Source organism: Mesorhizobium sp. P2_D5, assembly GCF_056404355.1.
Genome location: NZ_JBFUEE010000001.1, coordinates 446,065 through 500,855, shown reverse-complemented (window position 1 = coordinate 500,855; position 54,791 = coordinate 446,065). Strand labels below are relative to the sequence as shown.

Below are 54,791 nucleotides of genomic sequence, written 5' to 3'. Positions count from 1 at the left end.
CGTGTCGACCATGGTGCCGCTGTCGACATACGCGCCGACATTGACGAAGGACGGCATCAGCACGGCGCCCGGCGCGACATAGGCGGAACGGCGTACGATCGACGACGGCACGGCACGGAAGCCCGCCTTCTCGAAGTCGACGGCGCTCCAGCCGTCGAACTTCGACGGCACCTTGTCCCACCACACGGCCTGGCCGGGACCGCCCTTGATGATCTCCATCGGGTTGAGCCGGAAGGACAACAGCACGGCCTTCTTCAGCCACTGGTTGACATGCCATTTGCCGTCGGCCTGCCGCTCGGCGACGCGAGCGGTGCCGCGGTCGAGCAGGTCGAGCGCCGACTGGATGGCGTCGCGGGTTTCGCCACGGGTCGCCGTCGAAATCGCGTCGCGTTCCTCGAAGGCCTTCTCAATGGTCTTCTCGAGGCTCGCCAGATCGGGCTTCGACATGAATTTGCTCCATTACCAAGCTGTTAAGGGGCTGCGCCTTACCCTGTTTTGAACGTCGCGCGGACCCCTGGGCAGGCTTTGCCCGCCTGGGTCTTTGCATGTAGCAGGTTCTTGTCGCAAAACCGCCGGACACTTTTGCGGAACCTGCTTATGTTAAGGCTCAATGGGGGTCAATCGCGGCTGCGCCATGGGACGGCGCAAGTGAAGAAATTGGACGGGTAAGGTAACTATGACTCCTATGGAAAAGGCGGGGTGGACGCCGCTGCCGCATTCGGATGAGGATCTGGAGCGGTCGAAGAGCGTGCCGGACACGCCGCAGACGCGTGCCGAGACCTACCGGCTCGCCTGGAACGATCCCGAGTTCATGACCAGGCGCGAACTGCGCGCGGTCAGGCTGCAGCTCGAACTCCTGAAGCCGGAAATGATCCTGGCCGAACGCGGCATCCGCTCGACGGTGATCCTGTTCGGCGGCGCACGCCTGCCGGAACCCGGCGGCGAGGCCTGGGCGGCCAAGAACGAGACGCAGAAGAGGAACCTCGAGGAAAACAGCAAATACTACGAGGAGGCGCGCAAGTTCGCGCGGCTGTGCTCGCAGCAGTCGGCTGCGTCATACTACCGCGAATATGTCGTGGTGACCGGCGGCGGGCCCGGCGTGATGGAAGCCGGCAATCGTGGCGCCGACGACGTCGGCGCGCCATCGATCGGGCTCAACATCGTCTTGCCGCACGAGCAGGCGCCGAACGCCTATGTGACGCCGGAGCTCTGCTTCAACTTCCACTATTTCGCCATTCGCAAGATGCATTTCGTCATGCGCGCCAAGGCGGTCGCGGTGTTTCCCGGCGGCTTCGGCACGATGGACGAGTTCTTCGAGACGCTGACCCTGATCCAGACCGGGCGCATGGAGCGCGTGCCGGTGATCCTGTTTGGCAAATCGTTCTGGAAACGCGCGATCGATCTCGATTTCCTCGCCGAACAGGGCACGATCAGCCCCGGCGACCAGGACATCATCGATTTCGTCGACACCGCCGACGAGGCCTGGGGGATCATCAGCCGCTTCTACAATCTGTGAGAGCACTGACGGTTCGAGGTTCATCGAGATTCAGGTCAGGCCGAGCCGAAAACGGTGGGTTCCGAGAACCGGAGCGGAACGTACGTTCGGGTACGTGAGCACCGGAAGCGCAGGAAGCCGCCGTTTGCAGGCCGGCATCACCTGAATATCCATGAACCTCAGGCGGTGACCTCGACGATCGCGGTCAGGAAGCCGGCGAGGTCGTCGGTGACGAAATCGACATCATCCTCGTTGGCCGGGTCGCGCTCCCATATCTCGGAAAAGGTCGGCTCGAAATTGCGCGGCACGACGAGCACCGTGGTCATGCCCAGTGACTTCGGCACCGCAAGGTTGCGGGCAAGGTCCTCGAACATCACCGCATTGTGGCCGGTGACGGCGTGGAGTTCGGCGAATTTCTCGTAGGTCTGGCGTGCCGGTTTGGGGTTGAGCCCGGCGGCGACGATATCGAAGATGTCGTCGAAATGGTCGAGGATGCCGAGCTGGCGCGCCGTGCGTTCGGCGTGCCTGCGGTCGCCGTTGGTGAAGATGAACTTGCGGCCCGGAAGCTGTCGGATGGCGGTGCCGAGAACGGGATCGGGCACCAGCCACGAATAATCGATGTCATGCACCTTCTCGAGGAAATCGTCGGGGTCGATGCCGTGGCGCGTCATCAGCCCGTTCAACGTCGTGCCATATTCCAGATAGAGCTCCTTCTGCAGCTTGCGTGCCTGCTCGCGCGGCAACGCCAGCAGTTCGCCGACATAGGCGGTCATCTTGACGTCGATCTGCGAGAACAGATTCGAATGATGCGGATAGAGCGTGTTGTCGAGGTCGAACACCCAGTCGGTGACATGAGCGAAGCGGGCGGGGTCAGGCAGCGTGGTCATGCGCTCCTTATGGCATGAAACAGACATTCTGAAAGAGACTTTATCCACAACTTATGCGCGCCGAGAGTCGCGGAAATAGCGTCACCCTTCAAATTTTAAGCATCCGGGAAAGGTACCCTTCAGGGCTTGCTGGCACAGAGGCAGACCTGTGGGAGCACGCGATGAATAGCATAATTTTGAGATCCGCCGCCGTTGCTTTTGCCTCTGTCGCAGCCTCTCTCCTTTTGACGCTGATCATCGTTCCGGCGATGGGATTTCCGGTCAACCGCGCGATCTGGCTGACCACCACGCTCTGTCCGCTGGTCCTCGCCTGGGTCGCCAGCGCAAGCACTTTCTGGCAAAGCGACAGGCTGAAAAGCGCCCATCGCGACCTTGCCCGAGCCCATGCTCAGCTCGCCGCCGCGCATCGTCGCCTAGCGGACAAGGCGAGCCGCGACGACATGACCGGTATGCTCAACCGGGAAAACTTCTTTGCCGCCCTCGATGGTTCCCGCCGCAAGTCCGATCGCGGGGCGCTGCTGATCATCGACGCCGACCACTTCAAGAGGATCAACGACAATTTTGGCCACCTGACCGGCGATGACGCACTGCTCTTGATCGCCAGCGCGATCGAACGCGGTGTGCGCAGCGGCGATGTGCTCGGCCGCATCGGCGGCGAGGAGTTCGGCGCCTTGCTGATCGGCGCCACCGAGCAGGAGGCCAAGCGCGTCGCCGAGCGCATTCGCCGCGAAGTCGAGCTGATCCGCTTCCGGCCCGTCGACGAGCGGACCGTTCCGCTCACGGTCAGCATCGGCGGAACCGTCTGCGGCGAGGACATCAGCGTATCGGACCTGATGCGCGCCGCCGACCGGCGCCTCTACCAGGCCAAGCACCGGGGCCGCAATCTGACGATCCTTGACACGGACATTTCCGAGGCGGCGTGATCAGGCCGCCGATCCACTGGATCCGCCCGTTAAGGAAATCCTAACCCTGTTCACACTCGGTTGCGCCGTTTACCCGGTTTTCGCTGCTTTGCGGGTAGCGTGGCACAATACTGGCTTCTGCCGCGATGCATGTGCCGTTCCGGGACCCGTCGTTCAGGTAACGCCATGCGCCGTCGAAGCCCCCACCCGAGAGACCAGTCATGAGTTTCTTCATCAAGAAAATATCACGCCGCACGATCGTGCAGGCGTTGATCGCACTGCCTGCCCTGTCCCTGTTCCGCACGCTGCCTGACGCCGATGCATCCCATGCTGCCCCAAACCGAGCCGACCCGACACGGGCCGATCCGAACGAGATCGTCGAGATCAATGGCTGGATCCTGAAGCGGAGCGATCTGGTATGATCTTCGACAGCTATGACGCGTTTCGCGCCGCGAATTTCACCGCCAAGGTCTGCATCCTCGGCTCCGGCCCGGCCGGCACCACCATTGCCCGCAAGCTTGGCGCTGCCGGCATTCCGGTCGTGGTGCTGGAGGCCGGCTCGCGTGAATTCAGCGACGAGTCGCAGGATTTCTACCGTGGCACGACGGTCGGTGATTTCTACTTCGATCTCGACGTCACCCGGCTGCGGTTCATGGGCGGCAGTTCGAACCACTGGGCAGGCTGGTGCCGCGTGCTCGACAAACAGGATTTCGAGCCTAAGGCCTGGGCGCCCGACACGGGTTGGCCGATTCGCCGCGCCGACATCGAACCCTATCTGCCGGAAGTGCACGATATCCTCGAACTTCCCGGTTTCCGGCCGGACGTGCCGGTCTCCGACGACATTCGCTGGGTGCAGCTGATCAAGAGCCCGGCGGTGCGCTTCGGCGAGAAATTCGCCGACGAGCTCGACAAGAGCGGGAACATCGCGGTCGTGCTCAACACCTACGCCACTGAACTTGCCGGCGACGGCAAACGCGTGACGGGCGCTAGGCTGTGGTCCAACGGGCAGGACGCCGGCGCCTTCAGCGCGGACTATTTCATCGCCTGCACCGGCGGACTGGAGAATTCGCGCCTGCTTCTGTGGTCGAACCAGCGCTCGAACGGCGGCGTCGTGCCGAATGCGACGGCGCTTGGCCGCTACTGGATGGAGCATCCGACCTTCGAGGGCGGCAATGCCATCCTGGCCGACTATGGCGAGTTCGAGGTCGATGCCGTCAACGAGGTCTTCTTCTCGCCGACGCTTGCCGCCATGGAGCGGCTACAGATCATGAATTTCGGCATCAGGCTGATCGAGACGCCGTATCCGGGCGTCAAGAGCCTGATCGCCGACCTCGCCTGCACGGCGCCAGACATGGCCGAATGGATGTCCGCCAAGCTCAGCCAGAATCTGCGATGCGCGGCCCAGCTCTATGTCGCCTGGGAACAGGCGCCGCTGGCCTCCAACCGGATCGAACTGTCGACGACCGATGTCGACCATGCCGGCGTGCCGCGCATCGAGCTGCACTGGAAGAAATCGGAGCTGGAACACCGCACCCTTCTCGAAGGGCTTAGGCTGTTCGGCACGACGCTGATCGAGAAGAATCTCGGCCGGGTGCGCATTGCCGACTGGATCACCAATGGCGGCGACTACCCGACCAACGACGAGACGGCGGGCCATCATCATATGGGTGGCACGCGGATGGGCACCGACGTCACCACGAGCGTTGTCGACGCCAACTGCAAGGTGCACGGCATGGACAATCTCTATGTCGGCGGCTCCTCGGTGTTCTGCACGTCGGGCGAATGCAATCCGACGACGACGATCACCGCTCTGGCCTGCCGGCTGGGTGACCATCTGAGCAAGGTGGTCACCGTCTGACGGTTCCACGGGAGCCGGCGCCAGTGATGGCGCCGGCTGATGTGCGGCATCGATTTTTTTACGCAATTCCCTGAGGGAAAGCGCTACGCGCCTTTCCCGGAATTGCTCTAGCTCAGAAGCCGTAGACGGCGATGCGCACCAGAACCGCGGCAGCGGCCAGCGCCACGAGCAAAATGCCCAGGCCGATGGGAGATCCCCATCCGTACCATTCCATGGCCAGCTTGGCATATTTGAACTCTTCCTCATGCGAGAGGGGCGTACGCTGTTGAATCAAGCTCATTTTTTCACTCCATGATGGCGGCCGGCTCTTGCCTTGTGGGCGCTGCAACCGCATATTGTTGAGATAGTCTAAATGTTAGACAGATTGATAGTTAGATGGTCGAAATAAATTCGTCAAGCGAGAATCGGACCGAAATGACGACGGCCATCGGCCTTGCCATCATGCAATGGCAGGACGCGACGCAGGCCTATGACGAGGCGGTGGGGCTGAGGCTGGGGCTGAACATGGCCGAACGCCATTGTATCGGCCTGCTCCATGGCGGCCCGCAATCGGCCGGTGCGATCGCCACCGCAACCGGACTGACGCCGGCGGCTGTGACAGCGCTGATCGACCGGCTGGCGGCGCGCGGCCTGCTGACGCGCACCCGTAGTCTCGAGGACAGGCGCAAGGTGGTAATAGAGGCGACCGAGGCCACGCGGGACCTGTCGGCGCGCTATTATGGCGCCATCGCGAAGGAGGGCGAAAAGGTCATCGCGACCTTCAGCGACGCCGAGCTAGCGACCATATCGCGCTTCGTCAACGCCGCCCTCGACCTGCAGCGCGCCCAGCTGGCACGGCTGAAGGCCGAGGCCGGCTGAACGGTCAAACCGTCGCCGGGTCGAGCGCCGGCTGGCCCTTGCGGCGCGCGACGATCGCCTCGAAATCGGCAGTCTGGAAGGCATCGCGCAAGGCGTCGAACGACGGGAGCACGAAATAGGCGCGCTGGAATTTGTCGATCTCGTAGCCGGTGCGCATCACCGTTTCGAGGTCGAACGGCACGTGGTGGGCGTCCTTGCCATCGACGGAGAACTGCAACTCGGTAAACGACGACATCAGGCCGGCCCCAAAGGCCTTCAGCTGCTGGCCGTTCTCCTGCATCAGGCCATATTCGGCCGTGTACCAGTAGAGCCGGGTGATCATCTCGTCGCCGCCCAGCGCAATGATGTCGCCGGCTTTGCGGCCATACATCTGCATGAAATCGGCAAACACCGGCTGCGACAGCACTGGTACGTGGCCGAAGAAATCATGGAACATGTCCGGCTCGACGATGTAGTCGAGCTCCTGCCTGGTCCGCAGCCAGTTGGTGACCGGGAAGCGGCGATTGGCGAGATGGTCGAAGAAAGGTGCGGCGGGAATGAGACCCGGAACGGCGACGATCTCCCAGCCGGTCAGCTTGCGCAGCTTGGCGCTGACGTCCTCGAAATCGGGGATGCGGTCGAGCAGGCCGAGCTTCTCGACGCCGTCGAGATAGGAGTGGTGGGCGAGCTTCCGCGTCAGTTTGGTCTGGCGGTCGCACAGCGTGCGCCAGACCGCCTGCTCCTCGGTGCTGTAATCGTAACCCTGCGCTACGGTGAAATCGGCACGGCAAACCGAATAGTCGCCGCGCAACCCTTGCGCCGCGCAGTCGCGGGCATATTCGGCAACGCTCATCGTCGTCATGGTCTTCTCCCTGCAAGTCATGAATGGCGGACGTGCCGAAAGGATAACCGGATTTGCCGAGGCAAATCGGTTTTGATGATGGCTCGAGCGCGATATTCGGGATAACATTCACTCCAGAAACGCTTTCATGGAGTGAAAATGCCTCAATTCGATGATTTCGAGATCAGGATGCTCGAGGTCCTGCAGGGCGACGGGCGCAAGCCGGTGTCCGAACTGGCGCAAGAGATCGGCCTGTCGACGACCCCATGCGCACGACGTTTCGAGGCGCTGCAGGAGGCCGGCATCATCAAGGGTTTTGCCGCGGTGATCAGCCGCCGCGCGGTCGGCCTGATGGTCGAGGTGTTCATTCAGGTGCGCCTCGTCAGCCACAGCGACGGCTCGCCTGAAAGCTTCATCGCCGCCGTGCAGCGCATGGACGAGGTATCGTCATGCTGGACGATGACCGGCGACCACGATTTCCTGCTGCATGTCATGGTGCCGTCGGTCGACGAGCTCAATGCTTTCGTCATGCACCGGCTGATGCGGCTCGACGGCGTGCGCGATGTCCACACCCAGCTGGTGCTGCAGAACATCAAGGGCCCCGGCCACGTGCCGCTCGGCCACCTCAGGCGGTGATGGTGCCTGCCCTGCCCATCCCTGCGGAAAAGCTGCACGCAAACTGCTGAAACGGGCCAATCGGGCGTCCATATCGCCGGCCAAAATCCGCGGACCAACTGCCCGGAGGTCCGCCATGAAAATCGTCCTGATCAATCCACCGCACACCGCCATCGGCAGCCGCGTGCCGGACGATCACCTGCCGCCGCTCGGCCTGTTGGCGCTCGGCGGCCCGCTGATCGATGCCGGCCATGAGGTGCGCCTCGTCGACGCCGAGTTCGGGCCGATGCCGCTCGACATGGTGGTGCGCAATGCCCTGGACGATGATCCCGATTTCGTCCTGATCGGCCATTCCGGCTCGACCTCGGCGCACCCGACCGCCTTGCTGATAGCCGGCTTGATCAAGCAGCGCGAGCCGGCGACCATCATCATCTATGGCGGCGTGTTTCCGACCTACCACTGGGACGACATTCTGGCTGAAACGGACGTCTTCGACTTCATCGTGCGCGGCGAGGGCGAGGCGACTGTGGTGGCGTTGGTCGAGGCGCTGGAAATGCACCAGCCGCCTGCAAGCGTGGCGGGCATCGCCTTTCGCGACGATCTGCGCCGTCCCTTCGCCACGCAGCCGGCAATGACCATCGCCGATCTCGACGCCTACCGTGTCGGCTGGGAGTTGATCGACCATATCAGCTACAGCTACTGGGGCGGCAAGCGTGCAGTGGTCATGCAGTTTTCGCGCGGCTGCCCGCATCTGTGCAATTATTGCGGCCAGCGCGGCTTCTGGACCCGCTGGCGGCATCGCGATCCGGTGAAATTCGCCAAGGAGATCGCCTGGCTGCACCGCGAGCACGGTGTCGAGCTGATCAACCTTGCCGACGAGAACCCGACCGTATCGAAGAAGGCCTGGCGCGCTTTTCTCGACGCCATGATCACCGAGAACGTACCAGTGCTGATCGTCGGCTCGACCCGCGCCGACGACATCGTGCGCGATGCCGACATCCTGCATCTCTACCGCAAGGCCGGCGTCATCCGCTGGCTGCTCGGCATGGAAAACACCGACGAACAGACGCTTGCATTGATCCGCAAGGGCGGCAGCACCTCATCCGACCGCGAGGCGATAAGGCTGCTGCGCCTCAACGGCATCCTGTCGATGGCGACCTGGGTGGCCGGCTTCGAGGACGAGGGCTTTCGCGACCTGTGGCGCGGCTTTCGCCAGCTCATCGCTTACGATCCCGACCAGATCCAGGCGCTTTATGTCACGCCGCATCGCTGGACACCGTTCTTCAGGATCGCGCGGGATCGCAAGGTGATCCAGAAGGATGCCCGCCTGTGGGATTACAAGCACCAGGTGCTGCAGATGACGCGGCTGAAACCGTGGATGCTGTTTTTCAGCGTCAAGCTGATCGAACTGGCGGTGCAATCGCGGCCGAAGGCGCTGTCGCGCATCCTGTTCCACAAGGACCCCGAGCAGCGGCATTCGATGCGCTGGTACACGCAGATGGGGCGCCGCGTCTGGTTCCGTGAGGTCTGGGGATTTCTGGCCCGCGACGGACGGGTGACGGACGGCCCGACGCTTGCCGAGTTCTGGGGGGCGCCGCAGGACGCCGAGGAGGAATCGATGAGCGTTCGCCGCCCGCCGCGCAAGCTGGCTTTGCCCGGGATCGCGGTCTCACCGAACGCCTGACCGCTCGCCCCTTAAATTAATATACGTCGCGTATGCGTATTGACATACGCAGCGTATGTATCCACATCAGACATACGGTGCGTATGTCGACACGTCCCGGACACTGGAACGCAGCGATCCAGAACCCTGAAGCCTTGCGAACGGCTCCCGCCCTGGCGGCGAAGCCAGTTCGCGACGCCCCGGAGGTCTGGCCTGCCTTGTTTGAAATGGAATGAACTATGACCAAACGCGACGCGATCTTCCCTGCAGGCCGGCAGGCTCTCTACGAGATCAACCGTTACTCGGCGGCGATCCGCTCGGGCGACTTCCTGTTCGTTTCTGGCCAGGTCGGCAGCCGCGAGGACGGGTCGCCCGAGCCGGTCTTCGCAAGCCAAGTCCAGCTGGCTTTCGACAATCTCGCCACCGTGCTGAAGGCGGCCGGCTGCACGTTCGACGACATCGTCGACGTGACCACCTTCCACACCGATCCGGCCACCCAATGGCCAGCGATTGACGCCGTTCGACTGAGCGCGTTCGGCGAACCGCCCTATACGAACTGGACCGCGGTGGGCGTGAACTGGCTGGCGGGCTTCGATTTCGAAATCAAGGTCATCGCGCGTCTTCCGCAGCCCGCCTGATCGACAGGCGGCAGCAGAAGACCAAAGGGCCACGTGCGGCTCAGGGCACGATCAGCGTGCCGGCGCCGTGTTCGGTGAACAGCTCGAGCAGCACCGAATGCGGCGTCTTGCCGTTGAGGATGACGACGCCTTCGACGCCACGCTCGATCGCCTCGATGCAGGTCTCGACCTTGGGGATCATGCCGCCCGAGACCGTGCCGTCCTTGATCAACGCCTTGGCCTCGGCCACGGTCAGTTCGTCGATCAGCTTCTTGTTCTTGTCGAGCACGCCGGGCACGTCGGTGAGGAACAGCAGGCGCGTTGCCTGGCAGGCGCCGGCGATGGCGCCGGCGAAGGTGTCGGCGTTGATGTTGTAGGTGTGGCCGTCGCGGCCGGGTGCCACCGGCGCCAGCACCGGGATCATTTCGGAGCGCGCCAGAAGGTCGAGCAAGGTGCGGTCGACCTCGACCGGCTCGCCGACGAAGCCCAGATCGAGCACGCGTTCGATGTTGGAGTCCGGATCGATCATCGTCTTGCGCGCCTTTTCGGCGAAGACCATGTTGCCGTCCTTGCCGCACAGGCCGATCGCCCATTCGCCCTCGGCGTTGATCAGCGCCACGATCTCCTTGTTGATCGAGCCGGCCAGCACCATCTCGACGATCTCGACCGTCTTCTGGTCGGTGACGCGCAGGCCGCCCTCGAACTTGGATTCGATGCCCATCTTGGCCAGCATGGCGCCGATCTGCGGGCCGCCGCCATGGACGACGATCGGGTTGACGCCCGATTGCTTCAACAGCGCGATGTCGCGCGCGAAAGCCTTGCCGAGCTCGATATCACCCATGGCGTGGCCGCCATATTTCACCACGACCGTCTTGTGCTCGTAGCGCTGCATGTAAGGCAGCGCCCGCGAAAGCAGGGCGGCCTGCATTTCGGCGGTGGCGGTGATTTCCGTCATCGGCGTGGTTCCTGGTTTTTGGTTTTGTGCATGTCGTCGTCCCAAAACTGCTGGGCACTCTTGGGCGACATGCACTTGGTTTATGCATGATGCATCAGGTAAAGACGGCGGCGTCTTAGCGGGAATTGGGGCCAGCCGCAAATGGCTTTGCTGTCATATTCGAGCGCCTCACGACGTCGTCATCATGACGGCACCCTCAGCGGCGCCCTGCGGCCCAACCAACCCGAGATCTTCTCCATCTGCGCGGCAAGCGACAGCAGTGTCTCCTCGTCGCCCGGCCGGCCCACCGCCTGGATGCCGAGCGGCAGGCCGGCATCGGTGACATGGACCGGCAGCGCGATCGACGGCTGGCCGCTGACATTCTGGATCGCCGGCCAATGAGTGAACCCGAGGCTCTTGTCCATCAGCTGGCCGAGCAATGGCTTCAACTTCAGCAAGACGGTGAGATGAAGCTTGTCGAGCAGGTTCTCGATGAGTTCGTCAGCGCCTTTCGGGTCCATGGCGCCGCAGGCGAGCGGCGGGTGGGCGATGATCGGCATCAGCACGGCATCATATTGCGCGGTTTCCGCGATCAGCTGTCGCGAGGTCGCGTGCAGGCGCTGCAAGCCGGCATAGATCTCGCCGGCCGATACCAGTTCACCGAAGCGGGCGAGGATGCGCGTCGCGCGCTCGATGTCGCCCAGAACGGAACGGCCGACACGCAGCGCCTCGGCCCGCATCGTGCCGGCGACGGCAGAGGCCACGCCGGTGGCAAAATCGGCGAAGAATTCGCGCCCGATAAAAGGCAGGTCGATATCCGCGACCGTATGGCCGCCCTCGCGGGCCAGCGCGACCGCCGCGTCGAGCGCGACAAGCGTCTCGGCCGAGACCGGCAGGCCGAGCGGCGACTTGCGGTACACGGCCAGCCTGAGCTTGCCGGGATCGCGCGTGGCAGCCGCGACGAAGCTGCCTTTGGGCGACGGCGCCGCATAGGGCGTCAAAAGGTCGGGACCGTGGGTGAGGTCGAGCAGCAGCGCGCAGTCGCGCACCGAGCGGGTGAGCGCATGGTCGACGACCATGCCGTACCAGCTCTCGCTCACCAGCGGCGTCAGCGGTATGCGGCCGCGCGACGTCTTCAGGCCGACAAGCCCGGTGCAGGCGGCAGGCACCCGGATCGAGCCGCCGCCATCCGAGGCATGCGCCACCGGCACGACGCCGGCAGCGACCAGCGCCGCCGCACCCCCGGATGAACCGCCGCTGGTATGGCCGGTGTTCCAGGGATTGCGGGTGATGCCGAAGGCCTTGGATTCGGTCATCAGCCGAAGCCCGTATTCCGGCGACGTCGAGGTGACGATCGGAATGAGGCCGGCGGCGAGGTAGCGATCGGTCAGCACCGAATTGACATCAGCCCGCCATGCCGGAATACGGCTGCCGCCATGCGTCGCGACGCCCTTGATGGCGATGCCGAGATCCTTGATGGCAAAGGGAATGCCGGCCAGCGGCAGCGAGCGGTCGACGGTCTTCGCCTGGGCCCGCGCGGCATCGTAAAGCGGCTCCGCCGTGGCGTTGATATCGGAACGGGTGGCCTCGGCGCGGGCGATCGCCGCTTCGGTCAGCTCGATTGGTGACAACTCGCCCTTGCGGACCAGGTCGGCAAGGCCGGTTGCATCTTGCGCCCACAATGTATGTTCAACCGACATGCGCGTTTTCCTCACCGTGGGAAGACAAGCTAGCCAGTGGCGATTTCATTGGCAATCGACGGACAGATCCGGGCCGGCAATGCGGCAAGTCTGGCGTGCACAAGGCGATTTCCGTCGTTGCAAATACGTTTCAATCCCCTAACTTGCCTGCATGACGCCGCAGGACATCACCAAGCTGATCGTCCGGACTTCGATGAAGGATCGGGCAGCGTTCGATCTGCTCTACCGGCAGACCAGTGCGAAACTTTTCGGCGTCTGCCTTCGTGTATTGAACGACCGGGGAGATGCCGAAGAAGCCCTGCAGGAAGTCTTCGTCAAGATCTGGACGAAGGCGGACCGTTTTGCTGTCTCAGACTTGAGCCCGATCTCCTGGCTGGTGGCGATCGCGCGCAACCACGCGATCGATCGCGTCAGAGCGCGACGCAAGCCCGCCCTCGATATCGATGCCGCGCTCGACGTGGCCGATCCGACGCCAGGGCCTGAAGCGATGGTGGTGGCGGGCGGTGAATCCGAACGCATCCATCATTGTCTCGACGAGTTGGAAAAGGACCGGGCGGCGGCCGTCCGTGGCGCCTATCTCAAGGGCGAGAGCTATGCCGAACTGGCGGAGCGCCATGGCGTACCGTTGAACACGATGCGTACCTGGCTGCGCCGCAGCCTGTTGAAACTCAGAGAATGTCTGGAAAGATGACGCTGGCGGAAGACAACGGACCGGAACGTGGAGGCGACGACTTGCTCGCCGCCGAATACGTTCTCGGCGTGCTGCCGGCGGAGGAGCGGCAGATCGCGTCCAGGCGCATCGATGCGGAGACCGAGTTCGCCCGTCTTGTCGACAGCTGGGAGGTCTCGTTCTCGCCGCTGGCCGCCGCCTACCCGGAAATCGAGCCGCCGGCTTCGCTCAAGGCTGCGATCGATCGCCGCCTGTTCACGTCCACCGCGGCCGTGACCACGCCCACCGAATCGCGCGGCGGGCTGTGGTCCAGCCTGGCCTTCTGGCGCGGCCTCGCTGCTGCGGCGGTCGCCGCTTTGGCGATCTACATCGCCGTGCCCACCCTCAACCCGCCGGTCGAGCAGCCGCAGGCGCGCCTCGTCGCCTCGCTGGCCGCCGAAGGCAGCGATGTCAAATATCTCGCCGTCTATGACGCCGCGCATCACGAGGTCGGCCTGTCGCATGTCTCCGGCGAGCGTGCCGCCGGCAAGGACTTCGAGCTGTGGATGATCGAGGGCAAGAACCCGCCGGTCTCGATGGGCGTCATCCCGACCGGCGCCACTGCGCATATTGTCGTCTCGCCGGCTGCCCAGCAGAAGCTCGCCCAGGGCGCGGTGCTCGCCGTCAGCCTCGAGCCGGCAGGCGGTTCGCCGACCGGCCAGCCGACCGGACCGGTGGTCGCGGCGGGCGATCTGAAGAGCATCTGACCGGCTTTATCGCTGACATAGAAGACTTTCAGTCTATTTTTCGCATATGATGTCTAACCGCGCCAGTGAGTGGACAAAACGCATTGTGTGAAAATCACCCTGCGGTGCAAATAAAATCAAAAAATCCCGATGTTTCTGAAACTCCCGCATTTGTATCCCGTATCTCCTCGCGTCCCCAAAGATGGGAAGAGAAAAACCCGAGGAGTTTGACATCATGCGTAAATACGCCACCCTTTTGCTTGCCAGCGCGATCGCTGTTTCCGCTCTTGCCACTGCGGCCTATGCCGAAAACCCGATGGTTGGCGGCGCTGCCATGTTTGCCAGCAAGACCATCGTCGACAACGCCGTCAATTCGAAGGACCACACGACCCTGGTCGCCGCCGTCAAGGCGGCCGGCCTTGTCGACACGCTGCAAGGCGCTGGTCCGTTCACGGTGTTCGCGCCGACCAACGACGCCTTTGCCGCGCTGCCGGCCGGCACGGTCGAAATGCTGCTCAAGCCCGAGAACAAGGACAAGCTCACCAAGATCCTGACCTGCCATGTCATCGGCGCCAAGGCGATGGGGGCGGACGTCGCCGCGATGGCCAAAGCCGATGGCGGCACCCACAAGGTCAAGACGGTTGGCGGCTGCGAACTGTCGCTCAAGGCTGACGGCGGCAAGGTCACCGTGACCGACGAGAATGGCAACGTCGCCAATGTGACGATCGCCGATGTCGAGCAGTCCAATGGCGTCATCCACGTCATCGACAAGGTTCTGCTCCCCAAAATGTAAAAAGGGGGGCGAAGATGTAACAAGGGGCCTGCTGCCGACGAAATTGCAGCAAGGGCTCTCCGTCGATTGCATGGTCTCGCTCCCGTGACCCGCAACCGGCCCGCGCACTCCGCGCCGCCCACGTTCAGATGTGGAACGGCGCGGAGTGTTCGTTCGAGGGCCAGCGTCACCGGCTTTTGATTTCCGCGTGGCGGTATAGTTTGGCAAAAGAGACGACAGGAGGAACTGGTCATGAACCGTCGCGACTTTCTTTTGAGCGGTGCCGCCGCCATCGGCGTCGCCGGGGCTGCCGCAACGATGCTGCGCATGGGCAAGCCGCAGCCCGCACAGGCTGCCGAAACCTTCGAGGTCACCAAGACCGATGCCGAGTGGAAAGCCATCCTGTCGCCGGCCGCCTTCGACGTGCTGCGCAAGGAAGGCACGGAATATCCCGGCACCAGCCCGCTGCTCAACGAACACCGCAAGGGCATCTTTGCCTGTGCCGGCTGCGACCTGCCGGTCTATCCGTCCGAGACGAAATTCGATTCCGGCACCGGCTGGCCAAGCTTCTGGCAGGAGATTCCCAAGGCCATCGGCACGACCGTGGACAGGTCGCTCGGCATGACCCGCACCGAGGCACATTGCCGCCGCTGCGGCGGCCATCTCGGCCACGTCTTCGATGACGGCCCGGCGCCGACCGGCCTGCGCCACTGCATCAACGGCGTGGCGCTGACCTTCAAGCCCGCCACGGCCTGACATATCTCTTTTTGACGCAATTCCGGTGCTCCAATCCGAATACGAAAAAACTCCGGGCTTGCGGCCCGGAGTTTTTTTGCGCGGTCAGAGCTTTTCGGGCGTGGACTGGAGGAGCTTCCCGAAACTGCTGTCCACGTTTGGTATCAGTGGCCGCCACCGCCGCCGCCGGCCGCGGCCGGCTTGCGGATCAGCATGGTGAACAGCCCGAGCGTCGCAAACAGCACCGTCAGCAGGAAGAACACGTCCATGAAGGACAGCAGTGCGGCCTGCTGCTGCACCATGCCCGACAGCTTGGAGATCGCCGCGCTGGTCGCGTCGAGGCCGGCGGTCTGCTCGAAATTGAGCGTCATGTTCTGCAGCTTTTGCTGCGCGGCGGCACTGCCCCACTGCACGTGCTCGGAGAGCCTTGCGTAGTGGAACGCGTTGCGGTCGATCAGCACGGTGTTGATGACGGCCAGGCCGACGGCGCCGCCAAGGTTGCGGGTGAGGTTGAACAGGCCGGACGCATTCTTCAACCGGTCTGGCGGCAAGGTGCCGAGTGCCAGGTTGTTGATCGGCACCATGCACAGCATCATCGAACAGCCGCGCAGGATCTGGGGAATGAGCAGCTCATAAAAATCCCAGTCGGCGGTCAGATGCGTCATCCACCAGGTTCCGGTGGCGAAGCCGAAGAAACCGACCATCATCATCAGGCGCGGGTCCATCTTGCTCGACAGGATGCCCGAGACCGGCGCGGTGAGGAACATCGCCAGGCCGCTGACGAACAGCGCTTCGCCGATCATCATCGAATCGTAGCCGCGGATGCGCCCGAGGAACACCGGATAAAGATAGGTCAGGCCATAGAGGCCGATGCCGATGACGAAGGAGAACAGTGAGCCGAAGGCAAAGTTGACGTTGGTGAACGCCTTCAGGTCGACGATCGGCTCCTCGGCGGTGAACACACGCCAGAAGAACAGCACGGCGCCCACGGTCATGACGATGGCGCAGATGAATACGCCCTGGTCCTGCAGCCAGTCGTTGTTCGGGCCTTCCTCGAGCACATACTCCATGCAGCCCAGGAAGGCGGCCATGCCGGCGAGGCCCCACCAGTCGAACTTGCTGAACAGCTTGAGATTGGGCTTGTCGAAGTCGATCAGCGTCCAGGCCGCCGTCGTCACCAGGATGCCGGGCACGACATTGATGAGGAACAGCCAATGCCAGGACATGGCATGGCTGATATAGCCGCCAACGGTCGGGCCGATGGTCGGCGCCAGCGTCGCCACAAGGCCGATCATCGGCGAGACCACGGCGCGGCGCGACGGCGGGAAAATGGTGAAGGCAGCGGCAAAGACGCTCGGGATCATGCCACCGCCGATGAAGCCCTGGACGGCGCGGTAGACGATCATCTGGTCGATGTTGGTGGCGGTCGCGGCCAGCGCGCTGGCCGCGGTGAAGCCGGCCGCCGAGATCGTGAACAGCACGCGCGTCGACAGCATCCGGCTGAGGAAACCCGACAGCGGGATCATCACCACCTCGGCGATCAGATAGGCGGTCTGCACCCACGGGATCTCGTCGGAACTGGCGCTCAGGCCAGCCTGAATCTCGGCCAGCGAGGCCGAGACGATCTGGATGTCCAGGATGGCCATGAACATGCCGAACACCATCGCCAGGAAGGCGATGACCCGCCGCGTCGAGATGGTGTCAGGTACGGCCGGCATCGCCGGCGGCGCTCCTGCTGTCAGGGTTGCGGTGGCCATGGCATTGCTCCCCGGCGGCCGCTCAGTTCGAGGCCGTAGGCGCGGTACGGCTGTCGACGGCGACGACGACACTCAAGCCGGCGCGCAGCCTGCCGCTCTTCAGCACGTCGGCCGGCACATCGATGCGGACCGGGACGCGCTGCACGACCTTGGTGAAATTGCCGGTGGCGTTTTCGGGCGGCAGCAGCGAGAACACCGCACCCGAAGCCGGCGCCAGCGACGAGACGGTTCCCTCGAAATCCTGGCCGTCGGTCGCATCGACCGAGATCTTGACCTTCTCGCCGGGAACCAGCCGGGCAAGCTGCGTCTCCTTGAAGTTGGCGACGATGTAGAGCTTGTCCATCGGCACGATGACGGCGAGCTTCTGGCCGGGGCTGACGAGATCGCCCTGCTCCACCGAGCGGTTGCCGACGACACCGTCATAAGGCGCCTTGAGCACGGTGAAGGAAAGATCGCGCGCGGCCTTGTCGCGGCTGAGCTGCAAGGAAGCAAGCGTGCTTGCCGATTCGGCGCGCTGCGCCTGCAGCACGCCGATATTGGCCTGTGCCGCGGCGATCTGCGCGTCGGCGCCGACAAGGGCGGCGTTGGCCTGCTGGACCGCCGTCTGGGCATCGTCCAGCTGTGCCTGCGTGCCGACATGCGTCTTGAGCAGTTGCGAGGCGCGTACCTCTACCTTCGCCGCATTGTCGGCGGCGGCTTGGTCAGCGACCTTCTGTGCCTGCGCCTGCTGCAGCGAGGCGCGCGCCGCTTCGGTCTGGGCGTCGATACGGTCGAGCGTCTTGCTCAAGGTGGCGATCTGCGCCTCGGCCTGGGCAACGGCTATTCTGTAGTCGCCGTCATCGACGACGAGCAGCGGGTCGCCAGCCTTGACCGACTGGTTCTCGCTCACCTTGACCTGATCGACATAGCCGGAAATCTTGGGCGAGATGAACGCCATGTCGGCCTGGACATAGGCGTCGTCCGTCGAGATCATGAAGCGACCCGTGGTCCAGTAGTTGTAACCGTACCAGGAGGCTGCGCTCAGCAAGGCAACGCCGATGATCGGCAGCAGAAACGAACGCACCGAACGCTTCTTCTTGGCTGGTGCTTCCACCGGCGCGCTGATGGCGGGCTGGAAAGGCACTTCGGGTGCTTCCGTCGCCGGAGCGACCTTGGCATTGGGGAAAGGACGGACTTCGGCTGTGGCTGGCGCGTTCGAGGACATGACATCTCTCTAAAATAAAGCTATAATACTGAACCGTTCGGTTCGATCAGGCCGTTGACATAGCGCGGAAACAGGACCATATCAAGTGCAATCGAACCGATTGGTTCGAATTATTTTCGAGGTGTGACTTTTATGGTTGAGACTCAGCCTAGCGTCGAAACCGACTCGTGCGGTGACCTGCTGGACCATGTGCGCCGTGGCCGCCCGGCGGCAGGCCAGGATCCAGTCAAGCGTAGCCAGATCATCGAGGGCGCCCGTCGCGTGTTCATCGACAAGGGTTTTGAGGCTGCGTCGATGAACGACATCACGCGCGAGGCCGGCGTCTCCAAAGGCACCATCTATGTCTACTTCGCCAACAAGGAAGAGCTGTTCGAAGCGCTGATCGAGGAAGAGCGCGGCACGATCTTCAAGAACATGTATGACGTGCTTGATAACGCCGACGACCTGCGCGAGACGCTGGTGAAGTTCGGCAAGGTGCTTGCCCTCAAGATCACGTCGGCCAAGGTCATCCAGGCGCAGCGCACGGTGATCGGCGCATCCGACCGGATACCCGAGCTTGGCGCGCGTTTTTACGAACGCGGTCCCAAACGCGGCCATGACAAGGTCGCGGCCTTTCTCGATGCCGCCATCGAGCGCGGCTTGCTGCGGATCGACGATGTCGATCTTGCCGCCTACCAGTTCACCGAACTGTGCCTGGCCGGTCTATTCCGCCAGTGCATCTTCGCCTACCGCACCAAAGCCCCGGGCCAGGATGAGATCGACCACATCGTCAGGTCCGGCGTCGGCATGTTCCTGAAGACCTACGGCACCGAAAGCCTTGCCGCGGAAGAAAGCCACCAGACGATTGCAATCGAGGCTAAGCCCTAGCCACCATTCGCGGCAAGCACGATGGCGGCCTGCAACTCCTCCAGGCCCTCGGCCTTTTCCGACGACGTCGCCAGGACGAACGGAAATGCCGCCGGCCGCTTCTTGATCTTTGCCAGCGTCTCCTCGATCAGCCGCGGCACGCCGGCAGCCTTGATCTTGTCGGTCTTGGTCAGCACGATCTGGTAGGACACCGCCGCCTTGTCGAGCAGCGACAGCACTTCGTCGTCCTTGGCCTTGATGCCGTGGCGGGCGTCGATCAGCACATAGACCCGCTTCAGCGTGACGCGGCCCTTGAGATAGTCGAAGACCAGCTTGGTCCACTCGTCGACCTTCTCCTTCGGCGCGGTGGCGTAGCCGTAGCCCGGCATGTCGACTAGCGCCAAGGGCGGCAGGTCGGCGCCCTCGCCGGAAAATCCATCCGGCACGAAATAGTTGAGCTCCTGCGTGCGCCCTGGCGTGTTGGAGGTGCGCGCCAGCCCCTTCTGATTGACCAGCGCGTTGATCAGCGACGACTTGCCGACATTCGAGCGGCCGGCAAAGGCGATTTCCGGCGGCCCTTCCGGCGGCAGGAACTTCATCGCCGGCACGCCGCGGATGAAGATCCACCCGCGCGTAAACAGTTCGGTGCCGATCACGGTGTTGTTCAGAGCGTTCAAGCTGCTGCCTCCAGAAGAGAAATATCGGCACCCCGGATAGCATCGAGGTTGCGGCTGATCTTGTCCACCGGCCAGTCCCACCACGCCACCGCCAGCAGCCGCCTGATCGTCCGGTCGTCGAAACGCGTCTTCACCAATTTGGCCGGGTTGCCGGCGACAATCGCATAGGGCGGCACGTCATGCGTCACCACCGATTTCGCGGCAATGATGGCGCCATGGCCGATCGTCACGCCGGGCAGGATCACAGCCTCCATGCCGATCCAGACATCGTTGCCGAGCACGGTGTCGCCGCGCACTTCCTTCGACCATGTCGCCGGGTCAAAACCCTTTTCCCAGCCATGGCCGAAAATATTGAACGGATAGGTGGAAAAGCCTGACATGGCGTGATTGGCGCCGTTCATGATGAAGCGCGCGCCCTCGGCGATGGCGCAGAACCTGCCGATGATGAGCTTGTCGCCAATGAACGGATAATGATGCAGCACGCATTTCTCGGCGAATTTGTCCGGCCCGTCCGGATCGTCGTAATAGGTGTAGTCGCCGATCTCGATGTTCGGCGCGCTCACCAATCCCTTGAGGAAGCCGACGCGGGTGTGCATCGGGATAGGGTGCTTGATGTCGGGGTTGGGTCCGTCCATGTCGATGTCCGTCGGATGATTGGCCACCAGGCAACAGGCGAAGTTCGCATGCGCCGGTTCAAAATAGCGTGATCCGCCCTATAGCACCAATCGGCTGAGGAGCGAGTCTTGCGTGGTGGCGTTGCTCATTTGTTGCCGCGGCAGATCACGATCGGATCGGACAGCGCACTGTCGAAACCGCTGCCCTGGTAGACGGTGACGTTCGAAGCTCCGGGCGGCAACATGAAGGTGCCTTCGACGATTTTCTGATCGCCGGCTGACGTGTGCAGAGCCCAGCTAAACGTGCAAAACTGAGGCGGCGCCTGGGGTTCGACGTGGCTGCAGTTCAATTGCGCCCCACCCAGCATGGCGGCGCCGCCACAACTGACCGCCTCCTTTGCGAACGCAATGCCGGGCCATCCCGCTAGGGCTGCCACGGTCACGATCTTTAGCCAATTCATCATCATATCCTCGTCCGGCAACGGCCTGTTGCTCGACCCTTCTGGGGCGCCGCAAGCGCGTGCGACATTTTTTCCGGACTTAGTGCGTCTTGTGCGCCGCGTCCAGCAGGATTATGTGCATGATGATAATAAGCATGCTCACTAAAAGTCACGTTCAGAAAACCAGCCCCTCCCATGCCATCGTCACCCAACATCAGCTTCGTGCTGCACGATGTCGCGCGTCTGCTTCGAAAGCGGTTCGAACAGCGGTCGCGGGCGTCGGGGTTGACCCGCGCCCAGTGGCAGGTGCTGGCCTATCTGTCCCGCCATGAAGGCATCCACCAGAACAAACTGGCCGACCTGATCGAGATCATGCCGATCACGCTCGCCCGGCTGCTCGACAAGATGGAGGCGCGCGGCTTCATCGAACGCCGGCCCAATCCGGCTGATCGGCGGGCATGGCTGCTTTACCTGACGCCGCAAGCCCATCCGCTGCTCGAAATCATGCGCAGCAACGGTCAGAAAACGCGCGACGAGGCCTTCGTCGGCCTATCGGCGGATGCCCAGCTGCATCTGCTGCGAACCCTATGCCTGATCAAATCCAATCTGCTCGAGGCTTGCGCTCAGCCAGCCGTCGACCGGGAGAACGACCATGACTGAATCGACCTCACCCAAAAAGCCCGGCAAGGACGAACCATCGGATCGCAAGAGCGACCAGATCATCCGGCTGGATAGCGAACGCGAGCAGAGGCGTGCCAGCGCAGTCATCGCCGATGGCGAGCTGGAAGCGCCGGTTGCGCTGGAGCCGGTGGCACTTGAAGCCCCCGCCAAAGAGCCGCAGCCGCAAGCCATGGTGGCGGTTGCGCCTGCGGCGCCGGTCAAGCCCAGGCGCAGCCTGACACGGCCGATCCTTTTCGCCCTGCTTCCCGTCGCGCTGGCTGTCGGCGGCTATTACTACGTTGTCGGCGGCCAGGTCATGACATCGGACAATGCCTACATCCAGGCGCAGTCGCTCGGCGTTTCCACCGACGTCTCCGGCACCGTCTCCGAGATCGACGTGCACGAGAACGAGGCGGTGAAGAAGGGCGACGTGCTTTTCCGCCTGAGGCCGGCCTCCTTCGAAACCGCTCTTGCCGCGGCCCAGGCCCAGCTGGGAACGGTGCGCAACCAGGTGCTGACCTTGCAGGCAAGTTACCAGCAGTCGCTGGCGCAGATCGAGCAGGCGCAGGCCGACATTCCCTATTATGAGGCCGCCTTCAAGCGTCAGCAGGATCTTCTCAAGACGTCTACCTCTTCGCAGGCCACTTTCGACAGCGCCCAGCACGACCTCGATGCCGCCCGCCAGAAAGTGTCCGTCGCCAAGGCGCAGGCACAGGCGATGCTTGCCCAGCTGGGTGGCGACGCCAGCCAGCCGGTCGAGAAGAACCCCTTCTACCTGCAGGCCCAGTCGGCGGTGGACGACGCCCAGCGCAACCTCGGCGATGCGATCGTCAAGGCGCCGTTCGACGGCATCGTCACCAATGTGGAGGCGCTCCAGGTCGGCAAGTACCTGCCGGCGTCGCAACCGGCGTTCAGCCTGGTTTCGGCGACGGACCTGTGGATCGCGGCGGAGCCGAAGGAAACCGAACTGACCTATGTGCGGCCGGGGCAGACGGCGACGATCAGCGTCGACAGCTATCCGGGCAGTGTCTGGCACGGCACGGTCGCCTCTATCAGCCCCGCCTCGTCGTCGAGCTTCTCGCTGCTTCCGGCGCAGAACACCACCGGCAACTGGGTCAAGGTCGTGCAGCGCATCCCGATGCGCGTGACGATTGACGATCTCCAGGGCAAACCGCCGCTGCGCGGCGGGATGAGCGCCGTCGTCGGCATCGATACCGGCCATGCGCGCGGCCTGCCGGACTTCGTCACGGATCTCATCAACCGGTTCGAGCAGAAGTCATGACCAGCGCGTCCGCGACAGGGGGCACATCGGTGGTCGCCAATCGCGGCGCCATCACCGCCTGCGTGATTCTGGCCGTGATCATGCAGGCGCTGGACACGACCATCGCCAATGTGGCGCTTCCCTACATCCAGGGCAGCGTTTCGGCGAGCGCCGACCAGATCAACTGGGTGCTGACGTCCTATATCGTCGCCGCGGCCGTGATGACGCCGCCTTCGGGCTACCTTGCCAATCGTTTCGGCCGCAAGCGCATCCTGCTGACCTCGATCACCGGCTTCGTCGTCGCATCGGTGCTTTGCGGCTTCGCGCAGTCGCTGCCGCAGATCGTCGGCTTCCGCCTGCTGCAGGGCCTGTTCGGCGCGGCCCTGGTGCCGCTGTCGCAGAGCATTCTGCTCGACATCTACAGCGTCGAAGAGCGCGGCTCGGCCATGGCGCTGTTCGGCGTTTCGGTGATGGTCGGACCGGTGCTCGGGCCGGTGATCGGCGGCTGGCTAACCGAAAATGTCAGCTGGCGCTGGGTGTTCTACATCAACGTGCCGATCGGCGCCCTGGCCTTCGCGGGCGTGTCGATGTTCGTCCTGGAAACCAAGACCGACCTCAAAGCAAGGCTGGACTGGCTGGGCTTCGGCATGCTCAGCCTCACCATCGCTTCGCTGCAGATGTTTCTCGATCGCGGCGAGCAGCTCAACTGGTTCTCGTCATCCGAGATCATCGTCGAGGCGCTGATCTGCGCGTCGGCCTTCTACATCTTCCTCGTCCACACCTTCACCGCCCGCAACTCGTTCGTGAACCCACGGCTCTTCCTCGACCGGAATTTCGCCGTCGGCATGGTCTTCATCTTCATCGTCGGCATCACCTACCTCGCCTCGCTGGCCTTGATGACACCCTATCTGCAGACACTGATGGGCTATCCGGTGGTGACGGCCGGCATCGTCATGGGGCCGCGCGGCCTCGGCACCATGGCGTGCATGTTCCTGGTCGGCAGGCTGGTCGGCAAGGTGGATACACGCTGGCTTCTCCTGACCGGCCTGCTGATCACCGCCTGGGCGATGTACGACATGACCGGCTGGACGCCCGATGTCTCGCAATGGACGATCATCAGCACCGGCTTCATCCAGGGTGCGGGGCTCGGCTTCCTGTTCGTTCCGCTGACCACCATCACCTTCGCCACGCTGGCGCCGGAGCGGCGCGCGGAAGGCACCGGACTGTACAATCTGTCGCGTAACATCGGCTCCAGTGTCGGCATATCGGTAGTCACCGCGCTTTTGACCCAGAATGTCCAGGTCAACCACGCCAACATCGCCACCTATGTGACGCCCTACAACCAGGCGTTCAGCAACCAGGCGATCTTCCAGGCGATGAACCCTTACAGCGCCGCCGGCCGTGCCGCGCTCGACGGCGTGGTAACGCTGCAGGCGACGATCATCAGCTACATGAACGACTTCAAGCTGATGATGATCCTTTCGCTTGCCGCCGTTCCGCTGGTTCTTTTGCTGCGCAAGCCGGCGACGCGGGCCAAGGTCGACCACAGCGCCGTCGTGGAGTGACGACGCGAGGGGCTACCCTTTGGATATGCCGATGCAAAAAGAAACCGGGGCCCTGTGGGGGACTACAGGACCCCGGCCGATGCCGATACGGCTTCCCAAGAAACATGGCACCTCGTCATGAGGTGGGGATGGCTGGCCCGAGAAAGCCCAACGGACCTGCCTTGATCCCCTGCGCCGGAAGCCGTTACTTCGGCAGCAGCACCTTGTTGACGACATGGATGACGCCGTTCGACTGGTTGACGTCGGCGATCGTCACCTTGGCCTCACCGCCGGACTCATCCATGATGTAGAGCTTGCCCTTCTTGACCTCGGCGGTCAGCGTATCGCCGGAGACGGTCTTCATCTCATACTTGCCCCCCATTGCCTTGGCCTTGGCCATCATGTCCTTGCCGGAGATCTTGCCGGCCACGACATGCGCGGTCAGCACCTTGGTGAGCTGGTCCTTGTTCTCGGGCTTGAGCAGCGTGTCGACGGTGCCTTTCGGCAGCGCGGCAAACGCTTCGTTGGTCGGCGCAAAGACGGTGAACGGCCCGGCACCCTGCAGGGTGTCGACCAGGCCGGCGGCCTTGACGGCGGCGACCAGCGTCGTGTGGTCCTTCGAGTTGACGGCGTTCTCGACGATGGTCTTGGTGGTGTACATCGGCGCGCCACCAACATTGGGGTTCTTGGCATAGGCTGGAGCGACGATCGTCGCGCCGGCGACGAGTGCGGAAAGGGCAATGGTCCTGAATGACGGCAAGCGCATGTGGTCTTCCTCCGGGTGAGGGCTGATCGGGATTGATAGCCTTTGGAAATGCACACGCAGTCACGCCCCGCGACCGCTTTCAGTTTCGCCGATCACGGGAACGTGACCCCGCCTGTGGCCAATAAAAAAGCCCCGGACCAGCCGGGGCTTTGATGGAAGGAGAGGCCTGCTATTCCGCTGGCGATGGTTTCTTTCGGAACAATGCCACGAGATTGTCCCACAACTCGATCTTGGCGCCCTGGCGCTTCATGATCACGCCCTGCTGCAGGATCGACAGCGTGTTGTTCCAGGCCCAGTAGATGACGAGACCGGCCGGGAAACCCGCCATCATGAAGGTGAAGATGACCGGCATCCAGGTGAAGATCGCGGCTTGCGTCGGGTCCGGCGGCGTCGGGTTCATGCGCATCTGCAGGAACATGGTGACGCCCATGATCAGCGGCCAGACGCCGATCATCAGCATGTGCGGCAAAGTGACCGGCACGAGGCCGAACAGATTGAAGATCGAGGTCGGATCGGGTGCCGCCAGATCCTGGATCCAGCCGAAGAATGGCGCGTGGCGCATCTCGATGGTGATGTAGAGCACCTTGTAGAGCGAGAAGAAGACCGGGATCTGCAGCGCCACCGGCCAGCAGCCGGCCAGCGGGTTGATCTTCTCGGTCTTGTACAGCTCCATCATCGCCTGCTGCTGCTTCATCTTGTCGTCCGCGTATTTCTCGCGGATCTCGAGCATCTTGGGCTGTACCTTCTTCATGTTCGCCATCGACGCGTAGGACTTGTTGGCGAGCGGGAAGAAGATGGCCTTGACGATGACGGTGGTGGCGAGGATCGCCAGGCCGAAATTGCCGAAGAATTTGTAGAGCGTGTCGATCAGCCAGAACATCGGCTTGGTGATGAAATAGAAATACCCCCAGTCGATCACCAAATTGAACTGGCGAATGTGACGGTCGGTCTCATAGGCGTTGATCTTGGCGACTTCCTTGGCGCCGGCGAAGATCTCTGTCTCGACTGTCGCGGACTGGCCGGCATCGACATTGATTGCATCGGTGAGGAAGTCGGACTGGTAGCGGTGACGACCATCGTCGAAAAAGGCATAGCGCGGCTGGAACGGTTGCTTCTCGGTCGGCACCAGCGTGACGGCCCAGTATTTGTCGGTGATGCCGAGCCAGCCATCGGTCGACTTGCCCGGAGTGACCTGCTTTTCGGATTCGATCTTGGCGTATTTGTATTCGGCCAAGCCCTCGGTGCCGGTAACGCCGATCAAACCTTCATGCAGCACGTAGGTACTGGCGACGGCCGGCTTGTCATAGCGCGTGACGCGGCCATAGTTGAACAGCGAAACGGCGCTGCTGCCGGAATTCTGCACCGTGTCCGAAACCGTGAACATATAGTCGTTATCGACGGAGAACGTGCGCTTGAACGTCAGGCCCTTGTCATTGGTGTAGGTGAGCGTGACCGGCGTCGACGGGCTCAGCGTCGGATTGCCGTCCACACTCCACACCGTGTCCGAACCCGGCACCGCACCGGTCTTGTCGTTGCCGACGAAACCGATCTCGGCAAAATATCCCGTCGCCAGCGCTTGCGGGTTGAGCAGCTCGATCTCGGGTGAATTCTTGTCGACGGTTTCGGTGTAATGCTTGAGCTTGAGGTCGTCGAGCCGCGCGCCGGTCAGGTTGATCGAGCCCTCGAGGCTCGGCGTATCGATCTTGACGCGCTTGCTTGCCGCCAGCGCCTGGTTGCGGTCGACCGCCGCAATCGCGTTGCCGCCGGGTGCGTTCGGAATGGCGCCAGGTGCGACGGGCGTTGCGGTACCGGCGCCTGGATTGGCGGCGTCGGCGGCCTTCTTCTGCTCTTCGACGCGCTGCTGTTCGACGCGGGCCGCCTCGCGCTGGGCTTCGCTGCGCGGCAAGACATAGAAATATTGCCATACCGCCAGGATCAGCACCGACAGCGCGATGGTGATGAAGAAGTTCCGGTTGTTTTCCATCGAAAGCCCTTGGCCTATCGTGTTCCGCGCAATCGGCGGGAAAGTTCGGCCTTCAACTGGCCGAACGGAATGGTCAGCACATCTTCGCGCCCGACGATGACATAGTCATTGCCAGGCGCCATGTCACTTGCGGCATGTGTACGGACCGCTTCTCGCAGCCGTCGCCGGACGCGATTGCGGACAACCGCATTGCCGACCTTCTTGGTGACGGTATAGCCGACGCGCGGCGACAGGCCGTCGCCACGGTCGAGAACTTCAACGAGAAAAAGCCGCCCGCGTCGCTTTTCACCACGACGGACGGCCAGGAATTCGGCGCGCTTCAGAAGCCGCTTGGGATTTGGTCCCACTGGCTTGCCGGATGCGGGCAACGATCTCGTCTTCCGTTCAGGCGCTGAGCCGCTTGCGACCGCGGTTGCGGCGAGCTGCGACGACGCCGCGACCACCCTTGGTGGCCATGCGGGCACGAAAGCCGTGCCGACGTTTGCGGACGAGTTTAGACGGTTGGTAGGTACGCTTCATTTGTTTTAATACCGCGGGGTGCGGCCCTTCTTGATTCTGTCACTGTGTAACAGGAGCTTTGCCGGGCCGGTTTTGGCGCGATCGAAACCGCGCCGGGACGAATGGCCCGAGCGTGAGCGGGCTTATAGAAAGAAGGGTTTTGGAAGTCAATCCGGAGTCGCCAGGCCGAAGCCGGTCGTCGTCCAGGCCGGTTTTTGTTTCCGGCCAAGGATGAAATTGGTAAAAAAGCCGTAATCGCCTAATCTGCGTTGATCAAGTGATCGTGAAGACATAGCCGCATGAGCGAAACCATACAGGCGGAGGAACGGATCGACACGGCGGCGCCAACCGCCGGGCGCACCGTGCCGCTGTCGCGCGGCCTGTCGACCAAGCTGCTGCTGCTCACCATCGTTTTCGTGCTTCTGGCCGAAGTGCTGATCTTCCTGCCGTGGATCGCCAGCTACCGGCTGAACTGGCTGAAGGAGCGGCTGAGCACGGCTGCGGCGGTGTCGATCGTGCTGGTGCAAGGTGAATCCACCTCGCTGTCGCGTGCGGCCCAAAACGACGTGCTGATGGCGATCGGCGCCAAGGCGATCGCGGTGCGTGACGGCGGCGTGTCGCGGCTGCTGGTGGTGGCCGAGATGCCGCCGCAGGTCGACGAACACATCGATATCGCCTCGATCGGCATGATCAAGGGCATGACCGGCGCGCTCGACACGCTGTTTTTCGGCGGCCACAGGATGCTGCGCGTCTTCGGCCCGGTCGGCGACAGCGACAAGGAGTTCGAGCTGATCATGCCGGACAACAGTCTGCGCAACGCCATGCTGCGATATTCGCGCAACGTCGCCTTCGTCTCGCTGCTGATCTCGCTGTTCACCGCAATGCTGGTCTATGCCGCGATCGACCTGATCATGATCGGGCCGATTCGGACGATGACGCGTTCGATGCTGTCCTTCTCCGAGGCGCCGGACGATCCCGGACGCATCATCCATCCCGCCGCCCGCGCCGACGAGATCGGCGTCGCCGAGCGCGAACTGTCGCAGATGCAGGAGCGGCTGCAAAAGATGCTCTCCGAGCAGAAGCACCTTGCCGACCTCGGCCTGGCCGTGTCGAAGATCAACCATGACATGCGCAACATCCTGGCCTCGGCGCAGCTGATGTCGGACCGCCTGCGCCAGGTCAAGGACCCGACCGTGCAGGCCTTCGCGCCGAAACTGCTGCGCGCGCTCGACCGCGCCGTCTCCTACTCCGAAGGCGTGCTTCACTACGGCCGCACCCAGGAGCCGCCGCCTTCGCGCCGCAGGCTCAGGCTGCGCCAGCTGGTCGAGGATGTGCACGGCCTGCTCGACATCGAGCAGGGCATCGAGTTCGTCAATGCGATCGAGCCGGCCTTCGAGGTGGATGCCGATTCCGAGCAGTTGTTCCGCGTGCTAACCAATCTGTGCCGCAATTCCGTGCAGGCCATGGCCGCAGACAATGAAAGCGCGCTGGTCCGGCGCCTGGCGGTATCGGCCGTGCGCCTGGGCAGCGTCAGCCGCATCGTCGTCACCGACACCGGCCCCGGCTTACCACCCAAGGCGCGGGAAAACCTGTTCGCGGCCTTTCGCGGCTCGGCCCGCAGCGGCGGCACCGGCCTTGGCCTGGCGATCGCGCACGAACTGATCCGGGCGCATGGCGGCACGGTGGAGCTGGTGGAAAGCATTGGCGGGCGCACCACATTCGCTGTCACCATCCCCGACCAGCCGGTCCGGCTCGACCAGGCCCGCAGCGGCCTGCGCCGCCCGGCGTGATGGTTCGGGCGTTGTTTTGCCCGATGCTCTTCCCTGCAAGCCCGGTGCCCATTTTCTCTGGGGTCGGTGTTCTTCCTTCCAAGGATCGCGTTTGGGCTCGACTTCGGGCCCTTTTGAACATGGCGGAATCCTGACCGCCGTCGCCGGATGACATACTTGCGACAAAACTTTTGCCGGATCGGCTTGCTTTTCGGAAATTCAGTCGCTAGGGAACACGTCTCGTCGCGGCCGGTCGTTCACGATCGGCTAGCGGGGTCATGGAAAGCATGGCCTGTTGCGCGCCCGTAGCTCAGCTGGATAGAGCACCAGACTACGAATCTGGGGGTCAGGAGTTCGAATCTCTTCGGGCGCGCCATTACACCACCACCCCAGGGCAACACTGGACACTCGGGGTCCGCGATCGACCCTCAGCGGCCATTCACCTTCGTGGCTTGGCCCTCGCGAGAGGAGGAAGCCGCCTGCCGGATGATCGCTCAGAGTCCGCACACTGAATCGGGACGTCAGAGGCAGGTGTCTGCTAAACGACTCTGGATATCCTCGACCAACAGGGCTGCTTCTTGCGCGATTGCCAATATTGTGCCCGACCGTCGCGAGATCGCGAAAGGCAGGCCGGCAAAATACACGCCAGGGGCGCCCGCGAACACGCCCTCGTGCAATGGTTGCCCTTGCGCATCGAGCACATTGGGAACGCGCACCCACCCGAAATCCCCTCTGAACCCGGTGCACCAGATCACCGTTGTGATCCCCCGCGCGGCGAGGTCAATTGATCGGACTGGTGGATTCGGCAGAAGCGCGCCAATCACCTCCGCCGGGTCCGGCTCAGCCCTCGGGGCATCGATCCCACTGCGCGCGATGTACTCGTCGATATGGCTTCGAATTCTAGCGGACCCCTCGTCTGCATGGCGAAGATGCTCCTCTGCATCGTCGCTGAACGAGAGGCGGCCGTTGTCGACGCCTGTGAGGCGACCCAGCAAGACAACGCCTTGCGCACTGAGGGACTGCAGGCTGATCGTATGGAGCGCACCTGTCAGGGGCCTTCCAGGGATGGGGCCCTGCTGAAGTATTTCGCTGCGCGTCACATCTATCAGTCCGCTAAGAACCATCCAGACGCTGATGTGACTGCCTCGGTACATTCTGGGCAGTCGGCCGACCCGGCTCGTTGCAAGAAAGACAGTTCGCCCCGCCTGGACCAAGTCCTCGGCTATTTGGCCGCCCGACTGGGCGCTACCGACCACCAACACGGCTCCGCTGTCGAGACGAGATGCGTTGCGGTAGGCCGATGCATCAATCTGTTGGACTTCGGGCGGCAGCAACGCAGAAAAAGGCGGGCGCGCCGGGCAATTCTGGTTACTGCTTGCGATCACCACAGTCCTCGCCCACAAGGGGCCGTGCGGAAGGGCCAGCCGATACAGGCCGCCGCTCGCAACAAGTTCCGTCACCGGCGTGCCGGTTTCCACCGGGAGGCCATACCGGACTGCATAGTCCTCCAACAGCGTAACAAACTCACCGCTTGTCATTGCACCGTCGGGATCGGGCCCAACATAGGTATCCCCTGGCATGACCGTTTGGCTGTTAGGTGTGTTTACCCGAAAGGAGTCCCAGCGCTGGGTCCGCCAGGTCTCACCGATGCGACCTCGCTCCAACACTCGATGACGCAAGCCGCGCTGCGTCAGCGCATGACTGACGCCTAGCCCCGCCCAACCGGCACCGATGACGGCGGCATCAAGAATGTCCGTTCCGCTCGTCATTAGGCCCCCTCTGATTTTCACCCTATTGTACTTTGTTAAATTAGCAAATGGCCTGCTTTCTAGTGCTGCTTGCTCTCGCGCGACAAGATCGAACACGGCAACACTTGGCGAGGCGATGACTAAGATGTCGCGTCTCGTGCAAGTCGCGCCTCTGTAAACGTCTGTCAACCGAACGTCTGCCATTGGCGCAGAGCCGCGGGTGAGTTCGGTCGATCTCGCGAGCTCGCTAGGTGAAGCGCAGGTCGCGTCGTGACGCAAGTGGTGCCGCCGAGACGGAACGCGCTTGCTCGCGGGGCTGTCACGGTCTCTCGAAGCGATACTGTACCCAGCCGCTCCGCACGACCGGGACGGATGCCGAGCCACCATCGCTTCGGCGACCGCATTCCTCAACGCCGTCGCCGGCATGGTTCCCATCCGCCGCATCGCGAGAGGTCATGCGTGTTCGAGACGGACTCTCACTTCCATCCGTCTGAAGCGTCATCAGGAGAGTTTAGCTCGTGCATTCGCGTAACAAGCTTGTGATTTTCGCATCAAGATCGCGGGCGACGGCAAGAGCCTCCAAATTACCATAAGAGAGCAGATAACTCTCCATTTTGTCATAGGAGACATGCACGCCATCGGGACGTTGATCAACAAGGACTGTGACTGGGGCGTAGGATCCAGCATCGGGAACGTGCTTGACCATTTCTTTCATAATGAGTGGATTGCCCACCAGAAACCGCATGCTCTTAGGAGTGTCGCGTCCAGTTTCGCGGCGCAGAATGGCGCCCAAGTCGAATTCCGCGAAGAGCATGAGACCGATGCGGCCTTGGCCGTTTTGCACAACGCGCTCCAAATCCGAGAAGGAATTTGCAGCCCTCGTCGCCTTGAAAAAATCGACCATGTCAGGTTGCCCGACCGCTGACTTGAGCGCGGCCACAACGGCGTCGAAGGGTTTGGAACACGCCAGGCTGAAACGCTCAACCTCGACCTTTGCGATTGTCATTTCTTTCTCCGCTACAGCTCTCAAGAACAAAGGCGCGACCGATCGCGCCGGGATTATGCAACCGCCGATTACGCTTCCAGGAAGGTCCGGACGTGGCTGACGAACAATTCGGGGTATTGAAACAGCGCGCCGTGGCCGGAATCGGGATAGAGGACCAGCTGGGCGTTGCTTAGAGCCTTGAACATTGCGTAGGCGTTGTCCGCCGGCAGCATGGTGTCGTGGCTGCCGCTGACCACAAGGGCGGGCTGGCGGATGGCGCGCAGAATGGCGTGCTCGGGATCAGGTGTGGCGCACCAAGTAATAAGCGCCTTGGCCTGCGGATCCGTCACCGCGCCGCCGTTATCGGTGTCCCGATCCTCCCTTCGCACCTTCGCCCGCTTCAGGAACGCCAGGCCGGCCGACTGGCTGGCGGACGACTTCGTGAAGAATAGCGGCAGGCGGAGGTCCGGCGCCTCGGTTTGGGAAAAAGCGTCCTGGAGAACCGTCAACAGGTGTTCCTCTCCGCCTTTCGGAGCGGTGCCGACGAGGATCAGCTTGCGGACCAGCCGTCCGTGCTCGGCAGCGATCTGCTGGGCGACGCAACCGCCGAGGGAAAAGCCCAGAAGGTCGACTTCGGAGAGGCCGAGCAGTTTGATAAAAGCGACCGCGTCTCGGGCCATCGCCGCGATATTGTCGGGCGTTTGGCCTGTCGAGCGGCCGACCCCGGCGTTGTCGAAAACGATCACCGGTCGATCGGCGGCCAGGACATTCACGACGGCGGGGTCCCACGCGTCGATGTTGCCCGAGAAATGCTGCAGGAGAACCAGCGCCGTTCCGGTCGATGGGCCGAGGCGGCGATAGGCGAAGCGGATTCCGCTGCCTTCGATGTAACGGGTGGGCGCCGTTTCTAGCGTGGCGGCGTCCTGGCTCGCGGTGTCGAACTCAGTCATGTCATCCTCCGGATGCTTGGCAAATAATCGAGTGGGAGTAGCTGGTGCGGTTTTGGCTAGGTCTGAGCCGCTCGCGGTCCAAGGCATTCCGTAGTCCGCCGAGCACGCGTGCTCCCGGCACGAAAGTGCCGGGAGCGGTATCGTCACTTCACGAGTGCGGCCTTTTCAATCACGGCGGCGACTTCCTTCGCGTGGACGACGAGAGAGGCGTGGCTGCCGGCGACCTCCGTCGTCTGGGCCTTCATCCTGTCGGCGAACATCTTCTGGACCTCGGGTGCGATGACCTTGTCCTTCGTGCTGATCACATAGAACGTCGGCTTGTCGCGCCAAGCTGCCTTATCGACGGGAGCCTCGAACGCCGTGTGGTTCAACGGGAGCTGATGGTTTGCCAAGGATTCGGCGATCTCCGGAGGAAGGTCAGCCGCGACTGCCGAAGGAAACACTTTGGGATCGATGTAGAGGTTGCCCTGTTCGTCGGGATGGATTGCCGCGGCGCCCTCGGTTGCCGGACCGCTCTTGGATAAGCTCGCCAGAGATTCCCCCACGTCGGGCGCGAATGCGGAGACGTAGACGAGCGCCGAGACGTTTGGATCGTCGCCTGCTTGGGTGATGACCACACCGCCCCAAGAGTGGCCAACGAGAACGGTCTTGCCGTTCTGTTTCGCGAGCGCCTGTTTGGTGGCATCGACGTCCGCTGCGAGGGAGGTGAGCGGGTTTTCGACGAGCGTTACGTTGTAGCCCTTCTTTGTGAGGATATCGGCAACCGGCTTCCAGCTCGTCTGGTCGACGAAAGCGCCATGGACGAGCACGATATTGTGAGCCGCCCCCTTGGGCAGTTGAGCTGATTGGGCGGGGACGGCAAGTGCTGCTCCGGCCATGAGGACGGTGGCGACTGAGAGTAGAAGATTTCGCATTGATTGCTCCTGTTGAGATGACGGACGACGCAGGTCCGGGGCAGGCGTGTCGGCAAAAGTCGCGGTTCTCCCATCTGCCGTTTGCGCAATGGTTTGCCGCGCGACCTGCTGGTTCGACTTGAGATCAGTTAGTACGTGGAGCATTCGGACGTTAGACATCAATCGTCCGAATATTGTGTCTGACCGTCCGTCGTATTAACATCAGGAGGATGGACATCCTCGCCCAAGTGCTCGATCGCATTCGCCTCGGTGGGACTCTGCTCTTCCACTTCGAGCTCGGCCATCCATGGAATCTGGCATTGCCGGCGCGCCCCTACGCCCTGTTCCACTATCTCAGTCGTGGCTCAGCTACCCTCGAGCTTGATGAGGGACGAGAACTCCACATGACCGCGGGCGACTTTGTCGTCGTCACACGCGGCGAGCCTCACGTGATTTATTCGGACCGCCGGACGAAGCCGTTACCGATTCCGGATCTCGGTCGACTGCCCGGACGTCTTGGCGTCGTTCGTCATGGAGGCAACGCGCAGCCGCTCTCGACGATGATTTGTGGCAATTTCACTGTGGAGCGGCCCTCGCGCGGCAGCGTGTTGGAATTACTTCCGCCCCTGCTTCTCCTGAAGCCGACGGAAGACGGCGGATGGCTCGAGGCGATTCTGCAACGCATGGTGAGCGAGTCGGCGCTCGCGCGTCCCGGCCAAGGCGTCGCACTCTCACGACTGACCGAAGTGCTCTTCGTTGAGGTGTTGCGAAGCTGGATCAAGTCTCTCGATTCCGGAGAAGGCGGGTGGCTGGGGGCGATGGCGGACCCGCACATAGGACCGGCGCTTCAGTTGATTCACGAACGACCGGATCAACCCTGGACCCTTGGCGACCTAGGGCAGCGCGTGGGGCTCGGTCGCTCGGCGTTTTCAGCTCGCTTCACCAACCTCGTCGGCCAGTCCATGTACCGTTATCTGATCGCACGCCGGATGTCGGAGGCTGCGTTTCTGCTCGAAACAAGCGACGAGGGGATTGCAAGGATTGCGACCCGTGTCGGCTACGAGACCCCGGCCGCGTTTTCGAAGCTGTTCCATCGACATCATGGCCTATCGCCTGGCCGTTATCGAGCAGCTCGCCGGTCTGACGGTGGCCGAAGGCAAGGGGACGTCCTGGAAGCAGAAGTCGTCGATTGACCTCGACCAAGCTGGCTACTGGAAGGTCTGGCGATGGGCGGCGGGGCGCCTCTGGCAGGAGTGTCCAGTTTTGTTCACAAATGGCGCGCAGAATCGTCAGCCCGCCGGTACGGGCAGCCAGCCGAGGTCTCCGCTACAGACGGCCCGGCGCTTGGGTGCATCTGGTCCCAAAGCCGACTGTTAATCGGCGGCGCTCCTGCGACACGCAAGCCCCCGAGCTGGGCGCGTTGAGGCTGCTCGGAGTCAGCGCTCGCGCCGATAGTGCATAGCGACCACGCCGCTGCGGAGCGGCTTCGCCGAGACCAGCTCGAGCCGTCGCGCACTGGGCAGCCCGCCCTGGTACAGGGTCGGGCCGTGGCCGGCGATCCTGGGATGGACGAGGAGCTGATATTCGTCGATCAGGTCCAGCCGGTCCAGCTCGGTTGCGAGTTTGCCGCTACCGAGGAGCACGCCGGCCGGAGTCGCGTCCTTGAGCCTCTGTACGCCTGTTCGCAGATCGTCGGCGATGTGGTGGCTGTTGGCCCACGGGAAGTCCGTTCGCGTCGACGACACCACGTACTTCGGTTTGGCGTCCAGCTTGACCGCCCACTCGCGTAACGCCGGCGGCGCCTCCACGTCGCCGCGAGCCACCGCCGGCCAGTAGCTCTCCATCATCTCGTAGGTGATGCGGCCCCACAGCATCGCCCCGCCCTCGTCCATAAGGCGGGTGAAGAACGCGTGCGTCTCGTCGTCAGCGATTCCCTCCTCATGATCGACGCAGCCGTCCAGGGTGACGTTTATGCTGAAGGTCAATAGTCCCATGCGATGAGCCTAAGCCATCCGCTCGAAAAAACGTAGGGCTATTGCTCGCGGTTGATGTTCAACTTCCGCCGTGAGAAAGCGTTGCCCACCCGTGATCCGCTACAACCGGGCTCGGGGGCTTCCGTTTCCGCGTGCGAGGTCATCGACCGGCTGGGATTCCGTCGGCCTTGGCAAGAGTAATAGTCAGCCCCCTTGCATCAATGTCTCAGCTCGCCACTTCTTGACAAAAGGGCGGTCGATTTGTGGTCATTGTCCTATTCTCAACATCACCTTGCGCCCGTCGGAAAGGGTTCCCGCTCCTGTGCCAGCTACGGGTTGTCTGCTGGTCAGGGAGAACACGAACCGGGATGAGAGTTGCCCGCAAACGATCGTCCCTTCTCCATGCGAGAACGTAAGATTGACGATAGCCGTCCCTCGGCATTCGACCCCGGTATTGGTCTGTCCGCTAATAGTTCCGCGCCGTGTAATGCTGTTGACGAAAGCCTTCCCGGAAAAGGAGAGCGTCCCATCGGCAGTCTGACCGGAGACTGGTGCGATGATTGTGAGCAGATTTTGCGCCTGCGCGTAGCCGACAGCCTCTACGGCACCATACGCAATCAACATTGTGGCTAGGATTCGCCTGGTCTCGCCGAGGTCTCCGCAATGGTATCTCAATTGAAGCTTGCCAGCCCCGCTCGGCGGGCACCCTCCCGGATCGCGGCAATAGCGGGAGGATTGGTGACTGGATAGGAGCCGATAAACCCTTCGGCCGAAGTGTTTGGAAATTCTCTCGCCAACCGGTTGGCAATCTTTATTGCCTGAGGTGTTTCACCGAGCATGGCGTGCGCCATGGCCTGGAACAGCAGCGTTGCAGGCGAGTCCGGCGGTGCTTGGCTGAACGCGGTCAGGCACTCCCTGTGGAGACCTACAACGAAGCTCGATCGGCCAAGCATGCTATAGTACCAGGAAACATACGGATTGAGACGGATCGCGCGCTTCGCCAGTTCATATCCTTCCCGCGGGTCGCCTGTCACGAACGCCTTTCCTCCGGCAAGCAAGGCGAGGGTATCGGCATCGTGCGGGGCGGCCGCCAAGGCAAGATCATGTTCTCTTGCTGTGGCATCGAGATCGCCCTGCAAGGCTCGAAGCTCGGCTAGACATATGCGTGCATGGGTATCACCCGCGTCGAGCGCCAAAGCTCGTTCGAGGCACAGTTTCCATTGCTCCTTTGCGGCGGAAAGGTCGTTGGTAAACGCATTGATGGCGGCGACGGCATGCGCCAGCCCCAGTACTGTCCAGGCTCTTGCAAGTCCAGGGTCGAGCTCGATGGCACGCGTCAGAAGCCGCACCGCTTCCGCATTCGAAGCGTGCGTGTACAAATTGTGCTGCTCGACGCCGAGCAGATAGTAGTCATAGGCACGTAGGCTGGCGGGGTGTTTTCGGCGGACAACATCGCGTCGAAGTTTTGCGAGCTTGCCGCAACAGCTAGCAAGGACGTTGACGACGTTTTCGGTGACCATGTCCTGCATCGCAAACAGGTCTTCCGCTGATCGATCGTAGCGGGCCGTCCACAAATCGACTCCAGTGCGCGCGTCGACGAGTTGGACGCAGATCCGCAGCTGCTGCGCTGCCGCCTGCAAGGTCCCCTCAAGTAGATAATCCGCATTCAGTTCCCGCCCGATGGATAGCACGTCATCGCGCCGTCCCTTGTACGAGAGCATGGTCTGGCGGGCGATGACCGCAAGGTCGGGGTAGCGAGCGAGGTCGACCATGATGTCCGCCGACAAGCCATCGGCCAAGCGGTTCCATCGCTCGTCCGCGCTCAGATTGTCGAAAGGGAGAACCGCAACGACTGTTGGCCCAGAAGCCTCTACCGAAAGGCCACCGGATGATGCCTGGCCCGTGTCTTGCTCGCGTTGGTCGGCAAGCAAGTTTGCAAGCGCTACTTTGCTGCGAATATCGAGTTTCCGATATATGGCCGACAGATGGGTCCGAACAGTAGTCGGCGCTATGAAGAGCGTCTCGCCGATTTCACGGTAGGTCATCCCCTCGGCGAATTTTGCAGCGACCACCCGCTCCCGGTCCGACAGACTGGTCAGAGGATTGCTCACGGCGCGAAGCATCGCTTCAAGTCTCCGATCCGCTACGAGTTGTGGCCGACCCGGCACGGCAAAATACTACAGATGCGATCTCGAAAACACTGCATTTGCACGATGCCATCCGACCGCCACCAATTCTAGGCTTTCCTGTCGACGGGGTTTGGTCGGGTCGCAGAAACCCGATCCATTCAGGAAGCAGGAGGTGTCCATGACAAAGTCATCTATCTTTGCCGCAATGCTGGTGCTGCCTCTGTCGGTTGGACCGTGCTTGTCCGAAGGCACGCAATCTGGCGGCAAGCTGATTTCCGAAGATGCTGTGAGAGCCGTTAGTGCCGAATTGTATTCCGACATTCTGATCCGAGCGTGCAGGAACGGATGGCGCTACCCTCGGAGCCAAATCGAGAACGGCTTCAAACGGCATCTCAGCGAGCTGAAATTGCAACTGGTCGATCAGGGTTACACGATCCTGCCTGGTGTGAAAGCGAACAGCTCGCCCCGGAGTCTCTTCGCACTGGCATTTGTCGCCAAGCGCCAATCTGTCACTTCGCGCCAGTTCGGCTGTCCCCGCCAATACTGGCTCGACGAGTGACCGTTCTGGAGCGGGCAATTGGGGCAGGAATCAGGCAAGCATTGTGGTCAAATAGCTTCCTAGTCTGGTCGTTTCGGCTCGGCGGTACTCCTTGAGTTCCAAGCTAGATGTTCGGTCTAGGATCCGACGAATGTCTGGAATAAGATCAGAGGCGCGAATTCGACCAACGGCGAAAATCGTCCGCTTGGGGTCGAGAGCTGAATGGCTGCTTTTGCTAACTGGATGCTCGAAAGCTGCCGATCTGCTTGCGGCTCAATTCCGGACATAGCCGCCACTGGCCAGACTTCACTTGCCGAGCCGGCTTTCACTGTAGGGATGCTCATTTCACCGGGCGGTCAGCGCTCAAGCCGAGCTGTTCTATGGCTGCCCGAGAGGCTGCGCCTCCCCCGTCTCGCATTCCGGTAGTCGCACTGGTTTGGCGAGCTTTGCCAGCCCGTCGGGCTTGGCGCAAAGCGGGAAGCCGGCGAGCGGCATTGTCTCGATGAAACGACCGCGTTCCCTCTTGCTCGAGCTGAATTCATTGACCAGGCCCTCGATGGTCAGGTCCGGATACCGTTTGAGGGTTTCCCTGACTGAAGCATCCGCCTCATCGGTTCGACCCAGTGCCGCGAGGGAGCTGCTACGCACCACCCAATCCCCTTTGCCGTAGTTATCGGGCGTCTTGCGCTCCAGCATCTTCGCGGCGTCCTCATAGCGGCCAGCCATAAAATAGGCCGTGGAGTAGAAACTAGTTGCCCACATCGGGTAATTCGGGTCGAGCCGTATAACTTGGTCGACCAACTGAGCGCCGCGTTCGGGTTCGTCGAAGCCTGCCGCGTAGCCGGAATAGAATGTCAGGATTTCGGCCGAACCCGGAGCGAGGCGGAGGGCCGTGTCCATCTCGACCTTGGCGCGGGAGTTGTCGCCCTTTTCTTTGAGGCTCATGCCAAAAACGGCGTGCGCCTCGGCGTCGCTCGGATCGAGCCGCACCGCGCGTTCGGCTACATCGGCAGCCGCCTTGATCTCACTCTCGGGATTGATACCGAAGCCAGCCAATATGTTATGAGCATGGTAAAGTTCCACCCAGGCGCGGGCGAACCCGGGGTCCAGCGCGACAGCGAGGTTGAGCAGCCTGATAGCCTCCTCCTCATCCGCTACGGTAATCTTTTCAATCCTTTCGGTTCCGAGCAGATAGTAATCATAGACAGTCAAGTTGTCCGGCCGTTTACGCTTCGCTGCAGCCCGCCCCGCTCCCTGAATCAGCCCCACGCCGTTGCCGAGACGGTTGGTGACTTGCTCTGCAATCTCGGTCTGGACGGCGAACACGTCCTCAGCGGGCCGGTCCCAACGATCCGACCAAAGATGGTTGCCGGTTTGTGCATCGATCAACTGCGCGGTAACCCGCACCCGCCCATTTTGCCGCTGGATAGAGCCTTCCAGCACGAAGCCGACATGGAGCGCACTTGCGACCTGGCGGGCATCCACCGGCTTGCCTTTGTAAACTTCCGTCGAATTCCGGGCCACGACCTCAAGTTCGGGAAACCGTGCGAGGTCGGTGATGATATCCTCAGTTAATCCATCGGCCAAACGACCGGTGACCTCGTCGTCGCCATAATTATTGAAGGGCAGCACCGCGACCGACGGCTTGGCCCCCAGTGGCGCGGGCTGAAAGAACCACCAGGTCCCTCCACCCGCCAGAGCCAGCACCACGACGGCCGCCGCAGCCGTCCTGGTCCAGCGCGGCATCGCCTTGCGTAAGGTCCAACGCACCCGCTTGCCATCGAGCCTCACCCGGTACATCCGCACGGGGCGGTTGATGTTCTTGACATGCTGCTCGCCAACGAAATCGAGTGGCCAATCAAGCTTGCCCTGCAAATGGTCGTAGGCCGTACCTGACACCATTACTCCGCCCGGTTCGGCAAGCTGCTCTAGGCGAGCGGCGATATTGACGCCGTCGCCATACACATCGCCATCCACCAGCGCCACATCGCCAAGATTTATCCCGATGCGGAACACAATCCGCTCATGCTCCGGCAATCCACCATTGCGAACGGCCACAGCTTTCTGAATTTCGGCTGCGCAGATCACCGCATCGACCACGCTGTCGAAGACGACAAGTGCGCCATCTCCTAACAGCTTGACAATTCGACCCTGGCGCAGAGCGATCGCCTTATCGGTCACATCGGCCCGGATAGCCCTCAGGCGTGCGATGGTGCCAGCTTCGTCGATCTCGATCGCCTTTGAATAGCCGACCATGTCCGCTGCCAGGATCGCCAGCAGTTTCCGGTTCAATGGAGGGACGATCATCACCCGGCCCCGGACCAACAGGGCCAAAATGGTACACCTAATGCTGCGCCCTGACGAGAGGCCCGCCCCGCGGCGCGGACTTTGCGGTGCGTCGGACTCTTTCAACAGAATCGGCGCAAAGCGGTCCGCACTACGCTGGACGCAAGGGGCCGCTGTTTTGCCCAGCCTGAAAGCTGACAGTCGCTTCCGGCCCCATTGAGATGTTCATCGCCTCGGTGCCAAGCGTCGGCTCATGCCGCCAAGCGGGCCTAACACTCCGAGCGGGTGATCTCAGAAACCAACAGGCGCAGCAATGATATAGCGGCGCCCAATTTCCTTTCGGCCGGCGCGTCAGCTGTGTCTCGCCTATTGCCTGCGACGCCTGGTCGACGAGGCAAGATAACCCATCGCCAGCGTCATCACGGCGACCGCGATGCCGGCGCTGATCACGCCTGCCGGCGTTATCCTGGCACTGCCCTGCAAGGTAACATGCTTGCCCAAGCGCAGGTCGAAAACCGACTTAATTTCCTCAGGATGTGAGGGGACCGCGGGCGAAGCTTCTTCCTCGACAACTGACATTTGAGCCTCCGGTTCGAATCTGCCGTTCGCGCAGCGGCCGGCGACTGGTGCGCCAACATTCTGTGCAATGGCCGAGCCTATTAGAACTGATAGGCGCCGAACAACACAGCAGTACCAGTTTCATCTGATCCGGCGCGCCAAATCCATTCATCGACTATGGTGCTTTGATTGCGACCATCGGAGGCTGATTTGACCATGTCCCCTGCCGGCATCAAGCGTGCGCTGATCACCGGGGCCGGTGCGTCCGACGGCATCGGCTTTGCCATTGCCCGGCAGCTCGGCCATGCCGGCCATGCCGTTGTCCTCACTGGCGCCAGCGCGCGTGTGCTCGATCGCGCCGCCGAGCTTCGTGCCGAGGGCATCGATGCCGTTGCCGTAGTCGCCGATCTCACTGTCGCCGCCGATGTCGAGCGGCTGCGGGCAAGCGCCGGCACCATAGACATCCTGGTCAACAATGCCGGCATGGGCTCGCTGGCATCGCCCTCGGCCGACAAGGCGTTCCTCTTCATGACCGAGGCCGACTGGGACCAAGGGATCGACGTCAGCCTGAAGACAGCGTTTCTGGTCACCCGTGCATTTCTGCCGGCGATGGTCGAAGCGGGCTATGGGCGCATCGTCAACGTGGCGTCGGTCACCGGGCCGCTGGTGTCCTTCGAAGGCACCGCCGCTTATTCCGCCGCCAAGGCCGGAATGGTCGGCCTGACCCGCACGCTGGCGCTCGAAGTGGCGAAGAGCGGTATCACCGCCAACGCCGTGGCCCCCGGCTGGATCGAAACGGGGTCGTCGAGCGAGATGGAGCGGACCGCGGCCCTGCATACGCCGCCGGCGCGGGCCGGCCGGCCGGATGAAGTGGCCGCAGCGGTCGTGTTCCTGGCATCGGAAGGCGCCAGCTACGTCAACGGCGCGCTGCTGGTGGTCGATGGCGGCAACAGCCTTCAAGAGCGCAAGGGCTGAAGGGTCAAAGGCGCTTCGCCGGAACGAGGCAGCGTGTCCTTTCGACCGGTTCAGTTAGAATTCGGTGCATAACAACCGATCGATGCCCATTAGTTCTTGCTGATATACCACCCGCGGCGGATAATATCCGTTGGGGCTTTCAGCAGGCGAAATGCTAAATCGGATCGTAGCTTCCACCACGTCGCGCCAATTCAACTTTCTTGTTCCCGATGACGTCACTGACGCTATCGCTGGATATATCGACTCCTCTGCGCCCGGACGCATCATCTCGACCTTTTCGGCAGTTCAGTCAGTGCGAGATAAAGTCCCTGATTGCCAGTTGTCGGACGATCAGCTTGAGCGGTGTGCTGTATTGGCAGCAGTCAACGTAGGCCTAGCGGTCCACTTCGATCGGCGGGGACGCCAGCCGGATCCATATTCGTCGCTAAGCAGGAGCCACTGGCATCTCGTGGCTATTTGGAAAACCAGGACGCGACTGGCTGTCATGCCATTCCAGCGGCCGAATGCAGCCGGGCTCGCCGGCTGTACCCCTCCGCCCGTTATCGTTGGCCGGCCGAGGTTCGGCCGCAGTGCATAGAGCTCAGCCCATGATAGGCGCTGGCCGCTAAGGCGTTCGAACTTCTTCGGGCGTGCCAATGAAAGCCTGCCAGGCGCTTCATCCCGTTAGCCGGCGTGTCAAGACGCCTTGGCGAGGAAACTCTGGTAGTCCGATTTGGCCTGCAGCAGGCGCAGCACGTTGTCGCGGGATCCCCGCACATGGGCGCGCGCCAGTGTGCCGGCCCGGCTGGCATCGCCGGCGCAGATTGCATCGACGATTTCGGCATGCTCGTCGCGGGCGATCTTCCATTCGTCCAGCCACAAGAGCTCGGTCCAGACATAGTGCTGACACTTGTCGAGGATGCCGCACAGCATGCCGTGCAGCATGACATTGCCGCTGATCTGCGCGATGACGCGATGCAGGTCGATGCCGGCCTCGAGCTCCTGGAATTTTTCCCTGGTGGTGCGATCCGGTATGGCGGCCAGCCGCTCGCACTCAGTCAGAATGGCTCGCAGCCGCGCCTTGTCCTGCTCCGTCGCCACGGCCGCGGCCAACTCTGTCGCATGGCCGTCGAGCAGTTCGCGGATCTCGAAGGCCTCGCGGAACATGCTGATGTCGAACTCGGTGACGACATAGCCCTGGCGCGGCCTGCCGGTGACCAGGCCATCGCGCTCGAGGCGGTTGAAGGCCTCGCGCACCGGCGTGCGGCTGACATTCAGCTTTGCGGCGATGTCGCTTTCGGTGACGCGCGAGCCCGGCGGAATCTGGCCGGTCACGATCATCGCCTTGAGCGAGGAATAGACCGAGTCGCGCAGTGTATTTTTGGTTTCCTTGGCCAAGATTCCCATCCCAGTTCTCCGGTCTTTCAGCCGGGACACGCACAGCTGTAGTCGCAGTCGGCGTAATTTGCCACGCCCCAGCGAGGTCGTCTCTTTCCATCTTTGCCCTGCTCGATACGCCTGAATTCGATCGCGCCGGACGGTGTTGACATCACCAATCGCTAAGCTACACTCAAAATTGTATACAAGATAGCATGCGAAATCAAAAACAATGGGAACACCGGTTGGAGAGCCGAAAATGAACATGACCAGAAATGCTAGCGTTGTTGCGGTTGCCGCCCTCATGGCGTCGCTCGCAGCCCCCGCCTTGGCGGGCGATACCATCACCGTCGCCTCATGGGGCGGCACCTACCAGGAGGCGCAGACCAAGGCGTTCTTCAAGCCGACCGCCGATGCGCTCGGCATAACCATCAAGGAAGACACCACCAACGGCCTCGACGACGTGCGGCTGCAGGTCACCGGCAATGCCGTCAAATGGGACATCACCGAGCTTGGCGCCGACGAATGCGCACGCGGCTCGAAGGAAGGCCTGTTCGAAAAACTAGACTACGGCCTCATCGACAAGAGCGGCATCAACCCGAAGCTGGTGCATGACGACTGGGTCGGCATTTCCTACACCTCGGTCGTGCTCATCTACCGGACCGATGTCTTCGGCGACAAGGGCCCGAAGACCTGGGCCGACTTCTGGAACGTCGAGAAGTTTCCGGGACGGCGCGCGCTGAGTGGCAGTCAAGCGACGGAGACGCTGAGCGTGGCGGCACTGGCCGAGGGCATTCCGATCGACAAGGTCTATCCGGTCGATATCGACGGCGCGCTGAAATCCGTCGACAAGATCCGTGGTCATGTCGATGCCTGGTGGACCTCCGGTGCCCAGGCCATGCAGCTGGTCAAGGACGGCGAAGTCGACATGGCGAGCATCTGGAACGGCCGCGCCGGCACCTTGAAGAAGGAAGGCGCGCCGGTCAGCTTCTCGTTCGACCAGGGTGTTCTGACCGCCGACTGCATGGTCATTCCCAAGGGCGCCAAGAACAAGGAAGCCGCCATGAAGGCGCTGGCGATGTTCGTCAGCCCGCAATTGCAGGCCAATCTGCCGCTCTATGTCGACAACGGGCCGGTGAACGAAAAGGCCTTCGAGACCGGCAAGATCCCGCCGGAGAGGATCAAGGACATCAATTCGGCGCCCGAAAACGTCAAGAAGCAGGTGCTGCAGGACGCCGAATTCTGGCGCGACACTCTGGTCGAGGCGACGGAAAAGTTCAACAATCTGGTCCAGCAATAGGCCCTGGCCAGAACCCAAACCACGGCAGGGCGGCGCAACCGCTCGCCCTGCTCTGCCGCCTCAATTCAGGAGACGATGATCTTGTCCATTGCGCCATCCGCGCTGCCGATCAGCATGCGCCGGATCGAGAAACGATTTGGCAGCGTAGCGGTGCTGCGCGACCTCAACCTCGATGTCGAAGCCGGCGAGTTCCTGACGCTGCTGGGGCCTTCCGGATCCGGCAAGACGACGCTGCTGATGATCCTGGCCGGCTTTGTGCGCGCCAATGCCGGCAGCATCAAGGTCGGCGACGACGAGATCATCACCACGCCGCCGCACAGGCGCAACATCGGCATGGTGTTCCAGAATTACGCGCTGTTTCCGCACATGAACGTCTTCCACAACATCGCCTTTCCGCTGAAGCAGCGCGGCGTCGCAAGCACCGAGACGGCAGAGCGCGTCGAGAAGGCGCTGGATCTGGTCAAGCTGCAGGGCCTGGGCGAGCGCCGGGTCAACCAGCTCTCCGGCGGCCAACGCCAGCGCGTGGCGCTGGCGCGCGCCATCGTCTTCGAGCCGCGCATCGTGCTGATGGACGAACCCTTGTCGGCGCTCGACAAGGGCCTGCGCGAACATATGCAGATCGAGCTGCGCAGCCTGCATCGCCGGCTTGGCATGACCACCGTCTATGTCACGCATGACCAGCGCGAAGCCATCACCATGTCGGACCGCATCGCGGTGATGAATGGCGGGCGCATCGAACAGCTCGACAGACCGGAAACCCTCTACGCCACGCCGCAGACGCGGTTTGTAGCCGGCTTCATCGGCGAATCGAACTTCATTCCCGTCGAATGCCGCAATGGTTCGGTCTGGTACGAGGACAGGAGAATCCATACCGCGGCGCCGGCGCCGGCATCGGGCCAACACCTGATGGTGGTGCGGCCGGAAAAGTTGCGGCTGCTGGCAAATGCCGAGCCGCAAAGCGGCGTCAATGTGATCACTGCGACGGTCGGTGACATCATCTACCAGGGCGACAGCTTCGTCTGCTACGCGGCGCTGCGCGACGGCCGCCAGCTGACGCTGCGCGACTATTGCCGCAGCGACGTGCTGGCCAGAATGCCGGCTCCCGGCCAGCCGATCAACCTCGGTCTCGACGCGCAGGACACGATCCTGGTGGCATCAGACTGATGAGCGCGCAATCCGCCTTCCACGCATCTGCCGGCGATCTGAATGCGCAGTCGTTGCGGGCCGACGCCCGGCGCGAGTCGCTGCGGCTGCTGGCGCTGCTGTCGCCAAGCCTGTTCCTGGTCTTTGCCATCATCGTCGTGCCGATCGGCTGGCTGTTCTGGCTGTCGCTGTTCGACGAGGCCGGCGTCCTCAGCACCGCCAATTATGCGCGCTTCTTCGAGCAGGCCTCCTACATCAAGACCTTCGTCACCACCTTCAAGGTCGCCTTCATCGTCACCGGCGCCTGCGTCCTGCTCGGTTATCCCCTGGCCTACATGCTGTCGCAACTGCCGCGCCGGGCAGCCTCGATCTGCCTGATCTTCGTCATCCTGCCGTTCTGGACTTCGGTCCTGGTGCGCACCTATGCCTGGCTGGTGATCCTACAGCGCAAGGGTCTGATCAACAGCTGGCTAATCGACCTCGGCGTCATCAGCCAGCCGCTGTCGCTCGCCAACAATCTGTCGGGTGTCGTCATCGGCATGACGCACATCTTGTTGCCTTTCCTGGTGCTGCCGCTCTACGCCTCGATGAAGACCATAGACGGCGATTGCCTGCGCGCCGGGATGAACCTTGGCGCCGGTCCGGTCGCCACCTTCCGGCAGATCTTCTTTCCGCTGTCGCTGCCCGGGCTTGCCTCGGGCGTGGTCATCGTCTTCGTGCTTTGCCTGGGGTTCTTCGTCACCCCGGCGCTGATGGGCGGCGGCAAGGTGATCATGTGGGCGATGCGCATGGAACAGACCACCAGCCTCTACTCCAACTGGGGAGCCGGAGCGGCCCTCGGCGTGGTGCTGCTGGTGGTCACGCTGGCGCTTCTTGGGCTGTTCCAATGGCTGCTCGGCGCGCGCGCCACTGGCGTATGGAGTTCGCGATGAGCGAGGATATCGGCCTGCCGATCTCGCACCGGCAACGTCTGTGGCTCTACGCCCTCGGCGGCCTCGTGCTGTTGTTCCTGATCGCGCCGTCGATCATCATCGTCATCATGTCGTTTTCGGATTCGACGCTGCTGCAATTCCCGCCGCAGCAATGGTCGCTGCGCTGGTACCAGACCTATTTCCAGTCGCTGGAGTGGCGCGACGCGACGATCGTCTCTGTCAAGGTGGCGATCATGACGACTTTGGTTGCGACGCCGCTCGGCACCGCCGCCGCCTATGCGATCAACCGCGGCACGCTGCGCTTCAACGGCACCATCAACGCGCTGCTGACGGCGTCGCTGATCGTTCCGGTGATCCTGATCGGCATCGGCACTTTCTTCCTCTATGCGCGGATCGGGCTCAACAACACGCTGACCGGCCTGGTCATCGCGCATACGGTGCAGGCCTTGCCGCTGGTGGTGCTGACGGTGCTGTCGGGCTTGCGTTCCTATGACATGAACCAGGAGCGGGTGGCGCGCAGCCTGGGTGCCGGACGGGTCGCCGCGTTCTGGCAGGTGACGATGCCGCAGATCCGCTTCTCGATCGTCTCGGGCGCGCTGTTCGCCTTCATCACCTCCTTCGACGAAGTGGTGGTTTCGCTGTTCATATCGGGCGGCGATACGACGACATTGACGCGCCGCATGTTCAACGCGCTGCGCGACCAGATCGACCCGACGATCGCCGCCATCTCGACCTGTCTGATCGTGCTGTCGGTCGTCCTGTTGTCGGTTGGGCAGATGTTCGGGCGCAGGAATTGATTCAAGTGACCATGGGATATCCAAACAGAATGCGTGATTTCCAGTTTCCCGGCCGCTCGCCGGTCCGTGCGACGGAAGCGGTTGCCGCGACATCGCACCCGCTTTCGACGCTTGCCGCAATCGAGATGCTGCGCTCCGGCGGCAATGCCATGGATGCCGCCGTCTGCGCCGCCGCCGTGCAAGCGGTCGTCGAGCCGCAGTCAACCGGCATCGGTGGTGATTGTTTCGTGCTCTACTGCCCTGCGGGACAAGGCGACGTGCTGGCCTTCAATGGCTCCGGCCGCGCCCCTGCCAAGGCGACGGTCGACTGGTATCTGGAAAAAGGCTTCAACTGCATCCCGCTGCAGGGACCGCACGCGGTCACGGTGCCGGGTGCCGTCGACGCCTGGGCCCGGTTGCTGGAGGACCATGGCCGCAAGGGCCTTGCCGAGGCGCTGGCGCCGGCCATCCACTATGCCGAGAATGGATATGTCGTGCATGACCGCGTCGCCTTCGACTGGGCCGAACCGGAGACCGATCTGTCGGCCGACGAGCATGCCGCGCGCATCTTCCTGCCCGGCGGCAAGGCGCCGAAGGCCGGCGATGTCCACCGGCAACCGGAACTCGCCGCCACGTTGCGGATAATCGCCAAACACGGCCGAGCCGGATTCTACGAAGGCGCAGTTGCCGACGATATCGTGCGCCGGCTCAATGAATTGGGCGGACTGCATTCGACCGAGGATTTCGCAGCGACCAGGGGCGACTATGTGGCGCCGGTCAGCACCTCCTATGGCGGCCACGACATTCACCAGATGCCGCCGAACAATCAGGGGCTGACGGCGCTTTTGATGTTGAACGTGCTGTCGGGTTTCAAGCTCGGCGGGCTCGACCCCAACGGCGCCGAGCGCCTGCATCTGGAGATCGAGGCGGGGCGGCTGGCCTATCGCGACCGCGACCGCTTCGTCGGCGACCAGGATCATGTCCCGGTGCCGGTGGCACAACTCCTGTCCAGCGCCTATGCCGACCGGCTGCGTGCCGAGATCGACCACGAGCGTGCCATGACGCATCTGCCGCGCCTGGACCTGCCAGGCAGCGACACGGTTTACATCTCCATCGTCGACCGCGACCGCAACGCGGTCTCCTTCATCAACTCGACCTATTATTCGTTCGGCAGCGGCGTTGTCGGGCCGAAGACCGGTGTCGTGCTGCAGAACCGTGGCTCGAGCTTCCGCCTCGACCCGGCGCATCCGAATGCCATCGCGCCCGGCAAGCGGCCGATGCATACGATCATGCCCGGCATGGCAACCAGGAATGGCCGCGTGGTGATGCCGTTCGGCGTCATGGGCGGCGGCTACCAGCCGTTCGGACATGTCCATCTGCTGACCAACATGCTCGATTTCGGCATGGACCCGCAGCAAGCGCTGGATGCGCCTCGGGTATTCTACAATGATGATACCGTGGAGGCCGAACGCAACGTGCCCGCCGAAGCAATCGAGGGCCTGCGCCGGCGCGGCCATCGCGTGGCCGAGCCGCATCACCCGCTGGGCGGCGGGCAAGTGGTGCTGATCGACTGGGAGAAGGGAACGCTGACCGGCGCCTCCGATCCGCGCAAGGATGGTTTGGCGCTTGGGTATTGAAGTGATCGATAGAATGGTGGCGTGGTCCGGAGTCGGGCGATTACATCACCGGGTGTTGGCGCAGCCCCTCATTGCCCTGCCGGGCATTTCTCCCCGTATAGTGACGGGGAGAAAGACGCTTTCATCGATGGTTTCGCCAATCGCCAGCGTTGCGAGAAATGCACAGAGGGTGCGGCGCCCTCTTCTCCCCGTCTCTATACGGGGAGAAGGTGCCGGCAGGCGGATGAGGGGCGGCGCTAACGTCGACTATCGGTCCGAGGCGATTTGCCCGATGGCCGGAATCGCCGCTGGACTTTGTAAGCGGTCGCTTGAAACATAGGCGGTGACATGACCCACACTGGAAACGACGCAGAACTTTCCCTCCGTCTTGCCGCAGGCGCCGATGATGCGTCGGCGATTTCGGCGCCCGAGAGAACCACGCTGACGCATCGCGGACTGCGCGAATTGATCGCCGCCACGGCAGCCGCGCTGCATGCGCGCGGTATCGGCCGCGGCGACAGGGTGGCCATCGTGCTGCCGAACGGGCCGGAGATGGCCGCAGCCTTTGTCGCGGTGGCGGCAGCCGCCTCCACGGCGCCGCTCAATCCGGCCTACCGGGCGGACGAGCTCGATTTCTACCTGACCGATATTGGCGCCAACGCGATCCTCGTTGCGCAGGACGAGAGCGGGCCGGCGGTGACCGTGGCCGAACGGCTCGGCATCGGCGTGCTTCGGCTTATCGCTTTGCCTGACGCGCCGGCCGGAAGCTTTGCCATCGAGGGCCCTGCGATCGGGCCGCAAGCCGCGCCTGAGATGGCGCAGGATGGCGACATCGCGCTTTTGCTGCACACCTCCGGTACCACGTCACGACCCAAGCTGGTGCCGCTCAGCCATGCCAATATCGCGGCCTCGGCCGCCCATATCGGCGCCACGCTCGGCCTGACGGCCAATGACCGCTGCCTCAACATCATGCCGCTGTTCCACATTCACGGCCTGATCGCGGCGGTGCTCTCCTCTCTGGCTGCCGGCGGCAGCATTTACTGCACCCCGGGCTTCAACGCGCTGCGCTTCTTCCAGTGGCTGAGCGATGCGCGGCCGAGCTGGTACACGGCGGTGCCGACCATGCACCAGGCGATCCTGCCGCGGGCGGCACGCAATGCCGAGGCGCTGGCGGCAGCGCGTCTGCGCTTCATCCGCTCGTCCTCGGCGTCACTGCCGGCACAAGTGATGGCCGAACTGGAGGCGACCTTCGGCTGCCCGGTGATCGAATCCTACGGGATGACCGAGGCGGCGCACCAGATGGCATCGAACCGGCTGCCGCCAGGCCTCCGCAAGCCAGGCAGCGTCGGCGCCTCCGCCGGACCGGAGGTGGCGGTGATGGCGCCTGACGGGCAGCTGCTCAAGGCCGGCGAAACCGGCGAGATCGTCATTCGCGGACCCAACGTCACGGCAGGCTACGAGAAGAACCCGGACGCCAACGCCACGGCGTTCGCGCATGGCTGGTTCCACACAGGCGACCAGGGCGTGCTCGACGAGGATTTCTATCTGCGCGTCACCGGTCGGCTGAAGGAGATCATCAACCGCGGCGGCGAGAAGATCTCGCCGCTGGAGGTCGATGACGTGTTGATGGACCATCCGGCGGTGGCGCAGGTCGTCACCTTCGCCATGCCGCATGACAAGCTCGGCGAGGAGGTGGCGGCGGCGGTGGTGCTGCGCGAAGGCATGGCCGCCAACGAGAGCGATATCCGCGGCTATGCGGCGACGCGGCTCGCCGACTTCAAGGTGCCGCGCAAGATCCTGATCCTGGACGAGATCCCCAAGGGCGCCACCGGCAAGCTGCAACGGATCGGGCTTGCCGCCAAACTCGGACTTTGACGATGAAGATCACCATCTTCGGCGCCGGCGCGATCGGTGGCTATCTCGCCGCCAAGCTCGCCATGGCCGGCCGGACCGAGCTTTCGATCGTCGCGCGCGGCGCGCATCTCGACGCGATCAAGGCAAATGGGTTGCGCTTGATCGAAGACGGCCAGGAATCGGTGGCTTCTGTTCGGGCCGCGGCCAGAGCAGAAGAGCTTGGCGCCCAGGATTATGTGGTACTGGCGCTGAAGGCCCACTCCCTCACCCCTGCGCTCGATCAGATCGCGCCGCTGCTCGGGCCGGACACCGCCGTCGTCACGATGCAGAACGGCGTGCCGTGGTGGTATTTCCATGACGTCGGGGGGCCGCTGGAAGGCACGCGGTTGAACGCGGTGGACCCCGGCGGCAAGATCTGGGAGCGGATCGGGCCGCAGCGGGTCATCGGCTCGGTCGTCTATCCCGCCGTCGAGGTCGACGCGCCCGGCCTGATCCGCCATGTCGAGGGCAAACGCTTCTCACTTGGCGAACCCTCCGGCGAGCGCAGCGAACGGGTCACGCTTCTGGCCGACGAGATGGTCAAGGCAGGCCTGCAGGTACCGGTCCGCGACGACATCCGCAGCGAAATCTGGGTCAAGCTGTGGGGCAATCTCTCCTTCAACCCGATCTCGGCGCTGACCGGCAGCACGCTGGCGGCGATCGTTGCCGACGAGGCAACCCGAACGCTTGCCCGCACCATGATGCTGGAGGCACAGGCGATCGGCGAAAGTCTCGGCGTGCGTTTTCCCATAGCCGTCGACCGGCGCATCAAGGGCGCCGGCGATGTCGGCGAGCACAAGACCTCGATGCTGCAGGACCTGGAACGCGGCCGGCCGATGGAGATCGACGCGCTGGTCAGCGCGGTGCAGGAACTTGGCCGGCTAACGGACAAGCCGACCCCCACCATCGATACCGTGCTGGCGCTGGTGCGCCGCCTCGGGATTGAACGCGGTTGCTATTCCTGAACCGTCCGGATCGATTGCTGTCAGTCCTTCGCTGCCGGTCAATCATTCGCTGCCGGCTTCAGAAGCCGCGCATAAAAAGCTCGCCGACGATGCCGCGCCGCCCGACAACTGCTGGCCAGCCCAGCCAATGCCGCCAGCATGACGAATGGCATGGCCGCGATCCGGTGCCCTTGCAACCTTCGCGCTAACGTTGCCAGAACGGCTTGGCGAGCTCTGCCTCGACCTGCCGGTCCGTCAGACCGATATCGTCGATCAGATAGGGATTGTCCCTCGCCATTTGCGCAAGCTCCCAGCGAAAGCGGATCCGCTCGCGCCAGGTCCGATCGTGCCAGCTCGCAATAATGCTCTGCAGGGTCGTCAGATGCCGACGCGCCTTTGGCGCCACGGGCGTTCCCGACTGCGCTGTCTTGTGCGGGGCAAATTCAAGAATGTTGGTCATGACAACCTCCATATGGTTTGAGGGTCCAGAGGCCCTCGACCTGAAAGAGGCCGAATTCTGCAGGTTACGGACAGCGCCGTAATTAAGCCTTCCCAAATAGTTCTCAAAAGTTCCAAATGGGTAGAGCCGGTCACCGGTTCACGGAACCGGCAACCTGCCCTAACTCTTTGTTTTGACGCAATTCCCTGAGGAAAAGCGCTACGCGCTCTTCCCGGGAAAACCGTTTCACACTGTTCCTGAAATTGCTCTATAGATGCGCCCTATGCAGGGATCACGCTTCGCCTTTGGTCCGTTCGTGCTTGATACCGGTGCGGGAACGCTGCTTCGGAACGATGTGCCCGCTGCCGTCGGCTACCGCGGGCTCAAGTTGCTCGCGGCGCTCGTCGGACGGCCCGGCGACATCCTGAGCAAGGCCGAATTGATGGACGCCGCATGGCCGGGCACTGCGGTCGAGGAAGGTAATCTCACCGTTCAGATCGCGCAGCTGCGCAAGCTGCTTGGCCCGGTTGGGGATGGCGGCGAATGGATCGTCACCGTTCCACGCGTCGGCTACCGCTTCACGGGGCCCATCGAACAGCTTGGTGACGCGAAGCGAAAACCTTTGCCGCTACCCGGCAAACCATCGATAGCCGTGCTGCCTTTCGTCAATGTCAGCAACGATCCCGAGCAGGACTCCTTCGCGGATGGGTTGACGGAAGACCTGATCACCGACCTGTCGAGGATATCCGGCCTGTTCGTCATCGCCCGCAACTCGGTCTTTGCCTACAAGGGAAAGGCGATGGACGTGCGTGAGATCGCTGGCGATCTTGGCGTGCACTATCTGCTGGAGGGCAGCGCCCGACGCGCCTCGGGGCGCGTGCGCATCAACGCGCAGCTGGTCGACGCGGTCAGTGGCGATCATCTATGGGCGGAACGCTTCGATCGCGGCCTGGAAGACATCTTCGCCGTCCAGGACGAGGTGACGGCCAAGATCGTGGAGGCGCTGCTCGGCCGGTTGCGCGCACCGCCGCCACGCCACCGGCCCAGAAATCTCGAGGCCTACGATCTCTGCGTGCGGGCGCGCAAGCTGATGGATGATTCGCCGCAGATGGCGCAGGAAGCGCATCTGATGCTGACGCGCGCGGTGGCGCTCGATCCCGAATATGCCGAGGCCTATCGCTGGCTTGCCATGAACCATTGGATGGGATCGGTGCATTCCGGCGGACCAAGTGAGTCTTCCCGCAGCGTTGCCCTGGAACTGGCGCGCAAGGCCGTGGCGATCGATCCCAACGATGCCGGCTGCCGCTGGGTCCTGGCTTACCTGCTTGCCTATGAGCGCAGCTTCACTGAGGCGGATGCGGAATTCGCCAAGGCGTTCGAGCTCGACCCGAACGAGGCGGACGCCTGGGCGGCTTTGTCCGACATCGCGGCGCTGGCCGGGCGGGTCGAGGAGGCCCTCGAGCATATTCGCAAGGCGTTCCGCCTGAACCCGTTTCCGCCAAGCTGGTACTATCTGACGCTCGGCGCGGCGCAATATGCGGCCCGCGATTACGAAGCCGCTGTCGAGACATTGCGCCGGGACGAGACCTATCGGACAAGCTCACGCCGTTTCCTGGCGGCAAGCCTCGCGCAACTCGGCCGGCTCGACGAAGCGCGCGCGGAGGTCGAACTGTTCCTCGTCGGCAACCCGCATTTCACCACCCGCCACTGGGCCACGACAGAGCCCTTCCGCGACGCAGCGACGCTTGAGCATTTCGTCGATGGCTTCCGCAAGGCCGGTCTTCCGGACTGACGCGCCGGCGCGATCGAAGGCGACCGGGACTATTGGGTGTGCGCAAGGGCGTGCATGATATCGATCATTTCCGAGCGATGTCCTCGAAGCTGAGATCGAAGCGCCTGAGATACTTGCGCAGCCGGTCGGCATCGTTGCCGCTGGTCTTTTGCAGCCGCGAGATGGCAAACAGTTTCCGCCCAGCCGCACTGATCGAATTGCTGTCGCGGCAAACCTCCAGCACCGTGGCCAGCTGCGCCCGGTCGAACATGTCGATCTGGCTTTGACGGTCCTTGCCGAGAACCTCCTCCAGAA

General features: G+C 62.8%; 54 protein-coding genes and 1 tRNA gene (2 of these 55 only partly in view). 29 read left to right on the top strand and 26 right to left on the bottom strand.

The features are described from left to right. Positions 1 to 447 carry the 5' portion of a 2,3,4,5-tetrahydropyridine-2,6-dicarboxylate N-succinyltransferase gene (gene dapD / locus AC1DYW_RS02405; protein WP_457152930.1) on the bottom strand. It extends 408 nt beyond the left edge of the window, so the window shows 447 of its 855 coding nt (coding positions 1-447); it begins with the start codon at positions 445 to 447; the stop codon falls past the left edge of the window. 229 nt (positions 448 to 676) lie between these two features. On the opposite strand from dapD, the gene AC1DYW_RS02400 reads away from it, so the two are divergent. Then, positions 677 to 1,516 carry an LOG family protein gene (locus AC1DYW_RS02400; RefSeq protein WP_457152931.1) on the top strand — a complete coding sequence of 280 codons (840 nt, stop codon included), beginning with the start codon at positions 677 to 679 and terminating at the stop codon, positions 1,514 to 1,516. Between the two features lie 158 nt (positions 1,517 to 1,674). On the opposite strand, the gene AC1DYW_RS02395 is transcribed toward AC1DYW_RS02400, so the two are convergent. Next, positions 1,675 to 2,382, bottom strand: coding sequence for a pyrimidine 5'-nucleotidase (locus tag AC1DYW_RS02395; protein ID WP_457152932.1), 708 nt, complete (start codon positions 2,380 to 2,382; stop codon positions 1,675 to 1,677). A gap of 161 nt (positions 2,383 to 2,543) precedes the next feature. Between AC1DYW_RS02395 and AC1DYW_RS02390 the strand changes: the two genes are divergently transcribed. From AC1DYW_RS02390 to AC1DYW_RS02380, 3 genes are all read left to right on the top strand, one after another. Continuing rightward, on the top strand, positions 2,544 to 3,305 hold the full coding sequence (locus tag AC1DYW_RS02390) for a GGDEF domain-containing protein (protein WP_477224994.1): 762 nt from the start codon (positions 2,544 to 2,546) through the stop codon (positions 3,303 to 3,305). 200 nt (positions 3,306 to 3,505) lie between these two features. Further along, positions 3,506 to 3,706 (top strand): hypothetical protein, encoded by a 201-nt coding sequence (locus AC1DYW_RS02385; RefSeq protein ID WP_477224993.1) that lies wholly within the window; start codon positions 3,506 to 3,508, stop codon positions 3,704 to 3,706. After that, positions 3,703 to 5,142, top strand: a complete 1,440-nt coding sequence (locus tag AC1DYW_RS02380; protein WP_477224992.1) for a GMC oxidoreductase — start codon at positions 3,703 to 3,705, stop codon at positions 5,140 to 5,142. The genes AC1DYW_RS02385 and AC1DYW_RS02380 overlap by 4 nt, the downstream gene beginning before the upstream one ends. Positions 5,143 to 5,254: 112 nt before the next feature. Here AC1DYW_RS02380 and AC1DYW_RS02375 read toward each other — a convergent pair whose 3' ends face one another. Then, entirely contained in the window at positions 5,255 to 5,422 is a 168-nt protein-coding gene (locus AC1DYW_RS02375) for a hypothetical protein (protein ID WP_184872957.1), read from the bottom strand. Positions 5,423 to 5,517: 95 nt separating this feature from the next. Between AC1DYW_RS02375 and AC1DYW_RS02370 the strand changes: the two genes are divergently transcribed. Next, positions 5,518 to 6,000 (top strand): MarR family winged helix-turn-helix transcriptional regulator, encoded by a 483-nt coding sequence (locus AC1DYW_RS02370; RefSeq protein WP_477224991.1) that lies wholly within the window; start codon positions 5,518 to 5,520, stop codon positions 5,998 to 6,000. A 4-nt stretch (positions 6,001 to 6,004) separates the two neighbouring features. Here the strand turns inward: AC1DYW_RS02370 and phhA are convergent, their stop codons facing one another. After that, positions 6,005 to 6,841: a phenylalanine 4-monooxygenase gene (phhA, locus tag AC1DYW_RS02365; RefSeq protein WP_477224990.1), complete on the bottom strand. Its 837-nt coding sequence runs from the start codon at positions 6,839 to 6,841 to the stop codon at positions 6,005 to 6,007. A gap of 138 nt (positions 6,842 to 6,979) precedes the next feature. Here phhA and AC1DYW_RS02360 point away from each other — a divergent pair, with 138 nt between their 5' ends. The 3 genes from AC1DYW_RS02360 (at position 6,980) to AC1DYW_RS02350 (ending at position 9,736) form a co-directional block, all read left to right on the top strand. Then, positions 6,980 to 7,456, top strand: coding sequence for an Lrp/AsnC family transcriptional regulator (locus AC1DYW_RS02360; protein ID WP_095083483.1), 477 nt, complete (start codon positions 6,980 to 6,982; stop codon positions 7,454 to 7,456). Between the two features lie 115 nt (positions 7,457 to 7,571). Next, positions 7,572 to 9,119, top strand: coding sequence for a magnesium-protoporphyrin IX monomethyl ester anaerobic oxidative cyclase (gene bchE / locus AC1DYW_RS02355; RefSeq protein ID WP_477224989.1), 1,548 nt, complete (start codon positions 7,572 to 7,574; stop codon positions 9,117 to 9,119). Positions 9,120 to 9,337: 218 nt separating this feature from the next. Continuing rightward, positions 9,338 to 9,736, top strand: a complete 399-nt coding sequence (locus AC1DYW_RS02350) for a RidA family protein (RefSeq protein WP_477224988.1) — start codon at positions 9,338 to 9,340, stop codon at positions 9,734 to 9,736. 40 nt (positions 9,737 to 9,776) lie between these two features. On the opposite strand, the gene argB is transcribed toward AC1DYW_RS02350, so the two are convergent. Further along, entirely contained in the window at positions 9,777 to 10,670 is an 894-nt protein-coding gene (gene argB / locus AC1DYW_RS02345) for an acetylglutamate kinase (RefSeq protein ID WP_112559011.1), read from the bottom strand. Between the two features lie 182 nt (positions 10,671 to 10,852). Beyond that, complete coding sequence (locus AC1DYW_RS02340) at positions 10,853 to 12,349, bottom strand: amidase (RefSeq protein ID WP_477224987.1); 1,497 nt, start codon at positions 12,347 to 12,349, stop codon at positions 10,853 to 10,855. Positions 12,350 to 12,500: 151 nt separating this feature from the next. Between AC1DYW_RS02340 and AC1DYW_RS02335 the strand changes: the two genes are divergently transcribed. From AC1DYW_RS02335 to msrB, 4 genes are all read left to right on the top strand, one after another. Continuing rightward, the gene (locus tag AC1DYW_RS02335; RefSeq protein WP_095083498.1) at positions 12,501 to 13,040 is read left to right on the top strand and encodes a sigma-70 family RNA polymerase sigma factor; all 540 of its coding nucleotides are present in this window, start codon (positions 12,501 to 12,503) and stop codon (positions 13,038 to 13,040) included. After that, positions 13,037 to 13,765, top strand: a complete 729-nt coding sequence (locus AC1DYW_RS02330) for an anti-sigma factor (RefSeq protein ID WP_477225561.1) — start codon at positions 13,037 to 13,039, stop codon at positions 13,763 to 13,765. Before AC1DYW_RS02335 ends, AC1DYW_RS02330 begins: the two co-directional genes overlap by 4 nt. 214 nt (positions 13,766 to 13,979) lie before the next feature. Further along, the gene (locus AC1DYW_RS02325; protein WP_457151644.1) at positions 13,980 to 14,537 is read left to right on the top strand and encodes a fasciclin domain-containing protein; all 558 of its coding nucleotides are present in this window, start codon (positions 13,980 to 13,982) and stop codon (positions 14,535 to 14,537) included. Positions 14,538 to 14,768: 231 nt separating this feature from the next. Further along, positions 14,769 to 15,272 (top strand): peptide-methionine (R)-S-oxide reductase MsrB, encoded by a 504-nt coding sequence (msrB, locus tag AC1DYW_RS02320; RefSeq protein WP_095083502.1) that lies wholly within the window; start codon positions 14,769 to 14,771, stop codon positions 15,270 to 15,272. A 143-nt stretch (positions 15,273 to 15,415) separates the two neighbouring features. Here the strand turns inward: msrB and AC1DYW_RS02315 are convergent, their stop codons facing one another. Beyond that, a complete protein-coding gene (locus AC1DYW_RS02315) occupies positions 15,416 to 16,969 on the bottom strand; it encodes a DHA2 family efflux MFS transporter permease subunit (RefSeq protein ID WP_457151649.1) in 1,554 nt (517 codons plus the stop codon). Positions 16,970 to 17,030: 61 nt separating this feature from the next. Then, on the bottom strand, positions 17,031 to 18,212 hold the full coding sequence (locus AC1DYW_RS02310) for an HlyD family secretion protein (RefSeq protein WP_477224986.1): 1,182 nt from the start codon (positions 18,210 to 18,212) through the stop codon (positions 17,031 to 17,033). Positions 18,213 to 18,344: 132 nt separating this feature from the next. On the opposite strand from AC1DYW_RS02310, the gene AC1DYW_RS02305 reads away from it, so the two are divergent. After that, positions 18,345 to 19,079, top strand: a complete 735-nt coding sequence (locus AC1DYW_RS02305) for a TetR/AcrR family transcriptional regulator (protein WP_477224985.1) — start codon at positions 18,345 to 18,347, stop codon at positions 19,077 to 19,079. On the opposite strand, the gene yihA is transcribed toward AC1DYW_RS02305, so the two are convergent. The 3 genes from yihA to AC1DYW_RS02290 form a co-directional block, all read right to left on the bottom strand. Beyond that, positions 19,076 to 19,735 (bottom strand): ribosome biogenesis GTP-binding protein YihA/YsxC, encoded by a 660-nt coding sequence (gene yihA, locus AC1DYW_RS02300; RefSeq protein WP_111545233.1) that lies wholly within the window; start codon positions 19,733 to 19,735, stop codon positions 19,076 to 19,078. The genes AC1DYW_RS02305 and yihA overlap by 4 nt on opposite strands. Further along, positions 19,732 to 20,370, bottom strand: coding sequence for a CatB-related O-acetyltransferase (locus AC1DYW_RS02295; RefSeq protein WP_477224984.1), 639 nt, complete (start codon positions 20,368 to 20,370; stop codon positions 19,732 to 19,734). Before AC1DYW_RS02295 ends, yihA begins: the two co-directional genes overlap by 4 nt. A gap of 125 nt (positions 20,371 to 20,495) precedes the next feature. After that, positions 20,496 to 20,816, bottom strand: a complete 321-nt coding sequence (locus AC1DYW_RS02290) for a hypothetical protein (RefSeq protein ID WP_477224983.1) — start codon at positions 20,814 to 20,816, stop codon at positions 20,496 to 20,498. A 168-nt stretch (positions 20,817 to 20,984) separates the two neighbouring features. On the opposite strand from AC1DYW_RS02290, the gene AC1DYW_RS02285 reads away from it, so the two are divergent. From AC1DYW_RS02285 to AC1DYW_RS02275, 3 genes are read left to right on the top strand one after another with little or no spacing between them, the layout of a single operon-like run. Then, a complete protein-coding gene (locus AC1DYW_RS02285; RefSeq protein ID WP_477224982.1) occupies positions 20,985 to 21,449 on the top strand; it encodes a MarR family winged helix-turn-helix transcriptional regulator in 465 nt (154 codons plus the stop codon). Next, positions 21,442 to 22,731 (top strand): HlyD family secretion protein, encoded by a 1,290-nt coding sequence (locus AC1DYW_RS02280; RefSeq protein ID WP_477224981.1) that lies wholly within the window; start codon positions 21,442 to 21,444, stop codon positions 22,729 to 22,731. The genes AC1DYW_RS02285 and AC1DYW_RS02280 overlap by 8 nt, the downstream gene beginning before the upstream one ends. Beyond that, entirely contained in the window at positions 22,728 to 24,275 is a 1,548-nt protein-coding gene (locus AC1DYW_RS02275; RefSeq protein ID WP_477224980.1) for a DHA2 family efflux MFS transporter permease subunit, read from the top strand. The genes AC1DYW_RS02280 and AC1DYW_RS02275 overlap by 4 nt, the downstream gene beginning before the upstream one ends. A 184-nt stretch (positions 24,276 to 24,459) precedes the next feature. Here AC1DYW_RS02275 and AC1DYW_RS02270 read toward each other — a convergent pair whose 3' ends face one another. From AC1DYW_RS02270 to rpmH, 4 genes are all read right to left on the bottom strand, one after another. After that, positions 24,460 to 25,020, bottom strand: a complete 561-nt coding sequence (locus tag AC1DYW_RS02270) for a fasciclin domain-containing protein (protein ID WP_457151957.1) — start codon at positions 25,018 to 25,020, stop codon at positions 24,460 to 24,462. 169 nt (positions 25,021 to 25,189) lie between these two features. After that, a complete protein-coding gene (gene yidC, locus AC1DYW_RS02265) occupies positions 25,190 to 27,004 on the bottom strand; it encodes a membrane protein insertase YidC (protein WP_477224979.1) in 1,815 nt (604 codons plus the stop codon). A gap of 14 nt (positions 27,005 to 27,018) precedes the next feature. Further along, complete coding sequence (gene rnpA / locus AC1DYW_RS02260) at positions 27,019 to 27,372, bottom strand: ribonuclease P protein component (RefSeq protein WP_111545239.1); 354 nt, start codon at positions 27,370 to 27,372, stop codon at positions 27,019 to 27,021. Positions 27,373 to 27,388: 16 nt separating this feature from the next. Beyond that, the gene (gene rpmH / locus AC1DYW_RS02255) at positions 27,389 to 27,523 is read right to left on the bottom strand and encodes a 50S ribosomal protein L34 (RefSeq protein ID WP_008833937.1); all 135 of its coding nucleotides are present in this window, start codon (positions 27,521 to 27,523) and stop codon (positions 27,389 to 27,391) included. A 278-nt stretch (positions 27,524 to 27,801) separates the two neighbouring features. Between rpmH and AC1DYW_RS02250 the strand changes: the two genes are divergently transcribed. Together AC1DYW_RS02250 and AC1DYW_RS02245 are read left to right on the top strand one after the other, a co-directional pair. Continuing rightward, positions 27,802 to 29,292, top strand: coding sequence for an ATP-binding protein (locus AC1DYW_RS02250; protein WP_477224978.1), 1,491 nt, complete (start codon positions 27,802 to 27,804; stop codon positions 29,290 to 29,292). Between the two features lie 278 nt (positions 29,293 to 29,570). Beyond that, positions 29,571 to 29,647, top strand: a tRNA-Arg gene (locus tag AC1DYW_RS02245). 145 nt (positions 29,648 to 29,792) lie between these two features. On the opposite strand, the gene AC1DYW_RS02240 is transcribed toward AC1DYW_RS02245, so the two are convergent. The 4 genes from AC1DYW_RS02240 to AC1DYW_RS02225 all read right to left on the bottom strand — a co-directional run bounded on the left by AC1DYW_RS02240 (position 29,793) and on the right by AC1DYW_RS02225 (position 33,868). Next, positions 29,793 to 31,040: a flavin-containing monooxygenase gene (locus AC1DYW_RS02240; RefSeq protein WP_477224977.1), complete on the bottom strand. Its 1,248-nt coding sequence runs from the start codon at positions 31,038 to 31,040 to the stop codon at positions 29,793 to 29,795. Positions 31,041 to 31,530: 490 nt separating this feature from the next. Continuing rightward, positions 31,531 to 32,025: a DUF302 domain-containing protein gene (locus tag AC1DYW_RS02235; RefSeq protein WP_477224976.1), complete on the bottom strand. Its 495-nt coding sequence runs from the start codon at positions 32,023 to 32,025 to the stop codon at positions 31,531 to 31,533. Between the two features lie 68 nt (positions 32,026 to 32,093). Then, positions 32,094 to 32,954, bottom strand: coding sequence for an alpha/beta fold hydrolase (locus tag AC1DYW_RS02230; protein WP_477224975.1), 861 nt, complete (start codon positions 32,952 to 32,954; stop codon positions 32,094 to 32,096). Positions 32,955 to 33,097: 143 nt separating this feature from the next. Next, the gene (locus AC1DYW_RS02225) at positions 33,098 to 33,868 is read right to left on the bottom strand and encodes an alpha/beta fold hydrolase (RefSeq protein WP_477224974.1); all 771 of its coding nucleotides are present in this window, start codon (positions 33,866 to 33,868) and stop codon (positions 33,098 to 33,100) included. Between the two features lie 209 nt (positions 33,869 to 34,077). On the opposite strand from AC1DYW_RS02225, the gene AC1DYW_RS02220 reads away from it, so the two are divergent. Continuing rightward, positions 34,078 to 35,040, top strand: coding sequence for a cupin domain-containing protein (locus AC1DYW_RS02220; protein ID WP_477224973.1), 963 nt, complete (start codon positions 34,078 to 34,080; stop codon positions 35,038 to 35,040). Positions 35,041 to 35,283: 243 nt separating this feature from the next. On the opposite strand, the gene AC1DYW_RS02215 is transcribed toward AC1DYW_RS02220, so the two are convergent. Both AC1DYW_RS02215 and AC1DYW_RS02210 read right to left on the bottom strand, forming a co-directional pair. Continuing rightward, positions 35,284 to 35,841, bottom strand: a complete 558-nt coding sequence (locus AC1DYW_RS02215) for a dihydrofolate reductase family protein (protein WP_477224972.1) — start codon at positions 35,839 to 35,841, stop codon at positions 35,284 to 35,286. Between the two features lie 650 nt (positions 35,842 to 36,491). Then, positions 36,492 to 37,943, bottom strand: a complete 1,452-nt coding sequence (locus tag AC1DYW_RS02210; RefSeq protein WP_477224971.1) for a LuxR C-terminal-related transcriptional regulator — start codon at positions 37,941 to 37,943, stop codon at positions 36,492 to 36,494. A 178-nt stretch (positions 37,944 to 38,121) separates the two neighbouring features. Between AC1DYW_RS02210 and AC1DYW_RS02205 the strand changes: the two genes are divergently transcribed. Next, positions 38,122 to 38,508 carry a hypothetical protein gene (locus AC1DYW_RS02205; protein WP_477224970.1) on the top strand — a complete coding sequence of 129 codons (387 nt, stop codon included), beginning with the start codon at positions 38,122 to 38,124 and terminating at the stop codon, positions 38,506 to 38,508. A gap of 357 nt (positions 38,509 to 38,865) precedes the next feature. On the opposite strand, the gene AC1DYW_RS02200 is transcribed toward AC1DYW_RS02205, so the two are convergent. Continuing rightward, on the bottom strand, positions 38,866 to 40,794 hold the full coding sequence (locus AC1DYW_RS02200; RefSeq protein ID WP_477225560.1) for an adenylate/guanylate cyclase domain-containing protein: 1,929 nt from the start codon (positions 40,792 to 40,794) through the stop codon (positions 38,866 to 38,868). Positions 40,795 to 41,139: 345 nt separating this feature from the next. After that, the gene (locus AC1DYW_RS02195; protein ID WP_095084346.1) at positions 41,140 to 41,352 is read right to left on the bottom strand and encodes a hypothetical protein; all 213 of its coding nucleotides are present in this window, start codon (positions 41,350 to 41,352) and stop codon (positions 41,140 to 41,142) included. 195 nt (positions 41,353 to 41,547) lie between these two features. Between AC1DYW_RS02195 and AC1DYW_RS02190 the strand changes: the two genes are divergently transcribed. Continuing rightward, complete coding sequence (locus AC1DYW_RS02190) at positions 41,548 to 42,306, top strand: SDR family NAD(P)-dependent oxidoreductase (RefSeq protein ID WP_477225559.1); 759 nt, start codon at positions 41,548 to 41,550, stop codon at positions 42,304 to 42,306. A 675-nt stretch (positions 42,307 to 42,981) separates the two neighbouring features. On the opposite strand, the gene AC1DYW_RS02185 is transcribed toward AC1DYW_RS02190, so the two are convergent. Then, positions 42,982 to 43,692 carry a GntR family transcriptional regulator gene (locus AC1DYW_RS02185; protein ID WP_477224969.1) on the bottom strand — a complete coding sequence of 237 codons (711 nt, stop codon included), beginning with the start codon at positions 43,690 to 43,692 and terminating at the stop codon, positions 42,982 to 42,984. A 229-nt stretch (positions 43,693 to 43,921) separates the two neighbouring features. On the opposite strand from AC1DYW_RS02185, the gene AC1DYW_RS02180 reads away from it, so the two are divergent. From AC1DYW_RS02180 to AC1DYW_RS02150, 7 genes are all read left to right on the top strand, one after another. Continuing rightward, a complete protein-coding gene (locus AC1DYW_RS02180; RefSeq protein ID WP_477224968.1) occupies positions 43,922 to 44,962 on the top strand; it encodes an ABC transporter substrate-binding protein in 1,041 nt (346 codons plus the stop codon). A gap of 81 nt (positions 44,963 to 45,043) precedes the next feature. Further along, positions 45,044 to 46,126: an ABC transporter ATP-binding protein gene (locus tag AC1DYW_RS02175; RefSeq protein WP_477225558.1), complete on the top strand. Its 1,083-nt coding sequence runs from the start codon at positions 45,044 to 45,046 to the stop codon at positions 46,124 to 46,126. Further along, positions 46,126 to 47,037: an ABC transporter permease gene (locus AC1DYW_RS02170; RefSeq protein ID WP_457151104.1), complete on the top strand. Its 912-nt coding sequence runs from the start codon at positions 46,126 to 46,128 to the stop codon at positions 47,035 to 47,037. Before AC1DYW_RS02175 ends, AC1DYW_RS02170 begins: the two co-directional genes overlap by 1 nt. Beyond that, complete coding sequence (locus AC1DYW_RS02165) at positions 47,034 to 47,834, top strand: ABC transporter permease (protein WP_457151103.1); 801 nt, start codon at positions 47,034 to 47,036, stop codon at positions 47,832 to 47,834. Before AC1DYW_RS02170 ends, AC1DYW_RS02165 begins: the two co-directional genes overlap by 4 nt. 29 nt (positions 47,835 to 47,863) lie before the next feature. Then, on the top strand, positions 47,864 to 49,450 hold the full coding sequence (gene ggt / locus AC1DYW_RS02160) for a gamma-glutamyltransferase (protein ID WP_477224967.1): 1,587 nt from the start codon (positions 47,864 to 47,866) through the stop codon (positions 49,448 to 49,450). 327 nt (positions 49,451 to 49,777) lie between these two features. After that, entirely contained in the window at positions 49,778 to 51,304 is a 1,527-nt protein-coding gene (locus tag AC1DYW_RS02155; RefSeq protein ID WP_477224966.1) for an acyl--CoA ligase, read from the top strand. A gap of 2 nt (positions 51,305 to 51,306) precedes the next feature. Beyond that, the gene (locus AC1DYW_RS02150; protein WP_477224965.1) at positions 51,307 to 52,287 is read left to right on the top strand and encodes a 2-dehydropantoate 2-reductase; all 981 of its coding nucleotides are present in this window, start codon (positions 51,307 to 51,309) and stop codon (positions 52,285 to 52,287) included. Positions 52,288 to 52,471: 184 nt separating this feature from the next. Here AC1DYW_RS02150 and AC1DYW_RS02145 read toward each other — a convergent pair whose 3' ends face one another. Next, positions 52,472 to 52,726, bottom strand: coding sequence for a DUF1127 domain-containing protein (locus AC1DYW_RS02145; protein ID WP_457151099.1), 255 nt, complete (start codon positions 52,724 to 52,726; stop codon positions 52,472 to 52,474). A gap of 253 nt (positions 52,727 to 52,979) precedes the next feature. On the opposite strand from AC1DYW_RS02145, the gene AC1DYW_RS02140 reads away from it, so the two are divergent. Next, a complete protein-coding gene (locus tag AC1DYW_RS02140) occupies positions 52,980 to 54,497 on the top strand; it encodes a winged helix-turn-helix domain-containing tetratricopeptide repeat protein (RefSeq protein ID WP_457151098.1) in 1,518 nt (505 codons plus the stop codon). 64 nt (positions 54,498 to 54,561) lie between these two features. Here the strand turns inward: AC1DYW_RS02140 and rtcR are convergent, their stop codons facing one another. Next, positions 54,562 to 54,791, bottom strand: the 3' portion of a protein-coding gene (rtcR, locus tag AC1DYW_RS02135) for an RNA repair transcriptional activator RtcR (protein ID WP_477224964.1). Its footprint extends 1,369 nt past the window's final position; the window shows 230 of its 1,599 coding nt (coding positions 1,370-1,599); the start codon falls outside the window, past its right edge; it ends in the stop codon at positions 54,562 to 54,564.

Bases quoted from the DNA above. Each gene is read 5' to 3' on its own strand.
- AC1DYW_RS02400 (WP_457152931.1), top strand. From the start codon at position 677: ATGACTCCTATGGAAAAGGCGGGGTGGACGCCGCTGCCGCATTCGGAT.
- AC1DYW_RS02395 (WP_457152932.1), bottom strand. From the start codon at position 2,382: ATGACCACGCTGCCTGACCCCGCCCGCTTCGCTCATGTCACCGACTGG.
- AC1DYW_RS02390 (WP_477224994.1), top strand. From the start codon at position 2,544: ATGAATAGCATAATTTTGAGATCCGCCGCCGTTGCTTTTGCCTCTGTC.
- AC1DYW_RS02385 (WP_477224993.1), top strand. From the start codon at position 3,506: ATGAGTTTCTTCATCAAGAAAATATCACGCCGCACGATCGTGCAGGCG.
- AC1DYW_RS02380 (WP_477224992.1), top strand. From the start codon at position 3,703: ATGATCTTCGACAGCTATGACGCGTTTCGCGCCGCGAATTTCACCGCC.
- AC1DYW_RS02375 (WP_184872957.1), bottom strand. From the start codon at position 5,422: ATGAGCTTGATTCAACAGCGTACGCCCCTCTCGCATGAGGAAGAGTTC.
- AC1DYW_RS02370 (WP_477224991.1), top strand. From the start codon at position 5,518: ATGGTCGAAATAAATTCGTCAAGCGAGAATCGGACCGAAATGACGACG.
- phhA (WP_477224990.1), bottom strand. From the start codon at position 6,841: ATGACGACGATGAGCGTTGCCGAATATGCCCGCGACTGCGCGGCGCAA.
- AC1DYW_RS02360 (WP_095083483.1), top strand. From the start codon at position 6,980: ATGCCTCAATTCGATGATTTCGAGATCAGGATGCTCGAGGTCCTGCAG.
- bchE (WP_477224989.1), top strand. From the start codon at position 7,572: ATGAAAATCGTCCTGATCAATCCACCGCACACCGCCATCGGCAGCCGC.
- AC1DYW_RS02350 (WP_477224988.1), top strand. From the start codon at position 9,338: ATGACCAAACGCGACGCGATCTTCCCTGCAGGCCGGCAGGCTCTCTAC.
- argB (WP_112559011.1), bottom strand. From the start codon at position 10,670: ATGACGGAAATCACCGCCACCGCCGAAATGCAGGCCGCCCTGCTTTCG.
- AC1DYW_RS02340 (WP_477224987.1), bottom strand. From the start codon at position 12,349: ATGTCGGTTGAACATACATTGTGGGCGCAAGATGCAACCGGCCTTGCC.
- AC1DYW_RS02335 (WP_095083498.1), top strand. From the start codon at position 12,501: ATGACGCCGCAGGACATCACCAAGCTGATCGTCCGGACTTCGATGAAG.
- AC1DYW_RS02330 (WP_477225561.1), top strand. From the start codon at position 13,037: ATGACGCTGGCGGAAGACAACGGACCGGAACGTGGAGGCGACGACTTG.
- AC1DYW_RS02325 (WP_457151644.1), top strand. From the start codon at position 13,980: ATGCGTAAATACGCCACCCTTTTGCTTGCCAGCGCGATCGCTGTTTCC.
- msrB (WP_095083502.1), top strand. From the start codon at position 14,769: ATGAACCGTCGCGACTTTCTTTTGAGCGGTGCCGCCGCCATCGGCGTC.
- AC1DYW_RS02315 (WP_457151649.1), bottom strand. From the start codon at position 16,969: ATGCCGGCCGTACCTGACACCATCTCGACGCGGCGGGTCATCGCCTTC.
- AC1DYW_RS02310 (WP_477224986.1), bottom strand. From the start codon at position 18,212: ATGTCCTCGAACGCGCCAGCCACAGCCGAAGTCCGTCCTTTCCCCAAT.
- AC1DYW_RS02305 (WP_477224985.1), top strand. From the start codon at position 18,345: ATGGTTGAGACTCAGCCTAGCGTCGAAACCGACTCGTGCGGTGACCTG.
- AC1DYW_RS02295 (WP_477224984.1), bottom strand. From the start codon at position 20,370: ATGGACGGACCCAACCCCGACATCAAGCACCCTATCCCGATGCACACC.
- AC1DYW_RS02290 (WP_477224983.1), bottom strand. From the start codon at position 20,816: ATGATGATGAATTGGCTAAAGATCGTGACCGTGGCAGCCCTAGCGGGA.
- AC1DYW_RS02285 (WP_477224982.1), top strand. From the start codon at position 20,985: ATGCCATCGTCACCCAACATCAGCTTCGTGCTGCACGATGTCGCGCGT.
- AC1DYW_RS02280 (WP_477224981.1), top strand. From the start codon at position 21,442: ATGACTGAATCGACCTCACCCAAAAAGCCCGGCAAGGACGAACCATCG.
- AC1DYW_RS02275 (WP_477224980.1), top strand. From the start codon at position 22,728: ATGACCAGCGCGTCCGCGACAGGGGGCACATCGGTGGTCGCCAATCGC.
- AC1DYW_RS02270 (WP_457151957.1), bottom strand. From the start codon at position 25,020: ATGCGCTTGCCGTCATTCAGGACCATTGCCCTTTCCGCACTCGTCGCC.
- yidC (WP_477224979.1), bottom strand. From the start codon at position 27,004: ATGGAAAACAACCGGAACTTCTTCATCACCATCGCGCTGTCGGTGCTG.
- rpmH (WP_008833937.1), bottom strand. From the start codon at position 27,523: ATGAAGCGTACCTACCAACCGTCTAAACTCGTCCGCAAACGTCGGCAC.
- AC1DYW_RS02250 (WP_477224978.1), top strand. From the start codon at position 27,802: ATGAGCGAAACCATACAGGCGGAGGAACGGATCGACACGGCGGCGCCA.
- AC1DYW_RS02240 (WP_477224977.1), bottom strand. From the start codon at position 31,040: ATGACGAGCGGAACGGACATTCTTGATGCCGCCGTCATCGGTGCCGGT.
- AC1DYW_RS02235 (WP_477224976.1), bottom strand. From the start codon at position 32,025: ATGACAATCGCAAAGGTCGAGGTTGAGCGTTTCAGCCTGGCGTGTTCC.
- AC1DYW_RS02230 (WP_477224975.1), bottom strand. From the start codon at position 32,954: ATGACTGAGTTCGACACCGCGAGCCAGGACGCCGCCACGCTAGAAACG.
- AC1DYW_RS02225 (WP_477224974.1), bottom strand. From the start codon at position 33,868: ATGCGAAATCTTCTACTCTCAGTCGCCACCGTCCTCATGGCCGGAGCA.
- AC1DYW_RS02220 (WP_477224973.1), top strand. From the start codon at position 34,078: ATGGACATCCTCGCCCAAGTGCTCGATCGCATTCGCCTCGGTGGGACT.
- AC1DYW_RS02215 (WP_477224972.1), bottom strand. From the start codon at position 35,841: ATGGGACTATTGACCTTCAGCATAAACGTCACCCTGGACGGCTGCGTC.
- AC1DYW_RS02210 (WP_477224971.1), bottom strand. From the start codon at position 37,943: ATGCTTCGCGCCGTGAGCAATCCTCTGACCAGTCTGTCGGACCGGGAG.
- AC1DYW_RS02200 (WP_477225560.1), bottom strand. From the start codon at position 40,794: ATGATCGTCCCTCCATTGAACCGGAAACTGCTGGCGATCCTGGCAGCG.
- AC1DYW_RS02195 (WP_095084346.1), bottom strand. From the start codon at position 41,352: ATGTCAGTTGTCGAGGAAGAAGCTTCGCCCGCGGTCCCCTCACATCCT.
- AC1DYW_RS02190 (WP_477225559.1), top strand. From the start codon at position 41,548: ATGTCCCCTGCCGGCATCAAGCGTGCGCTGATCACCGGGGCCGGTGCG.
- AC1DYW_RS02185 (WP_477224969.1), bottom strand. From the start codon at position 43,692: ATGGGAATCTTGGCCAAGGAAACCAAAAATACACTGCGCGACTCGGTC.
- AC1DYW_RS02180 (WP_477224968.1), top strand. From the start codon at position 43,922: ATGAACATGACCAGAAATGCTAGCGTTGTTGCGGTTGCCGCCCTCATG.
- AC1DYW_RS02170 (WP_457151104.1), top strand. From the start codon at position 46,126: ATGAGCGCGCAATCCGCCTTCCACGCATCTGCCGGCGATCTGAATGCG.
- AC1DYW_RS02165 (WP_457151103.1), top strand. From the start codon at position 47,034: ATGAGCGAGGATATCGGCCTGCCGATCTCGCACCGGCAACGTCTGTGG.
- ggt (WP_477224967.1), top strand. From the start codon at position 47,864: ATGCGTGATTTCCAGTTTCCCGGCCGCTCGCCGGTCCGTGCGACGGAA.
- AC1DYW_RS02155 (WP_477224966.1), top strand. From the start codon at position 49,778: ATGACCCACACTGGAAACGACGCAGAACTTTCCCTCCGTCTTGCCGCA.
- AC1DYW_RS02150 (WP_477224965.1), top strand. From the start codon at position 51,307: ATGAAGATCACCATCTTCGGCGCCGGCGCGATCGGTGGCTATCTCGCC.
- AC1DYW_RS02145 (WP_457151099.1), bottom strand. From the start codon at position 52,726: ATGACCAACATTCTTGAATTTGCCCCGCACAAGACAGCGCAGTCGGGA.
- AC1DYW_RS02140 (WP_457151098.1), top strand. From the start codon at position 52,980: ATGCGCCCTATGCAGGGATCACGCTTCGCCTTTGGTCCGTTCGTGCTT.